We start from the raw sequence: 56,860 nt of genomic DNA on the forward strand, positions 1-56,860 counted from the left end.
TGTATACATCCATATAGGTGTATGACGCCATCATGCCAATATCCGCGCCGGCCGCGAACGCTTTCTCACTTCCCGTCACGACGATTGCACCAATCGACTCGTCGCCGTCGAACACGCGCAATGCGGCGCCCAGTTCGTCCATCAGCGCGTCGTTCAGCGCATTCAGAGCCTTCGGACGATTGAGCGTGATCAGTCCGACTCGTCCTCGCGTCTCCACCAGAATGTTTTCGTAAGCCATGCCACCTCCATAAGGGTTAATCGCACGCGAAAAACGCTTCGCGCATCACTCATAGTGATGCTACCATTCCCCAACCAACCGGTCGGTCAATTATTCGACAGGCTTTTCCCCAACGTACAGCCGAGCCCATCTTTGCTATGACACATCCGCTATTCACCAAGCACGAAGACACGCTGCATAAAGCGCTCGCCGCGCTCGAAACGCGCGGCTACTGGAGCCCGTTCATTGAGATGCCCAGTCCGAAAGTGTACGGGGAAACAGCCAACGCGGACGGCGAAGCCGCGTTCAAGGCGCTTCTCGACAAGACGTTCGATCTAGGCCAACCGTCGACTGGAGAAACCGTCGGCGCGGAAGTCTCTCCGTTCGGCTTCCCGCTCGGCGTGCGTTACCCGAAAGCCGATCCGAACGCGCTCATCGCCGCATCCGCCGCGGCGCAACGCGATTGGCGCGCGGCTGGCCCGCAGGCATGGATCGGCGTGAGCCTCGAAATCCTCGCGCGTCTGAATCGCGCCAGCTTCGAGATCGGCTACAGCGTGATGCATACGACCGGTCAGGCGTTCATGATGGCCTTCCAGGCAGGCGGCCCACACGCACAGGATCGCGCGCTCGAAGCGGTCGCGTACGCGTGGGACCAACTGCGCCGCATTCCCGCCGACGCCCACTGGGAAAAGCCCCAAGGCAAAAACCCGCCGCTCGCGATGCACAAGCGCTACACCGTCGTGCCGCGCGGCATCGGCCTCGTGCTCGGCTGCTGCACGTTCCCGACGTGGAACGGCTATCCGGGCCTGTTCGCCGATCTGGCCACCGGCAACACGGTGATCGTCAAGCCGCATCCGGGCGCGATCCTGCCGCTCGCGCTGACCGTGCGCATCGCGCGTGACGTGTTGCGCGAAGCGGGCTTCGATCCGAACGTCGTCACGCTGCTTGCCACCGACCCGAACGACGGCGCCCTCGTCCAGCAACTGGCCCAGCGCCCCGAGATCAAACTGATCGACTTCACGGGCAGCACCCAGAACGGCACCTGGCTGGAGCGCAACGCGCACCAGGCGCAGGTCTACACCGAAAAGGCCGGTGTCAACCAGATCGTGATCGACTCGGTCGACGACATCAAGGCGGCCGCGCGCAACATCGCGTTCTCGCTGGCGCTGTACTCGGGCCAGATGTGCACCGCGCCGCAAAACATCTATGTGCCGCGCGGCGGCATCCGCACCGCAGATGGCACGCTCAGCTTCGACGATGTCGCCCAGGCACTTGCTGGCGCGGTGCAAAAGCTCGTCGCCGATCCGGCCCGCGCGGTCGAACTGCTAGGCGCCATCCAGAACGAAGGCGTGGTGCAACGCATCGACGAAGCCACCAAACTTGGCCACGTTCTGGCCGCGAGCCAGACGCTCGAGCATCCGTCCTTTGCAGGTGCCCGCGTGCGCACGCCGCTCGTATTGCAACTCGACGCCGCGACCGACCGCGCCCAGTTCACGAGAGAATGGTTCGGGCCGATCTCATTCGTCATCGCGACGGACTCGACCGCGCAGTCGCTCGACCTCGCCGGCGAAATTGCCGCCGAGCACGGCGCGCTGACGCTGGCGGTCTATAGCACGGACGACGCGGTGCTCGATGCCGCGCACGAAGCGTCGATTCGCGGCGGCGTCGCACTGTCGATCAACCTGACCGGCGGCGTATTCGTCAACCAGTCCGCGGCGTTTTCGGACTTTCACGGCACCGGCGCCAACCCGGCCGCCAATGCCGCGCTTGCCGATGCCGCTTTCGTCGCCAACCGCTTCCGTGTCGTTCAAAGCCGCGTTCATGTTGAACCGAAAACGGTGCCGGCGGTAGCTGGCTGAACGGCATAAGACACCGCTTCAACACAAAGCACGACTTCGTCCTATGCCTTTTGGCGGATGGACCGAGTCGTGCGCTCTGACTAATATCGGACATCGAATCGGCATCACACGCCGACGCTAATCGAGCCACCGTGCCCGTCGGCCAAAGAGACTTTGAGGAGACACCCCCATGTCATATGAAGCGATCCGGCTGGACATCGACTCATCGAGCCATGTCGCCACGATCACGCTGAACCGCCCGGACAAGCTCAACAGCTTCACGCGCGCAATGCACCGGGAACTCGGCGCGGCGCTCGACCAGGTCGAAACGTCCGGTGCCCGTGTGCTCGTTTTCACCGGCGCGGGCCGCGGCTTCTGCGCCGGCCAGGATCTCGCCGACCTCGATTTCACGCCCGGCGCAATGACCGACCTCGGCGGCGTGATCGATGAATACTTCAATCCGTTGATCCGTCGTCTGCAAGCGTTGCCGTTTCCGGTGATCGCTGCGGTCAACGGCACGGCCGCCGGCGCGGGCGCCAACCTCGCGTTGGCCTGCGATCTGGTGCTCGCGGCTCGCTCCGCGAGCTTCATCCAGGCATTCGTAAAGATTGGCCTCGTGCCGGATTCGGGCGGCACGTGGTTTCTGCCGCAGCGCGTTGGCATGGCACGCGCGCTCGGACTCGCGATTACCGGCGACAAGCTCAGCGCCGACAAAGCCGAAAGCTGGGGCCTGATCTGGCAAGTGCTCGACGACGCCGAACTTGCTCCGGCCGCGGCAAAACTCGCGGCCCAGCTTGCCCAGCAACCGACGCGCGCCATCGCCGCGATCAAGCAGGCGATGCGTGCCGGGGCGTCGCAAACGCTCGACCAGCAACTCGATCTCGAGCGCAATCTGCAACGCGAACTAGGCGCTTCGCACGATTACGCGGAAGGCGTTCAGGCCTTTATCGAGAAGCGCGCGCCGCGCTTCGAGGGACGTTGAGATGTCCGCACAACCCACCCGCCCGGACCACATGACGCCCGACGAACTCGCCCGCGCTACGGCCGCCGCGATGTACGAAAACGACGCTTGCAGCCGCGCGCTCGGACTCGAGATTCTCGAAGTGCGCCCCGGCTATGCGCGGCTGCGCATGGCGGTGCGCGACGACTTCCTGAACGGCCATCAGATCTGCCACGGCGGCCTGATCTTCACGCTCGCCGATTCGACCTTCGCGTTCGCCTGTAACACGTACAACATCAATACGGTCGCGGCCGGATGCTCGATCGAGTATCTGCGGCCGGTTCACGGCGGCGACGTGCTGAGCGCCGAAGCGGTCGAGCAGACATTGAGCGGGCGCACGGGCATCTACGATATTCGCGTGACGAATCGCGCCGGCGAGACCGTCGCAATGTTTCGCGGCAAGTCGGCGCAAATCAAGGGCAACCTGATTCCCACCGGCGACTAACAATTAGCGGCGGCAAGCCAGAGCCGCCCACGCGAACAGCGATCCGCGTGACTCTCTGGCGCCAACGCGTTACATATCAGACTCAGATACCGAGGCAGCAAGGAGACATTCGATGAGCACCGCTCTTCCGCTCGATCCGATCGAGACCGCCAGCCGCGACGAGCTCGCCGCGCTCCAACTCGAACGGCTCAAATGGTCGCTCACCCATGCGTATGAAAATTCGCCGGTGTATCGGCGCAAGTTCGACGAAGCCGGCGTTCATCCGGGCGATGTCAAGTCGCTCGCGGACCTCGCGCGCTTTCCGTTCACGACGAAAAAGGATTTGCGCGACAACTATCCGTTCGGGATGTTCGCCGTGCCGCAAGAGCAGATTTCGCGAATCCACGCATCGTCCGGGACGACCGGCAAGCCGACCGTCGTCGGCTATACGGCGCGCGACATCGACACGTGGGCAAATCTCGTCGCCCGTTCGGTGCGCGCCGCCGGCGCGAAGCGCGGCGACAAGGTGCACGTGAGCTACGGCTACGGTCTCTTCACGGGCGGCCTCGGCGCACACTACGGCGCCGAGCGCGCGGGGCTCACCGTGATTCCGTTCGGCGGTGGCCAGACCGAAAAGCAGGTGCAACTGATCCAGGATTTCCGACCGGACATCATCATGGTGACGCCGAGCTACATGCTGTCGATCGCCGACGAATTCGAACGCCAGGGTATCGACCCGGCCAGTTGCTCATTGCGCATCGGCATCTTCGGCGCCGAGCCGTGGACCAACGATATGCGCGAGGCGATCGAAAAGCGCATGGGCATCGATGCGGTCGACATCTATGGTCTCTCCGAAGTGATGGGCCCGGGCGTCGCCTCGGAGTGCGTCGAAACCAAAGACGGCCCGACGATCTGGGAAGACCATTTTTATCCCGAGATCATCGACCCCGAAACGGGCGAGGTGCTGCCCGATGGCGAACTCGGCGAGCTCGTGTTCACATCGCTGACGAAAGAAGCGCTGCCGATCATCCGCTACCGCACGCGCGATCTCACGCGCCTGCTGCCGGGCAGCGCCCGCACGATGCGGCGGATGGAAAAGATCACGGGCCGCTCGGACGACATGATGATCGTACGCGGCGTCAATGTGTTCCCCACACAAATCGAAGAACTGCTGCTCAAGCAGCATGCGCTCGCGCCGCACTACCAGATCGTGCTGACGAAGGAAGGACCGCTCGACGTGTTGACGCTGAACGTCGAACCGTGTCCGGAAAGCGCGCCGGATACGTCCGCGCTGACCGCCGCGAAAAACGCGCTGGCCTATGACATCAAGGCGCTGATCGGCGTGAGCGCGGTGGTGAACGTGCTGGCTGTGAATGGAATCGAGCGCTCGGTGGGCAAGGCGCGACGCGTGGTGGACAAGCGCAAATCGGGGCTCTAAGTCGGGTAACGGGCAACGACGGGCAACGACGCGCAGCGTAAGAGCCCAACAAAAATTGGCGTCACGCACGGATCCTGATCCAAACGTGACGCCGATTTCAATGACACCTATTGATGGCTACGCGCCCGCCTCAAACCCGCCTCGCCAAACCCGCTGCCACTCAAACCGCAGCCACGCTTGCGCCCCCTTCCCAACCGCTTCACGAATTCGGCAGCAGCAACCACATCCGGCCACCCTGCTTCATCTTGCCAGCCAGATCACCGGCATCGTCGCCGAGGCCCCAGAAGTAGTCGGCGCGCACGCCACCTTTGATCGCGGTGCCTGTGTCCTGCGCGAACACGAGCCGGTTCATCGGCGAATTCGTCAGCGGCCGCGTGGTCTGCAGGAACACCGGTGTGCCGAGCGGAATCGCGCTCGGGTCGACCGCAATCGAGCGCTCTGGCGTCAGCGGCACGCCGAGCGCGCCGATCGGGCCGTCCGCGCCGCCGCTCGGCATACTTTCGGCCGACGGCATCTCGCGGAAAAACACGAAGCGCGGATTGGTGTCGAGCAGACCGTCGACGCGCGTCGGATTCGCGCGTGCCCATGCCTTGATGCCCTGCATCGTCGCCTGCGCGGGTGTGATCTCGCCATGATCGAGCAGCCAGCGCCCGATCGACTTGTATGGCTGATTGTTGGTACCGCCAAAGCCGACGCGCATCACACTGCCATCTTCCATCACGATGCGCCCGGAACCCTGCACCTGCAGAAAGAACGCTTCGATCGGATCGTCGACCCACACCAGTTCGTTGCCGCTGAGCGCGCCCGAGCGTTCGAGTTGCGCACGCGCCGGCAACGGCGCCCCCGCGCGAGATCCGGCGGGCCAGCGGTACAGCGCGGTCTGATACACGCCGTGCCGCGTGCGCGAGCCCCGCAGCAGGGGCTCGTAGTAACCGGTGACCAGACCGTCGAGCGTGCCGTCGCTATTCGCCAGCTGGAACGGCGTGAAATAGGCTTCGAAAAAGGCACGAGCGCTGGTCACATCGAGATCGTCGATTTGCGCGGCCGCCGCGCATGCACGCGACCAGTTCGGCTGTCGCGCGAGCCTCGTGCAGTTTTGCCGCAACGCGGCCGTCGCGCCGATCAGCGAGTCGTCCTGCCAGCCCGGCACCTGCTGCCACGCAACCGCGGTCAAGCGCGCCGAGGCAATCTGGCCGGGGATGATCGCCGCGCCGCTCGGCGGTGAAGGCCGGATCGCGCCGCCACCACCGCAGGACGCGAGCAACACCGCAACCGACAAGGCACCGAGCCAGGCGCCGGCCCGGCGGACAAAACGCATACAATGTTCGTTCTTGATGGAAACCGCCATGTCTGATCTGTTCGACGAATACCCGATGCTCATCTTCGCGCTGGAATCGCTGCTCGCGCTGTTCCTGCTCGTCTTTATCGTTGTATGGACGTCGTCCGGCAAGAAAAAAGCGAGGCGCGCCAAATCTGCGGAACGGTCCCAGCAGCAAAAGCCGCAGTGACCCTGGCCTGAGGGCCGCAAGCGGAACCGCGCCCCCCTCGGGCATCAAGCGCTCGCCCGAGCGCTCGTTCAACTACCCACTCAACTGCCTGCTGCGCCGCGCGCCCATGCGAATTCACTAAAGACCGCGCAGCATTGCGCCGGTTCAATGCAAGGTTCGCGGCATGCGCAACACGAACTCCGGCACCGGCGCCTCGAAGCGCTCGCCATCCTCCGCCACGCAGAAGTAATCGCCTCGCATCGTGCCGACCGGCGTCGCGATCACGGCCCAACTCGTGTATTCGAAATGCTCGCCCGGTTTGAGCAGCGGCTGATGACCGACCACGCCCAGGCCTTTGACTTCCTGCACAGTGTTCTCGCTGTCGGTGATGATCCAATGACGTGCGATCAACTGCGCGGGCACCTGGCCGGTGTTACGGATGGTCAGCGTGTAGGCAAAGGCGTACTGGCGACGCTCCGGGTCCGATTCTTCGGGCAGATATTGCACCTGCGCCGAGACGCTGAATTCGTACTGGCTCATCCTGATTCCGGTCTGATCAAACGTGCTGTGAAAAATCGTGGAAGGCCCTAACGCCAATGGTCTGCGGATGCAGCGGCGATGCGGCGCTCATGGAGTGGCATTCTGCTTGATGCGCGGCATGGCCGCAACCGGACACGCCTTTCGGCCAGGAGCGTCTAAGACGTTGGGACACGGGTGCCTGGCCACGCCGCTTCTCCATACCGATTTTTCGCCGGCACTTCGCGACGTTTCATCGCGCGATTCCGCCACGCCCAACCGTCGTCCGCGCCCCAGACCGCAAGCGCAAAAACGGTAAAATGGCGCTTTCCCGCTTGCATCCGCCCCCGTCATGACGCAATTTCGCATCGCCCCCAGCATTCTCTCCGCCGATTTCGCCCGTCTGGGCGAAGAGGTCCGCAACGTCGTCGCCGCGGGCGCCGACTGGATCCACTTCGACGTAATGGACAACCACTACGTGCCAAACCTGACCATCGGCCCGCTCGTTTGCGAGGCGATCCGCCCGCACGTCGACGTGCCGATCGACGTGCACCTGATGGTGCGTCCGGTCGACCGGATCGTGCCGGACTTCGCGAAAGCCGGCGCGAACCTGATCAGCTTTCACCCGGAGGGCTCGGATCACATCGACCGCACGCTGTCGCTGATCCGCGACCACGGCTGCAAGGCCGGTCTCGTGTTCAACCCGGCGACGTCGCTGAACTATCTCGATCACGTGATGGACAAGGTCGACCTCGTGCTGATCATGTCGGTGAACCCGGGCTTCGGCGGCCAGTCGTTCATTCCCGAGGCGCTCAACAAGCTGCGCGAAGCGCGCAAACGCATCGACGCGTACAACGAGCGCACCGGCCGCGACATCCACCTCGAAGTGGACGGCGGCGTGAAGGTCGACAACATCGCGGAGATCGCGGCAGCCGGCGCGGACACGTTCGTGGCCGGCTCGGCAATCTTCGGCCAGCCCGATCACAAGGTCGTGATCGACAAGATGCGCGCTGCCCTCGCCACCGTCCAGCGCTGATCCGACAATGACTGCTCCGTACCCCACTCCGGCCTTTACCGGCCAGCGCCTCGAAGCCGCGATCATCGACCTCGACGGTACGATGATCGACACCGCCGACGACTTCACCGCCGGCTTGAACGGCATGCTCGCGCAACTCGACGCGGAAGAAACGACGCGCGAGGAAGTGGTCGGCTATGTCGGCAAGGGTTCGGAGCATCTGATCCGCAGCGTGCTCGCACCGCGCTTCGCAGCCGAGCACGCGCAAGAGCGCTTCGACGAAGCGCTCGCGATCTATCAGGCCGAGTACGCGAAAATCAATGGCGTGCACACGCGGCTCTATCCGGACGTCGAAGCCGGTCTGCGCGCGCTGCGCGACGCGGGCCTGAAGTTGGCCTGTGTGACCAACAAGCCGCACCGCTTCGCACTCGAGCTGCTGCAGCAGTACGGACTCGCGCAGTATTTCAGCGTCGTGCTCGGCGGCGACAGTCTCGCGAAGAAGAAGCCGGACCCGCTGCCGATGCTCACCGCCGCCGCGCAACTCGGCGTCGAGCCGAGCGCGACGGTCGCGATCGGCGACTCGGAAAACGACGCGCTGGCGGGCCGCGCGGCCGGCATGGCGACGCTGACCGTGCCCTACGGCTACAACCACGGCCAAGCTATACAAACGATAAAATCCGATGGTATAGTTGCCTCGCTGCTCGACGCCGCAAGGGCGATCGCAGCGCACCAATCCACGACTTAACAGTCCTTCATCCTCATGTTTCTGAATAAAAAACGGAGTCTGATTAGCATCGACCGGGGAGCCTGGCCCTGGCGTCGCTGGTCGCGCTAACCTCGCCTGAGGTACGCTGAAGCTCGTCTTCGGCAACCGTTTTTTACTTCGCTGCGCTTACGCGCTTCTTCCATCGTCTTATATTTGCGCTGCTGCATCGGCTGATTGGGCCTGCGTGTACCCGCAAGGTACCGTTGCTCATCCGCACCGCTCGCACGCGCCGATGGAAGACCCGCGCCGGTCGGTATTATCGTGTCGAGAACGTCGACCCACGGCCTGACCGGAGGCGCTTCGCCCCGCTTTGCCCGACGCTTGCTGCCGCCGGACCACCGTACAGGATCGGAACATGACCGAACTCGAATTCCAGTCCCTCGCTAACGAGGGTTTCAACCGCATCCCGCTGATCGCGGAAGCGCTCGCCGACCTCGAAACGCCGTTGTCGCTGTACCTGAAGCTCGCCCAGACCGAGCGCAACGGCGCGAACTCGTTCCTGCTGGAGTCGGTGGTGGGCGGCGAACGCTTCGGGCGCTATTCGTTCATCGGCCTGCCGGCGCGCACTCTTGTGCGCACCCGCAACGGCGTATCGGAAGTGGTGCGCGACGGCAAGGTCGTCGAAACGCACGATGGCGATCCGCTCGCGTTCATCCAGCAGTTCCATGCGCGCTTCAAGGTCGCACAACGCCCTGGGCTGCCGCGCTTCACCGGCGGTCTCGCCGGCTACTTCGGCTATGACGCGGTGCGCTACATCGAGAAGAAGCTCGCGCACAGCGCGCCGAAAGACGACCTTAACCTGCCGGACATCCAGCTGCTGCTGACCGAGGAAGTCGCCGTCATCGACAACCTCGCGGGCAAGCTTTATCTGGTGGTCTACGCGGACCCGACCCAGCCCGAGGCCTATACGAAGGCGAAGCAGCGTTTGCGCGAACTGCGCCAGCGGCTGCGCGTCACGGTCGAGCCGCCGGTCGTGTCGTCCAGCGTGCGCACCGAGATCTACCGCGAATTCGCGAAAGACGATTACCTGGCCGCCGTGCGCAAAGCCAAGGAATACATCGCCGCCGGCGAACTGATGCAGGTGCAGGTCGGCCAGCGCCTGACCAAGCCGTACCGCGACAATCCGCTGTCGCTGTATCGCGCGCTGCGCTCGCTGAATCCGTCGCCATACATGTACTACTACAACTTCGGCGACTTCCACGTGGTCGGCGCGTCGCCGGAAATTCTGGTGCGCCAGGAAAAGCGCGGCGAGGATCGCCTCGTCACGATTCGCCCGCTCGCCGGCACGCGTCCGCGCGGCAACACGCCCGAGCGCGACGCCGCGCTCGCGACCGAGCTGCTGAACGACCCGAAGGAAATCGCCGAACACGTGATGCTGATCGACCTCGCGCGCAACGACGTCGGCCGCATCGCGCAGATCGGCTCGGTCGTCGTGACCGACAAGATGGTGATCGAGAAATACTCGCACGTGCAGCACATCGTCAGCTCGGTCGAAGGCAAGCTCAAGAAGGACATGACCAATTTCGACGTGCTGCGCGCCACCTTCCCGGCCGGCACGCTGTCGGGCGCGCCCAAGGTGCGCGCGATGGAGCTGATCGACGAGCTCGAGCCCGTCAAGCGCGGGCTGTACGGCGGGGCGGTCGGCTATCTGTCGTTCACCGGCGAGATGGATCTGGCCATCACGATCCGCACCGGCGTGATCGCGAACGGCAATCTGTATGTGCAGGCGGCCGCGGGCGTGGTCGCCGATTCGGTGCCGGAATCCGAATGGCAAGAGACCGAAAACAAGGCGCGCGCGGTGATGCGCGCGGCCGAGCAGGTCCAGGACGGCCTCGATAGCGACTTCTGACCGGAGACACACCATGCTGCTCATGATCGACAACTACGACTCGTTCACCTACAACCTGGTGCAGTACTTCGGCGAACTCGGCGAAGACGTGCGCACCTACCGCAACGACGAAATCACGCTCGATGAAATCGCGAAGCTGAACCCCGAGCGCATCTGCCTGTCGCCGGGCCCGAGCAATCCGCAACACGCGGGCATCACGCTCGACGTGCTGCGCGAATTCTCCGGCAAGACGCCGATTCTCGGCGTGTGCCTCGGCCATCAGGCGATCGGCGAGGCGTTCGGCGGCCGCGTCGTGCGCGCGCAGACCATCATGCACGGCAAGGTCAGCACGATCGAAACCGACTGCAAGGGCGTGTTCGCGGACCTGCCGAAGCATTTCACGGTCACGCGTTACCACTCGCTCGCGATCGAACGCGAATCGCTGCCCGACTGCCTCGAAATATCGGCATGGACCGAAGACGGCGAAATCATGGGCGTGCGCCACAAGGAACTGGCCGTTGAAGGCGTGCAGTTCCACCCGGAGTCGATCCTGTCCGAACACGGCCACGCGCTGCTCGAAAACTTCGTCAAGCAGTCGAAGCTCGCCGTCGGCGGCAAGGCCCCGAATCACGCTGCGTCCCGCAATGCCTGACCCAAAGAGAGACGAGATCATGTCCATTACGCCCCAGGACGCCTTGCAGCGGACCATCGAGCACCGCGAGATTTTCCACGACGAAATGCTGCACCTGATGCGCCTCATCATGCGCGGCGAACTCTCGCCCGTGATGTCGGCGGCGATCCTCACCGGCCTGCGCGTCAAAAAAGAGACCATCGGCGAAATCACCGCGGCCGCCACGGTGATGCGTGAGTTTGCCCGGCACGTCGACGTGCAGGACAACTCGAACTTCGTCGATATCGTCGGCACCGGCGGCGACGGTGCGCACACGTTCAACATTTCCACCGCGACGATGTTCGTGTCGGCCGCGGCGGGCGCGAAAGTCGCGAAGCACGGCAATCGCGGCGTGTCGAGCAAGTCCGGCAGCGCGGACGTGCTTGAAGCGCTCGGCGTCAACATCGATCTGCAACCGGAACAGGTCGCGGCATCGATCGCGGAAACGGGCATGGGCTTCATGTTCGCGCCGAACCATCATCCGGCCATGAAAAACGTCGCGCCGGTACGCCGTGAACTCGGCGTGCGCACGATCTTCAACATCCTCGGGCCGCTCACCAATCCGGCCGGCGCGCCGAATCAGCTGATGGGCGTGTTCCACCCCGACCTCGTCGGCATTCAGGTGCGCGTGATGCAGCGCCTCGGCGCGAAGCACGTGCTCGTCGTGTACGGCATGGACGGCATGGACGAGGTGTCGCTCGGCGGAGCCACGCTGGTCGGCGAGTTGCGCGACGGCGAGATCCGCGAGTACGAGATCCATCCGGAAGACTTCGGCATGCAGATGGTGTCGAACCGTACGCTCAAAGTCGCCAACGCAGGGGAGTCCAAGGTCATGCTGCTCGACGCGCTCGACAACAAGCCCGGCGTCGCGCGCGAAATCGTCACGCTGAATGCCGGCACGGCACTCTATTCGGCGAACGTCGCGCCCACGATCGCGGACGGCATCGTGCTCGCGCGCGAAGCGATCGCAAGCGGCAAGGCGCGCGCGAAGGTCGACGAACTGGTGCGCTTCACCCAGCAATTCAAGCAGTAATCACGTAGCGAGAAATATATGAGCGACATCCTCGACCGCATCATCGCGGTCAAACGCGAAGAAGTCCGGGCCGCCGAACAAAGCGTGCCGCTCGAAGAACTGCGGCTCGAAGCGTCGTCGCGCGATCTGCGCGACTTCGTCGGCGCATTGCGCGCCAAGCACGCGGCGGGGCTCGCCGCGGTGATCTCCGAAGTGAAGAAGGCGAGCCCGTCCAAGGGCGTGCTGCGCGAGCACTTCGTACCGGCCGACATCGCGCGTTCGTACGAGAAGCACGGTGCGGCGTGTCTGTCCGTGCTGACCGACGTGCAGTTCTTCCAGGGCAGCGTCGCTTATCTGCAGCAAGCGCGCGCCGCGTGCCAGCTGCCGGTGATCCGCAAGGACTTCATCGTCGATCCGTATCAGGTCGTCGAAGCACGTGCGATGGGCGCCGACGCGATCCTGCTGATCGCCGCCGCGCTCGAAACCGCCGAGATGCAGGACCTCGAAGCGCTCGCGCATTCGCTCGGTCTCGCGGTGCTCGTCGAAGTGCACGACAGCGATGAACTCAAAGAAGCGCTGACGCTGAAGACGCCGCTGATCGGCATCAACAATCGCAATCTGCGCACGTTCGAGACTTCGCTCGACACGACGCTCGGTATGCTCGACGCGATTCCCGACGATCGCATCGTCGTGACCGAGTCGGGCATCCTGTCGCGCGACGACGTCGAGCGCATGCATGCGCACAACGTGCATACCTTCCTCGTCGGCGAAGCGTTCATGCGTGCGGACGAGCCGGGCGTGGAACTTGCGCGGATGTTTTTCTGAGCGCCGCATCGACGTATCGACGTCCCGGCCGCAGATAAACACTCGCAACAAGGAATCGCACGATGAGCATGGAACGCGAAATCAAGCTGGCGCTGCCTGCTTCGCAGGTGCAGGCAGCGACGCAATGGTTCGCCGCGCGCGCCGGCAAGGACGGACGCGCGATCAAGCTCGTGAACATTTACTTTGATACGCCGCAATTGACGCTGGCGTCGTCGAAGAGCGCGCTGCGTCTGCGGCAGACGCCGGACGGCTGGCTGCAGACCTTCAAGACGGTGGGCACGGCGACCAACGGCTTGCATCGCCGGCACGAATGGGAAATGCCGGTCGGGGGCGCGAAGCTCGAAATCGAATCGTTGCTGAGCGCGTGCGACGAACCCGCCGCCGCGGACGCTCTGAAACAGGCCGCGCCCGCGCTGATTGAACTGTTCCATACGAATTTCACGCGTACGCTATGGCTGCTCGACACCGACGGTGCTCAGATCGAGGCGGCGATCGATCAGGGCGACGTGCTCGCTGAAGTCGAAGATGAAGCCCGCCGCGCGCCGATCTCGGAGATCGAGCTCGAACTGAAGTCGGGCGACGAAGCGGCGCTTCACACGCTCGCCGCCGAACTCGGCAAACGGATTGCCGGCCTCGCGCCGGACGACATCAGCAAGGCGCAGCGCGGCTATCTGTTGCGCGCGGGTTGAGCGCGGGTTGAGCGTGGGATGGGCGAGGTTTGGCGGAAACCCGCGGCGCCGTATAAGCTCGCGCCGCGCAACTTGAGCTAGTCCACGTTTGCTGCGACACTTCCCCGCCATGACCTCCGCTTCCCGTACCCGCTCCAGTTCGCCGCAGGCATCGTTGTTCGACGACGCCGCGGCAGCCCCCGCCGCTGCGCCCGCCACGGCCCCGGCCGATTCGACCACCGCCCCGCCCACGCTCGAAGCCCAATTCGCGGCGCTGCCCGCGGCCTGGCGTGCGCATTTGAAACCCTTCACCGACAGCGACACCTACGCGCCGCTGTGCCGCTTCGTCGACGGCGAGCGTGCCGCCGGCAAAACCGTCTACCCGGCCGACGTGTTCCGCGCGTTGCGCCTGACGAGCCCCGACGAAGTCAAAGTCGTGATCCTCGGCCAGGATCCCTACCACGGCGAAGACCGCGGCACGCCGCAGGCGCACGGTCTCGCGTTTTCGGTCGCGCCGCACGTGCGGCCGCCGCCGTCGCTGCGCAACATCTTCAAGGAAATTGCCGCGAGTCTCGGTCACGAGACGCCGCAGCACGGTTGCCTCGACAGCTGGGCCAAACAGGGCGTGCTGCTGCTGAACACGGTGCTGACCGTCGAGCGCGACAGCGCCGCGAGCCACGCGAAACGCGGCTGGGAAAAATGCACGGACACGCTGATCCACGAACTCGCGACGCGGCATCAGAACCTCGTGTTCATGCTGTGGGGCGCGCATGCGCAGGCGAAGCGCGCGCTGCTCGGCGGCACGTCGCACTATGTGCTGGAGGCGCCGCATCCGTCGCCGCTGTCCGCGCATCGCGGCTTTCTCGGTTGCGGGCATTTCGCGAAGGCGAACGAATATCTGCTGGAGCACGGCCGCCAGCCGATCGACTGGCGTCTGCCGGATGACGCGCAAATGCTTGCGTGACAACGTCGCCGTCGGAAAACCGCGAAACAGAACAAAAACGCCACGATGGGCGAACCCATTCGTGGCGTTTTTTCGTTTCACGCCCTTGCGCCGCCTCGAAGCGGCGCAACGCGGGAGGACGAACCCGCTTAAACCGCGGCGATCGCTTCGCGCGCCGAGCTGAGCGCGGCGTCCGCGGCGTCCGGGCCCATGTTCAGGCCTTCGGCGTAGATGAAGTTTACGTCGGTCATGCCGAGGAAACCGAGGAAGCTCTTCAGGTACGGCGTCTGGCTATCGTTCGGCGTGCCGAGATACTTGCCACCGCGTGCCGACACGACGTGGACCTTCTTGCCCGTCACGAGGCCTTCCGGACCATTCGCGGTGTAGCGGAACGTGATGCCCGCACGCGCGATGAAGTCGAAGTACGTCTTCAGTTGCGACGAGATGCCGAAGTTGTACATCGGCGCGCCGATCACGATGACGTCGGCGGCTTGCAGTTCGGCGATCAGCGCTTCGCTGCGCGCGGCGATCGCGGCTTGTTCCGGCGTGCGCTGCTCGGCCGGCGTGAAAAACGCGCCGAGCACGGCGTCGTCGAGGTGCGGCAACGGTTCGGCTTGCAGGTTACGGACGACGACTTGCGCGCCCGGGTTCGACTGTTGCAGCTTTTCGGTCAGCTCGTTGACGAGAAGCGTCGAATTCGCGCCTTGCGAACGGGCTGCCGAGTTGATTTGCAGGATCGTGGTCATGGTTGACTCCAGTAGGGGGCGCGCTGTGTTGCGCGAGTGGAGCCATTGTGTTTTTTTACCGGCCGGCGAAAAAGCCGTCCGGCAGCGACGGATTGTTGCATGGGTAGAACAATCCCCCGCCCTCCTCCGTCGATTGACGACGGGACGGGCGACGATGGGTGGGCCGCCCGATGCGGCCCACCGCCGCGCCGATTACTTCGCCAGCCAGCGCTCGCGGGCTTTGCGCTCGGCGGGACGTTGATCGCTGACCGCGAGCTTGTAGCGCGCCACTTCGGGACCGTCGAGCTTCACCTGCATGACGCGCAACTCGTCGCGGCGGAACGCGTGCACCTCGACCTTCGCGCCCGGCTGGTAGCGCGTCAACAGAGCATCGATATTCCCACCGGTCACGCGCAGGCCATCGAGCGCGATCAGCACATCGCCGGCGGACAGGCCCGCCTTCTGCGCGGCGCTGCCTTCGTGCACGGTCGCGAGCGCACAATCCGCGCCGCCGCGCAGCCGCACGCCGAGCGACGGCTTGCCGTTTTTGTCGAGGTCCGGCGCGAGCGTCACGCCGAACGGCGCGAGCAGCGTATCGAGCGCCAGATCGCGCGTGCCGCGCACGCCCTCGGCGAACAGTTCGGCCAGTTGCGCGCCGCTCGCTTCCGCGAAAATCGCCTCGATCTCGCCTTCGTCGACGCCGACCGGCTTGCCGCGATAAAAATCACGGCCAAAACGCTTCCACAGCAGACGCATCACGTCGTCGAGCGACTTCTGGTTGTCGGTCTGCGCGCGGATCGTCAGGTCGAAGGCAAGCGCGATCAGCGAGCCCTTCGTGTAATAGCTGACGATCGCGTTCGGCGCGTTCTCGTCCTGCCGGTAGTACTTGACCCACGCGTCGAACGAGCTTTCGGCGACGCTCTGCTTCAGCCGCCCGCTGCCGCGCTGCACGCCGCCGATCACCTTGCCGAGCAGCCCGAAATAGTCGTCCTGCGAGATCACGCCGCTGCGTACGAGGATCAGGTCGTCGTAATACGACGTGAAGCCTTCGAACAGCCACAACAGCGACGTGTAGTTCTCGACACTGAGGTCATATGGCGCGAACACGGCCGGCTTGATCCGCTTCACATTCCACGTGTGGAAATATTCATGGCTGCACAGACCGAGATAGGTCCGGTAGCCCTCGCTCATCGCGTCGCGGCCCTGCACCGGCAGATCGGTGCGATTGCAGATCAGCGCGGTCGACGCGCGATGCTCGAGGCCGCCGTAACCGTCGGTGACGGCCTGCGTCATGAACACGTAGCGCTCGACCGGCGCCTGCTTCGACTTCGGTTCGAACAACGCGATCTGCGCCTCGCAGATGCGCTTGAGGTCCTTGCACAATCGCTCCATGTCGAGTCCGATCACGCGACCGGCAATCACGACGTCGTGCAGCACGCCGTGCGCCTTGAACGTCGCGAGCGCGAATTCGCCGAGCGTCACAGGATGGTCGACCAGCTCGTCGTAGTTCTGCGCGCGGTACTCGCCGAAGCCGTAGCGCTTTGTGCCGCGCGCTTCCGGCAACGCGGTCGCGACGCGCCAGTCGCGATACTCGGCGCCCTGCGGCTTCTGGATATCGACCACGCACTGCGCGTCTTCGTGGCCGAGCGGCGACAGGAACACGCTCGTGCCATTGAAAAAGCCGATGGTGTCGTCCAGATGCGCGGCGCGCACCGACATGTCCCATGCGTACACCTCGTAGCGCAGCGTCAAGGCGCCCTTGACCGGCGCCGCTTGCCACGTGTGCTTGTCGATCTTCTCGACGCGCACCTTGCGGCCAGCGTCGTTGACCGCGCGCAGCGTGACGATGTTGCGCGCGAACTCGCGCACCATGTAGCTGCCCGGAATCCATACCGGCAGCATGAAACGCTGGCCGGCCGGATCAGGATCGGCGACGGTCACGGTAACTTCGAACAGGTGGGCGGCGGGATTATTCGGAACGATGGTGTAGCGGATCGGCTTCATCGGCGGCGCTTGGGAGTGTCAGGAGAGTGAGGCGAAGAAGTTCGGGACTCGATGCGAAAGGAGGCGCTGCGTGCGCCTCCTTTCGTTTGAACGTTGCATCTGTTGCGCGCCCGGGGCGTGCGTGGCGCTGCGTGCAGCGCGCTGTTCAGTGCACGGCCGACAGTTCCTTGTCGAGCCGGTCGGCCGGCACCGCGCCGGGCAGACGGCGGCCGTCGGCGAGGAACACCGTCGGCGTGCCCTCGACGTTCATCGAACGGCCGAGCGCGAGGTTCTTGTCGATCGCGCCGGTGTCGCAGGTGGCCGCGGCGGTCGGCGCCTGACGATCCTGCATCCACGATTCCCAGGCCTTCGCGCGATCGGCCGAGCACCAGATTGACTTCGACTTGGCCGTTGAATCCGGCGACAGCACCGGGTACAGGAACGTGTAGACCGTCACGTTGTCGATCGACAGCAGCGTTTTTTCGAGCTGCTTGCAGTACGGACAGTTCGGATCGGAGAACACCGCGATCTTGCGCGCGCCGTTGCCGCGCACCACCTTCACCGCGTTGCCGAACGGCAGGCTCGCGAAGTCGATGCGGTTGGTTTCCGACAAGCGAGCCTCGGTCAGATTCTTGCGCGTCTTCGAGTCCACCATGTCGCCGAGCATCAGGTAATCGCCGCTCGCATCGCTGTAGACGATCTGCGTGCCGAGGTTCACTTCGTACAGGCCCGCGATCGGCGACTTCGACACGCTCTTGATCGTCACGTCGGACAGACGCGATTGCAGCGTGGCTTTGAGCTTGTCGGTGGTCTGGTCGGCCTGCGCCGAGCAGCCGAGCGTGGCGGCAGCAATCGCGAGCGCGGCGGCGGCGATGCGAAAGGTCTTTTTCATGCTGGAGTCCTGGGTCAGTCGCGCAGCGTGCGCGTTTATTACGTTCCGGCCGCGCGTTTCGGCCCGCCTATCGGTTCAATCAGGCTCGATCAGGTTGATCGGGATCGGATTAGGGGCGGATCGCAGCGCGTCGATCCGATCATGATACCTGTCCCGGGCGCCCGTGGCCGGCCATCGGCTATCCGCGCGGCGCCTCCTCGAGGTTTACCCCAGCGCGGCCGACACCAGCCAGCGCTTGATGAACGGCTGCCCACCGACGAACGCCATGCCGGTATTGCGCACGGCGCGCGCGAGCGGACCGGGCACCGAGAACAGTTTCTGCAGGCCGTCGGTGGCGATCATCAGCGCGCGGATGTCTTCGCGACGCGCACGTTCATAGCGACGCAGCAGCACCATGTCGCCAAGATCGCGGAACGACTCCTTGTTGCCGATCGTGCCCGCGAGCGCGGCGACGTCGCGCAAGCCAAGGTTCATGCCCTGCCCAGCCAGTGGGTGGATCAGATGCGCGGCATCGCCGACCAGCGCGACGCGCGGCGCGACGAGCCGGTCCACGGTCTGCAACGCGAGCGGAAAGCCCTGCGCGGGCGTCACGCAGTCGAGCGCGCCGAACTGTTCACCGCTCACGTGCTCGACTTCGGCGGCGAGCCGCTCGGGATCGAGCGCGAGCAACTGCTCGGCGTGTTCGGTGCGGGCCGACCAGACCAGCGACACGTGGCCGTCCGGCATCGGCAGCAACGCGATGATCTCGCCGTCGCGGAACCACTGATACGCGGTTTCACCGTGCGGCTTCGCGGCCTTGAAATTGGCGACCACGCCGGTCTGCCGGTAGTCGCGGCGCACCATCTTCGAGCCGATCTGCGCGCGCACCCACGAGTGCGCGCCGTCCGCGCCGACCACCAGGTCCGCTCCGAGCACGCTGCCGTTCGCGAGGCCGACGCTCGCGCTGTCGACGGAGAAATCGAGCGCCTGTGCGCGCGTGTCGATCCACGTGAGGTTCGGCTGGAAGCGCAGGGCGGCATCGAGCGCGCGTTCGATCACCGACGACTCGACGATCCACGCAAGCTGCGGCACCGATGCCTGAAACGCGGAGAAATGCAGCTCGGCATGCGCGTCGCCGTAGACGCGCATGTCGTAGACGGGACCGAGCCTTGTGTGATCGAGCGCCTGCCAGACCCGCAGCCGTTCGAGCAACGCCTGCGAACTCGACGACAACGCATAGACGCGCGAGTCGAAGACGGCACCGGCGGGCAGCGCCGCGCAAGGCTGCGCGAGCAGTGCAACGCGCAGTCCGCCTTGCGTGAGCGCGAGCGCCGCGGTCTTGCCGACGAGCCCGCCGCCGATCACGACGGCATCAAAGGTCTGGTGGTGTGCGTTCATGCGCGCATTATAGCCGCGGGGGGTGCGGGGGACGGATCGACGGGCGCGGCATTTGGGCTCTGTGCGCGGGGCCTCGCGGGCCCGCGCCGGACATCGTGTTGGGTCGCAGCGCGAGGTTGTCGGCGGGACTGCGCGGCTCTGACGCCGGCCGCTGGCGCGACCCGCGCTTCAGGCGTTGGCGGTCACGCGCATTTGCGTGCCGTGCGGGTGGGCGCGCGGCCGCGATGCGTCGTGCTAATGCGCCGCGGCGCTCGCCGCGAGCGCCGCGTTCGCCTCGCGCATGCGCATGAAATCGCGATCGGAAGAAAGGATGCGCCACGCGGCCGCTTCGAGCTCGGCCTTGCGATCGCGCTGATCGCCACGCACCGCGCAATCGGGGAACACGCGGTCGAACACGTGCCACAGCGAGTCGGAATCGTTCTTGTCAGCGAACCGCGCGATGTCGGCGCGATCTTCGCGCGACAGATGGACAGTCAGGCAATCGATCGTCTGACGGTCCGTGGTGGCCTGTGCTTCGTCGAAATTCGGCGCGACCCATGTCGCAACAACGCCCACCACGATCGCGGCGACGACGCCGACTCCGACCCATTTGATGATTCGCACGCTGTTCCCCCGGAAATTGAGCTCTGCCGGCTCTGAACTGACGATTCTACCGTGGCTTTGCGCAAATCCGCCGGCCGGTACGCGCGGGCGAACGGGTTACAATTGCGCTTTCCGTGAAAACTCGCACCCAATCGTCGAGCCAACGCCCCGATTCGGTGACGTGTCCGCTCCGCTGAGCCTGCCGCGCCCCACCCTACGCGAAGGCTTGCCGAATCCGCGCGCAGCGTCGAGCGCATCACGCAACCTACTGATTCACTGAAGGATTTCCATGAGCCTCCAATGCGGCATCGTCGGCTTGCCTAACGTCGGCAAGTCCACCCTCTTCAACGCGCTGACCAAGGCGGGCATCGCCGCCGAAAACTATCCGTTCTGCACGATCGAGCCGAACGTCGGCATCGTCGAGGTGCCGGACGCGCGTCTGAAGGCGCTCGCCGAAATCGTCAAGCCGGAGCGCATCCTGCCGGCCGTGGTCGAGTTCGTCGACATCGCCGGTCTGGTCGCCGGCGCGAGCAAGGGCGAAGGCCTCGGCAACCAGTTCCTCGCGAACATCCGCGAAACCGACGCGATCACGCACGTCGTGCGCTGCTTCGAGGACGAGAACGTGATTCACGTTGCCAACAAGGTCGATCCGCTGTCGGACATCGAGGTGATCAACACCGAACTCGCGCTTGCCGACCTCGCCACCGTCGAGAAGGCGCTCGCGCGCTATTCCAAGGCGGCCAAGTCGGGCAACGATAAGGAAGCTGCGAAGAACGTCGCCGTGCTGGAGAAGGTCCGCGCGCAACTCGACCAGGCAAAGCCGGTCCGCGCGCTCGAACTGACCGATGAAGAAAAGGCCACGCTCAAGCCGTTCTGCCTGATTACCGCGAAGCCGACCATGTACGTCGCCAACGTGAAGGAAGACGGCTTCGAGAACAATCCGCACCTCGACGCGGTCACGAAGTTCGCTGCCGCTGAAGGCGCGCCGGTCGTGGCCGTGTGCGCGGCGATCGAAGCGGAAATCGCCGACCTCGACGAAGCCGACATGGAAGTGTTCCTCGCCGACATGGGCATGCACGAGCCGGGGCTGAACCGCGTGATCCGCGCGGGCTTCAAGCTGCTCGGCTTGCATACCTACTTCACCGCCGGCGTGAAGGAAGTGCGCGCATGGACTATCCACATCGGCGACACGGCGCCCAAGGCGGCCGGCGCAATCCACACCGACTTCGAGCGCGGCTTCATCCGCGCGCAGACGATCGGCTTCGACGACTACATCACCTACAAGGGCGAACAAGGCGCGAAGGAAGCCGGCAAGATGCGCGCGGAAGGCAAGGAGTACGTCGTACACGATGGCGACGTGATGAACTTCCTGTTCAACGTGTAAGCGCGAAACGTCCTCCGCCTGCGCTCAGCAAAGCCCGCTTCTTGCGGGCTTTTTTATTGCAGTCGCCTGTATGTAGCGGAGCGCCGCGGATCTCGTCCGGCCGCCGCTTTATTTCCTTTCCGTGACAGCCAATGCTAAATTTCGGCTTCCGGCACGCCACCACCCATGACGCGCGCCGCCCGGCATCCGACGCCGGAATGTCATCGAACACAAATAGAATCGCGCGATTCGCGTCCGCGCCCTTCCGAACAGGAGATAAATCGATGAATTACAAGCCGCTGTTCCGATCACTATCCGTCGCCGCCGTATTGAGCATCGGCGTCAGCCAGGCGGCCCACGCCGCGACCGAGATCCAGTTCTGGCATGCGATGGAAGCCGCACTGGGCGAACGCCTGAACGACATCGCGAACGACTTCAACAAATCGCAGAGCGACTACAAGATCGTGCCCGTGTTCAAGGGCACTTACGACCAGACCCTCGCCGCCGGCATCGCCGCCTATCGCAGCGGCAACGCGCCGGCGATCCTGCAGGTCTACGAGGTCGGCACCGCGACGATGATGCAGGCGAAGAAAGCCATCGTCCCGGTCACCGAGGTATTCAAGGACGCGGGCGTGCCGCTCGATCAGAAAGCCTTCGTGCCGACCATCGCCAGCTACTACAGCGACTCGAAGACCGGCGAACTGATCTCGATGCCGTTCAACAGCTCGACGCCGGTGCTGTACTACAACAAGGATGCGTTCAAGAAGGCCGGCCTCGATCCGAACCAGCCGCCCAAGACCTGGGCCGAGCTGCACGTCGACGCGCAGAAGCTGAAGGCCTCCGGCATGTCGTGCGGCTACTCGTCGGGCTGGCAGAGCTGGATTCAGCTGGAGAACTACAGCGCGTGGCATGCGGCGCCGTTCGCGTCGCGTAACAACGGCTTCGACGGCATGGACGCACAGCTCGAATTCAACAAGCCGCTGCAGGTCGCGCACATCCAGTTTCTGCAGAGCATGGTGAAGGACGGCACCTTCACCTATGTCGGCCGCAAGGACGAGGCGATGTCGAAGTTCTATAGCGGCGACTGCGGCATCATCACGAACTCGTCGGGCTCGCTCGCGACGATCAAGAAATACGCGAAGTTCACTTTCGGCACCGGCATGATGCCGTACGACGACAGCGTGAAGGGCGCGCCGCAGAACGCCATCATCGGCGGGGCGAGCCTGTGGGTGCTGTCGGGCAAGGACCCGGCCGTCTACAAGGGCGTCGCGAAGTTCCTCGCGTATCTGGCCACGCCGCCGGTCGCCGCGAAGTGGCATCAGGACACCGGCTATCTGCCGATTACGACCGCCGCATATGATCTGACGCGCCAGCAGGGCTTCTACGAGAAGAACCCGGGCACCGAGACCGCGATCCGCCAGATGCTGAACAAGCCGCCGCTGCCGTTCACGAAGGGCCTGCGTCTGGGCAACATGCCGCAGATCCGCACCGTGATCGACGAAGAACTCGAGCAGGTGTGGGCGGACAAGAAGACGCCGCAACAGGCGCTCGACTCGTCCGTCGCGCGCGGCGACGACCTGCTGCGCCGTTTCGAAAAGGCCGGTAACTAAGCATCGCCTGCCAGCTGGGTTCCGACGCTCCCGCGCCGGAACCCGAGGTCGTTGCATCACACCCTGGAAATCCAGATGGAAAAGCGCTCCTACTTCGGCACCAGCACGCTGCCCTACCTGCTAGTCGCGCCGCAGTTGCTCATCACGCTGGTGTTCTTCCTGTGGCCGGCCGGGGTCGCGCTCTGGCAATCGACGCAAAGCCAGGACGCGTTCGGCACCTCGAGCCAGTTCGTCGGACTGACGAACTTCAAGCAGCTGTTCGCCGATCCGCTGTATCTGGCGTCGTTCAACACGACGATCGTGTTCTGCACGCTCGTCACCGTGTCGGGTCTCGTGATCTCGCTGCTGCTCGCGGTCTGCGCGGATCGCGTGACGCGCGGCGCGAAGGCCTATCAAACGCTGCTGATCTGGCCGTACGCGGTCGCCCCCGCGATCGCCGCGGTGCTGTGGTCGTTCCTGTTCAACCCGAGCATCGGCCTCGTCACGTATGCGCTCGCGAAATACGGCATCGTGTGGAATCACGCGCTGAACCCGGGTCAGGCGATGTTCCTCGTGGTGCTCGCGTCGGTCTGGCAGCAGATCAGCTATAACTTCCTGTTCTTCTACGCGGGCCTGCAGGCGATTCCGCGCTCGCTGATCGAAGCGGCCGCGATCGACGGCGCCGGTCCGGTGCGCCGCTTTTTCGGCATCGCGTTGCCGCTGTTGTCGCCGACCACGTTCTTCCTGCTGGTGATCAACATCACCTACGCGTTCTTCGACACCTTCCCGGTGATCGACGCGGCGACCGGCGGCGGCCCCGGCCAGGCCACCCGCACGCTGATCTACAAGATCTTCGCCGAAGGCTTCCAGGGACTCGACATCGGCAGCTCGGGCGCGCAGTCGGTCGTGCTGATGATCATCGTCGTGGCGCTGACCGTCGTGCAATTCCGCTTCATCGAACGCAGGGTTCAATACTCATGATCGAGAACCGACGCGGGTTCGACCTGTTCTGTCACGCGGTGCTGATCGTCGGCGTCGCGCTGGTGGTGTTTCCGGTGTACGTCGCGTTCTGCGCGGCGACGATGAGTGAGCATGAAGTGTTCACCGTGCCGCTGTCGCTCGTGCCGAGCACGCATCTGTTCGAGAACATCGCGACGATCTGGACGCACGGCACCGGCAATGCGGCGGCGCCGTTCAATCGCATGCTGTTCAACAGCCTCGTGATGGCGCTGGTGATCGCGATCGGCAAGATCGCCGTGTCGATGATCTCCGCGTACGCGATCGTCTACTTCCGCTTTCCGTTTCGCACTGCCGCTTTCTGGCTGATTTTCATCACGCTGATGCTGCCGGTCGAAGTGCGGATCTTCCCGACCGTGCAGGTCGTGTCGTCGATGCATCTGAGCAATACGTACACCGGTTTGACGTTGCCGCTGATCGCGTCGGCGACCGCGACGTTCCTGTTCCGCCAGTTCTTCAAGACGTTGCCGGACGAACTGATGGAAGCCGCGCGCATCGACGGCGCGGGCGCGCTGCGCTTCTTCTGGGACGTCGTGCTGCCGCTGTCGCGCACCACGATGGCGGCGCTCTTCGTGATCACCTTCATCTACGGCTGGAACCAGTATCTGTGGCCGATCCTGATCACGAGCCAGCAGTCGCTGACCACCGCGGTGATCGGCATCAAGGGGATGATCGCCTCGGGCGATACCGCGACCGAATGGCATCTGGTGATGACGGCCACGCTGCTCGCGATGCTGCCGCCGCTCGTCGTCGTGCTGACGATGCAGCGCTGGTTCGTGCGCGGCCTCGTCGATACGGAAAAATGATCCGGTATGGCGGACTGCGACAAGTACTCAAAATCAAAGGCTAGAACGGCATGGCTGCACTGACTCTGCAAAGCGTTAAGAAAACCTACGACGGCAAACAGTTCGTGTTGCACGGCATTGACGTCGACGTGGCCGACGGCGAATTCGTCGTAATGGTCGGGCCGTCCGGCTGCGGCAAATCGACGTTGCTGCGGATGGTGGCCGGGCTCGAACGTATCTCCGACGGCAGCATTTCGATCGCCGGCAAGGTCGTCAACGAGCTGGAGCCGAAAGATCGCAACATCGCGATGGTGTTCCAGAACTATGCGCTGTATCCGCATATGAGCGTGGCCGAGAACATGGGCTACGCGCTGAAAATCGCGGGCGTCGATCGCGCGCAGATCGCGAAGCGCGTCGAAGCCGCCGCGCAGATTCTCGAACTTGGCGCGCTGCTGCAGCGCAAGCCGCGCGAGCTGTCGGGCGGGCAGCGCCAGCGCGTTGCGATGGGTCGCGCGATCGTGCGCGAGCCGGCGGTGTTTCTATTCGACGAGCCGCTGTCGAATCTCGACGCGCGTCTGCGGGTGCAGATGCGCCTCGAAATCCAGCGCCTGCATGCGCGCCTGAAGACCACGAGCCTGTACGTCACGCACGATCAGATCGAAGCGATGACGCTGGCGCAGCGTGTGATCGTGATGAACAAGGGCCACGCTGAGCAGATCGGCGCGCCGACCGAAGTCTACGAGCGGCCGGCCACGGTGTTCGTTGCGAGCTTCATCGGCTCGCCGGGGATGAATCTGCTCGACGGTCGCATATCCGACGACGGCTCGAGCTTCGACGTCGCCGGCAACGGCCCGAAGCTGCCGCTCGCGGGCGTGCCGTCGATCGGCCGCGAAGTCGCGACGGGCCGCGAATGGACGCTCGGCATTCGCCCCGAGCATCTGAGCCCGGGCACGGCCAACGCACCGCAGGCGACGCTGAGCGTCGATTCCTGCGAGATTCTCGGTGCGGACAATCTCGCGCACGGCCGCTGGGGCAAGCACGACGTAACCGCGCGGCTGCCGCACGCGCATCGTCCGGCGGCCGGCGAGGCGCTGCAGGTCGTGCTGCCCGCGCAGCATCTGCACTTCTTCGACCCGGCGACGGGACGGCGCGCAAACTGAGGCGGCTTCGAGCGGCTCGCGCCGGAGCTCGAACAACAACGAACGACAACGCGGCGCCACGCTTCGGGGAGCCTGTGACGAGCCTGGCCCTCAGGACCTTGTGCCCATCCGCGGTCATCGCCGCGGCGCTGCTGTTGGGCGCTGCGGAGGCATTCGCCTACGTCGCGCCGGGCACGAACCCTGACGAATCGAACCTCGGTAACCACAACACGTACACGAACCGCGACGGCAACACCGTGCATGCGCCGGCCCATTCGTTAGCGGGCAAGGTCCCCGAAGGCGCGAGCGCGCTCTGCCGCGATGGCAGCTACAGCTTCAGCCGGCATCACAGCGGCACCTGCTCGCGACACGGCGGCGTCGCGCAATGGCTCTGAGGAGCGGCGAGAAGGTGCGCGAGATGGCGCGCGACCGGGCCCGCCGCCGGGGCCTCCCCTGCCGCCCGGCCGCCGCCGCGAAGTACAATGCCACCTGAACCACATGCCGCGCGCGGCAGCGTCGTCGAATCCGACGCCGCGCCGGCCGGCGCCGGGTGTTCCGCCCGGCGCTCACACCGATTACCCATTCACCCCCGACTGCCCGCCCGGATGCGGCCGGCGTCGTCAACGTCTACTGCAAGCAAATGGCCCAATACGTTTTCACCATGAACCGGGTCGGCAAAATCGTGCCGCCCAAGCGCCAGATCCTCAAAGACATTTCGCTATCGTTCTTCCCCGGCGCGAAGATCGGCCTGCTCGGCCTGAACGGCTCGGGCAAGTCGACGCTGATCCGCATCATGGCCGGTGTGGACACGGAGATCGAAGGCGAAGCGACGCCGATGCCGAACCTGAACATCGGTTATCTGCCGCAGGAGCCGCAGCTCGATCCGCAGAAAACCGTACGTGAAGCGGTCGAGGAAGGCCTCGGCGACGTGTTCAACGCGCAGAAGAAGCTCGACGAAATCTACGCGGCCTACGCCGAGCCGGACGCCGACTTCGACGCACTGGCCGCCGAGCAGGCGAAGTACGAAGCGATCCTCGCCGCGACCGACGGCAGCGCCGAGCAGCAGATCGAAATCGCCGCCGACGCGCTGCGCCTGCCCGCGTGGGACGCGAAGATCGAGCATCTGTCAGGCGGTGAAAAGCGCCGCGTGGCGCTGTGCAAGCTGCTGCTGCAAAAGCCCGACATGCTGCTGCTCGACGAACCGACCAACCACCTCGACGCGGAATCGGTCGAATGGCTCGAGCAGTTCCTGACGCGCTTCCCGGGCACCGTGGTCGCCGTCACGCACGATCGCTACTTCCTCGACAACGCCGCCGAGTGGATTCTCGAACTCGACCGCGGCCACGGCATTCCGTGGAAGGGCAACTACAGCAGCTGGCTCGATCAGAAGGAAGAGCGGCTGAAGCAGGAAGAGTCGTCGGAATCGGCCCGCCAGAAGGCGATCAAGAAGGAACTCGAGTGGGTGCGCCAGAACCCGAAGGGCCGCCAGGCGAAGTCGAAGGCGCGTATCGCCCGCTTCGAGGAACTGAACAGCCAGGACTACCAGAAGCGCAACGAAACCCAGGAAATCTTCATTCCGGTCGGCGACCGCCTCGGCAATGAAGTGATCGAGTTCAAGAACGTCAGCAAGTCGTACGGCGATCGTCTGCTGCTCGATAACGTCAGCTTCAAGATTCCGGCGGGCGCGATCGTCGGCATCATCGGTCCGAACGGCGCCGGCAAGTCCACGCTGTTCCGCATGCTGACCGACCGCGAACAACCCGATTCGGGCGAAATCGTGAAGGGCCCGACCGTCAAGCTCGCTTACGTGGACCAGAGCCGCGAAGCGCTCGCAGGCACCAAGACTGTGTTCGAGGAAATCTCGGGTGGGGCGGACGTGCTGACGGTCGGCAAGTACGAAACGCCGTCGCGGGCCTATATCGGCCGCTTCAACTTCAAGGGCGGCGACCAGCAGAAGATCGTCGGCAATCTGTCCGGCGGCGAGCGCGGTCGTCTGCATCTGGCGAAGACGCTGATCGCGGGCGGCAACGTGCTGCTCCTCGACGAACCGTCGAACGACCTCGACGTCGAAACGCTGCGCGCGCTCGAAGACGCGCTGCTCGAATTCGCCGGCTCGGTGCTCGTGATCTCGCACGATCGCTGGTTCCTCGACCGCATCGCGACGCATATCCTCGCGTTCGAAGGCGACTCGCAAGTTACGTTCTTCGACGGCAACTACCAGGAATACGAAGCGGACAAGCGCGCGCGTCTCGGCGAGGAAGGCGCGCGGCCGAAGCGTCTGCGCTACAAGCCGATCTCGCGTTAAGAGGCGATATGCGACGCCCCGTCCGGCGCAATGCCGGACGGGCCGCGAGGCACGTGCGTTGCTACCTGCTAGATGGCAGCGGCGCGAGTGAAAGTTCCGCGCACGCCACGCGACAGGAGGCAGGCATGGCGATGTCGAAGGGCAGGCGCTGGATCGTCGTCGTGGGAGCAACGCTTGTGGCGTTGATCGTGATCGCGATCGGCGCGATGCAATTCGCGCAACGGGAAGTCAAGAATCGCGTCAGCGCGGCGCTCGGGCCGCTCGGCAGCGCCGACAGCATCGAAGTCGGCCTCACCTCGGTACACCTCACTCACGTCGTGCTGAAAGCGCCGCCCGGCTGGCCGGCGGGCGAACCGCTACGCGCCGACGAAATCACCATCACCCCCGACGTTCGCGATCTGATCGCGCGCCGCATGCATATTCGCGAGGTCGTCGTGCGCGGCTTCGACATGGCCGTGTTACGCACGAGAGACGGCTCGCTCAACCTGTTGCCGAACCTGCGCGAATCTCTGAACCGCGACGATCAGCCAGGCGGCGCCGGCACGGCGCCGTCGATCCCGCGCGAAAAGCAGGTCGACCACATCCGCTTCGAGCAAGGCAACTTCCATTTCTACGACATGACCGTCGGGCCGCCGGCGTTCAAGGTCACGGTCAGCAACGCCAACGCGAGCGTCGACAATCTGCATCTGCCATTGCTCGCCGAGCCGACCAACGTCAGCGTTCGCGGCACGCTGAAGGGGCCGGCGCATATCGGCACCGTGACTTTCGACGGCTGGATCAAGATCGCCAGCCGCGATTCGCAGACGACGAGCGCGCTGACCGGTGTCGATATCGCGATGCTCGATCCGTATCTGCTGAAGAAGGCCGGGACGCGCGCACAGGTGACGGGCGGTACCGTCGATCTGACGATCGAATCGACGGTACGCAACTATCACCTGCACGCGCCGGGCACGGTGACGGTCCACAATCTGCAACTCGCCGAATCCGACAATCCGCTCGAGACGTTCATGTCGATTCCGACCCGCGCCGCCGTCGCCGCGCTGAAGACGCATAACGGCGACATTACGCTGCACTTCGTACTCGACGGCGATCTGCGCGATCCGAAGTTCTCGGTGCGCGAAGGGATCCTTACGCGCATCGGCGCGGGGTTTGCTCAGGCGCTCGGGGTCAGCGTCGAAGGTGTCGCGAAGGGCGCGGGCGAGACCGTCAAGGGTCTCGGCAATGCGTTGAAGAATCTGTTGGGACAGTAGCGGTAGCGCTCAGCTCAAACCGGCAAGCCCAATTCGCGCAACTTCGTCTCGGTTTGCGCGGCGCTCGTGTGATGCACGCCGTGCCAGCCGAGCGCCGTCGCGGCTTCGGCGTTCTTCGCGTTGTCGTCGATGAAGACGAGTTCGGCCGACTCGACGCCGGGCATCTGCAACTCGATGCGCCGGCGCATTTCGGCGAAGATCGCCGGGTCTGGCTTCACGAGCTTCACGCGCCCCGACACGACGATGTCGCGAAAGCGCCGCAGCACCGGATAGTGCTCCCATGCATACGGAAAGGTCTCGGCCGACCAGTTGGTGAGTCCGAAAAGCGGCACCTCGGCCGCTTCGAGCTTTTCCATCAGCGCGATGCCGTCATCCAGCACGCCCGCCACCATCTGGTGCCAGCGCTCGTAGAACGCGCGGATCAGCGGCTCGTGATCGGGAAACCGCGCGATCAGCTCGTCGGTGGCTTCGACGATCGGCTGGCCGCCGTCCTGGCGGATCACCCAGTCCATCGAGCAAACGTGCGTGAGGAACCAGCGGCGCTCGGCTTCGTCGGGAATCAGCTCCCTGTATAAATACTCGGGACTCCAGTCGATCAGCACACCGCCGAAATCGAACACCACTGCCTTGATCGCCATGCACGCTCCGTGTGGAAGGTTTTCGCCGTGCTCAGATTGGTTGCGTGCGCAGTTCGAGCCACGCCTTCGCGTCGCCCGTGACATGCGGCGCGAGGCGCGCGCGCACCGTCTCGTGATACGCGTTGAGCCACGCGCGCTCGTCGTCGCGCAGCAGCGACAGCTCGATGCAGCGGGTGTCGATTGGGCACAGCGTCAGCGTTTCGAACTTCAGGAAATCGCCGAATTCGGTTTTTTCGGCGGCCACGTTCAGAACGAGGTTTTCGATGCGCACGCCCCACTTGCCCGGCCGATACAGACCCGGCTCGTTCGACGTGATCATGCCCTCCTCCATCGCGGTCCACGGTTCCGCCGGCGCGTAGTGCGAAATCACCTGCGGACCTTCGTGCACGTTGAGGAAGTAGCCGACCCCGTGACCGGTGCCGTGGCCATAGTCGGCGCCCGCCTGCCAGATCGGCGCGCGCGCGATCGCATCGAGCATCGGCGAACGAACGCCGCGCGGGAATTGCGCGCGTGACAGCGCGATCATGCCCTTCAGCACGACCGTGAAATCGCGGCGCTGCTCGCTGCTCGGCGTGCCGATCGGGACGACACGGGTGATGTCGGTCGTGCCGCTCAGGTACTGGCCGCCCGAATCGATCAGCAGCAGGCCGTTGCCTTCGATCACCGCGTGCGACTCCTCGGTCGCGCGATAGTGCGGCATCGCGCCGTTCGCATTGAAGCCCGCGATCGTCGCGAAGCTCAGCGACACGAAGCCGGGACGGCGTGCGCGGGCGGCCGTCAGACGCTCGTCGATCGTCAGCTCGGTGATGCGCTCGCGGCCCAGCGCGCCTTCGAACCACGCGAAGAATTCGGCGAGCGCCGCGCCGTCCTGTTCCATCGTCGCGCGCACGTGCGCGGCGTCGGCCGCGGACTTGCACGATTTCAGGAACGTGGACGGATTGACCGCCTCGACCACCTTGACCGACGACGGCACCGCCTGCAGCGAGCCGTACGTGATGCGACGCGGATCGATCAGCAGCGTGCTGCCGGCCGGCAGCGCGGCAAGCGCGTCCGCGGCTTTCGCGTACGGCTCGACGCTGATGCCGTCGCGCCCGAGCACTTCGGCGAGCGCCGGCGACACTTTGCCGTCGGCGATAAAGAGCGACGCGCGATCCAGGCCGATCAGTGCATGCGCGACGAACACCGGGTTGTAGCTGACATCGGCGCCGCGCAGGTTCAGCAGCCATGCGAGGTCGTCGAGCGTCGAGACGAAGTGCCACTGCGCGCCTTTGTCGGCCATCGCGCGGCGCACCTGCGCGAGCTTCTCAGCGCGCGCGACGCCCGCTTGCGGCGCGGCGTGCTCGAAGACGGCGTCGGCGGGAAGCGCTGGGCGCTGCGCCCAGATCGCGTCGAACAGGTCGACGTCGGTGCGCAGCTGCACGCCGTGCGGGTTCAGCGCCGCGCTCAAGGCGCGTGCCGCCGCGACGCCGAGCACCGCGCCGTCCACACCGACGGCGCCGCCGCTCGCGACGTTCTGCGCGAGCCATTCGAAATGCGGCGTGGTCAGCTGGCCGCCGGTCATTTTCATCAACTCGACACCGGTGCCGGCGAGCTGCGCGCTGGCCTGCTCCCAGTAGCGGCTGTCGGTCCAGACGCCGGCGAAATCGGCGGTGACGATCAGCGTGCCGGCCGAGCCGGTGAAGCCCGACAGCCATTGGCGGCCTTGCCAGCGCCCGGGAAGGTACTCGGACAGGTGCGGATCCGCCGACGGCACGAGGTAAGCGGCGATGCCTTCGCGCGCCATCGCGGCGCGCAGGCTCGCGAGGCGCTCGGGAACGGAGGAGGTTTCGGGAAGTCGGGCGTTCATGGGAGTTACCTGCAAGGATTCATCGACGGATCGACCGGCGCGTTCATCGACTCTTCATCGACGCGAAAAAAGGCCGACCGTCACGGCGACGGCGATGAGCGCGACGGCGGTGCTTACCTGCCATTCGAGCATGTCGCCATCATGGAAAAGACCTGTTACGTTGCCGGCCATGCGCGCGACGCTCGCGCCGAGCACGCCGGCCACCAGTGCGGCCCACCAGCGGGCGCGGCTCGCCCGGCGCTGCGGGTGCAACCACCAGCCCGCGAGGCCGATCACGACGCCGAGCACGAGAATGCCTGGCCAACCCATCAGGCGTGGGCTCCAGACTGGGCGCTGAAACACGGCAAAATCAATTTCGGATTCGTCTCATAGGCGGAAGAAGCAGCCAAGGCTAGCATTTTTGCCTCCTTAACTATAGAAGTTCAGCACGGCGCTTTCCGCATAGCGGTTGAGTTTAGGGGCCGGGGTGTGCTTAGGCAAGTTGTAAGTCTGACGAAAACGCCTCACGCTCCGCCCGTCGCCAGGCTGACGCCGCGCCATGCGCATCGCCCTTATCGAACCTGACGTGCAACACGCCAAACTGGTCGACCGGCTCATTTTCGCCGGCGGCCATGTGTGCCACCACTTCACCACCAGCGCCATCTTCCTGCAGCGCGCCACCGACGAATTTTTCGACCTGCTGATCACCGAAAGCTGGGCCGGCGACCATTGTGCTGAAGACGTGATCCCGCGCGCCCGCTCCATTTTGCCGGGCCTACCCATCATGATGCTGATTGCGGCACCGCGCGAAGGCCAGATCGTCGCCGCGCTGCACGCCGGCGCCGACGACTGCCTGAGCAAGCCGGTGCGCGGCCCCGAAATGCTCGCGCGTGTCGAGGCGCTGCAGCGCCGCGCGGGTCTGCGGCGGCCGCCCAAACGACGGCGCGACGTGATCGGCGGCTATACGTTCGACACGGCGCATTTCGCCGTCGCCTTCGGCGATCTGACGGTCGTCCTGACGCCGAAGGAATTCCGCCTCGCTCTGCTGCTATTCAACAATCTGGCGCGACCGGTGTCGCGCGCGCATATCCTCGAAACGGTGTGGGCGCGCCGCCGCGACGTAAAGTCGCGCACCGTCGACACTCACGTGTCGCGCGTGCGCAGCAAGCTGCAGCTGCGCCCGGAGCTTGGCTACGCGCTGACGCCAGTCTATGGTTACGGTTACCAGCTCGACGCAATTCCGCCGGAGACCCTGCCGGACGCGAGCTGACGCATGCGGGGTATACGGCGTGCAGGATGTGAGAATCGTGGAAACGCTATAATATGAGGCTGAACGATAGCTCCCCCAAATGCAGCTTCTAACGATCGGAATCAACCATCACACTGCGCCTGTCGCCTTGCGCGAACGCGTGGCGTTTCCGCTCGAACAGATCAAGCCCGCTCTGGATACGTTCAAAGGCCTCTGGGTGGGCCGCATGGCCCCCAACGCACCCGAAGCGGCAATTCTGTCCACCTGCAATCGCACCGAACTTTACTGCGCGACCGACGACCTCGCCGCGCGCGAAGCCTCGGTCCAGTGGCTGTCGAAGTACCACAACCTCCCCATCGACGAACTCGCACCGCACGTCTACGCGCTGCCGCAGTCGGAAGCGGTGCGGCATGCGTTCCGCGTCGCGTCGGGGCTCGATTCGATGGTGCTGGGCGAGACGCAGATCGTCGGACAAATGAAGGACGCGGTGCGCACCGCCTCCGAAGCCGGCGCACTCGGCACCTATCTGAACCAGCTGTTCCAACGCACCTTCGCCGTTGCAAAAGAAGTGCGCAGCACCACCGAAATCGGCGCGCAGTCGGTGTCGATGGCCGCCGCCGCGGTACGCCTCGCCCAACGCATTTTCGACAAGATCGCGAACCAGCGGGTGCTGTTCATCGGTGCTGGCGAAATGATCGAGCTTTGCGCGACGCATTTCGCCGCGCAGCATCCGCGTGAACTCGTCGTCGCGAACCGCACGGCAGAGCGCGGCATGCGGCTCGCCGAGCGCTTCAACGGCCGCGCCATTCCGCTCTCCGAACTGCCCGCGCGCATGCACGAATTCGACATCATCGTGTCCTGCACGGCATCTACGTTGCCGATCATCGGTCTGGGCGCGGTCGAGCGCGCGGTCAAGGCGCGCCGTCACCGGCCGATCTTCATGGTCGACCTCGCGGTGCCGCGCGACATCGAACCCGAAGCCGGCCAGCTCGAAGACGTGTTCCTGTACACCGTCGACGACCTCGGCGCGATCGTCCGCGAAGGCAATGCGTCGCGTCAGGCGGCGGTCGCGCAGGCCGAAGCGATCATCGAAACCCGCGTGCAGAACTTCATGCAGTGGCTCGACGCGCGCAGCATCGTGCCGGTAATCCGCCACATGCACACGCAGGCGGACACGCTGCGCCGCGCAGAAGTCGAACGCGCGCAGAAAATGCTCGCGCGCGGCGACGACCCCGCCGCGGTGCTCGAAGCACTGTCGCAAGCGCTGACCAACAAGCTGATCCATGGTCCTACTCACGCGTTGAATCGTGCGAGCAGCGACAACCGCGACAAGCTGATCGAGCTGATGAGCGGCTTCTACAAACACCCCGGCTCCTCCGAGCGTTAGCGGCGCAGTGCTCGCCGCACCCCGCGCGCCACCGCCGTGGCCCGCGAAGTGCTTCCGCCCCGGGCATTCGCCCGTTCCTCTCGCCGCATCCTTTCCGGAGTCCGCTCCGCTACCCGCCCGATGAAAACGAGCATGCAACGCAAGCTCGACCAGCTGACAATCCGGCTGGCCGAACTGAACGATCTGTTGAGCCGCGAGGACATCACCGCCAACCTCGACCAATACCGCAAGCTCACGCGTGAACACGCGGAGCTCGGTCCCGTCGTCGAGCATTACGGGCTGTGGCGCCAGGCGCAGAACGACGCGACCACCGCGCAGGAACTGCTCGCCGACGCGTCGATGCGCGATTTCGCCGAAGAGGAAATCCGCGCGGCGCGTGATCGTATGGAGACGCTCGGCGTCGAACTACAGAAAATGCTGCTGCCGAAAGATCCGAACGACGAACGCAACATCTTCCTCGAAATCCGCGCGGGCACCGGCGGCGACGAATCCGCGCTGTTCGCGGGCGATCTGCTGCGCATGTATCTGCGCTATGCCGAACGCAATCGCTGGCAAGTCGAGATGATGTCGGCAAGCGAATCGGATCTTGGCGGCTACCGCGAAGTCATCGTGCGGATTGCCGGCGATGCCGCGTATTCGAAGCTGAAGTTCGAGTCGGGCGGGCATCGCGTGCAGCGCGTGCCGGCCACCGAAACTCAGGGCCGCATTCATACCTCGGCGTGCACGGTCGCGGTCATGCCCGAAGCCGACGAGATCGGCGAAGTCGAGATCAATCCGGCCGATCTGCGTATCGACACGTTCCGCGCGTCCGGCGCGGGCGGCCAGCACATCAACAAGACCGACTCGGCGGTGCGCGTCACGCACTTGCCGACGGGCATCGTCGTCGAATGTCAGGACGACCGCTCGCAGCACAAGAATAAAGATCGCGCGCTGAAGGTGCTCGCCGCGCGCATCAAGGACAAGCAAACGCACGAGCAGCAGACGAAGGAAGCGGCGACCCGCAAGAATCTGATCGGCTCGGGCGACCGCTCGGAGCGCATTCGCACGTACAACTTCCCGCAGGGGCGCCTCACCGATCACCGCATCAACCTGACGCTGTATCGCCTCGACGCAATCATGGACGGCGATCTCGAAGAACTGATCGCGGCGCTCGTCAGCGAGCATCAGGCCGAGCTGCTAGCATCGCTCGGCGACGCGGACTGACACCCGACAATGACCGACGCGTCCCCGGCTCCACTCGGCCCCACGGCTGCGCCAGCGACGGCCGACGCGCTATTGCGCGCATCGCCACTGCCGCCGCTCGAAGCGCGCATTCTGCTCACGCACGTGCTCGGCTGGCGGCGCACGCAGCTGATCACGCGCGGCGAGGAGCCGCTGGAGCGCGCGAGCGTCGAGCGTTATCGCGCGCTCGAGGCGCGGCGCATGGCCGGTGAGCCGGTCGCGCAACTCGTCGGTGCGCGCGAATTCTTTGGACTGGAATTCGAAGTGACGCCGCACGTGCTGATTCCGCGCCCCGAAACCGAACTGCTGGTCGAAACCGCGCTCACGGCGATCGAACCTCGGCCGCGTCCGCGCGTGCTCGATCTCGGGACCGGAACCGGCGCAATCGCGGTGGCGATCGCGTCGATGCGGCCCGACGCTCAGGTCTGGGCGCTCGACCGCTCGGCCGAGGCCCTCGCGGTCGCCACGCGCAACGGCGCGAGCCTGCTCGACCCGAAGCGTCCGGGCGGCATAGTGACGTTCCTGCACAGCGACTGGTACGGCTCGCTCGACGCCGCGCTGCGGTTCGACGCGATCGTCAGCAATCCGCCATATATCGCGAGCGGCGACCCGCATCTGCGCGAAGGCGATCTGCGTTTCGAGCCGCGCGGCGCGCTCACCGACGAAGCCGACGGCCTCAGCGCGATCCGCGCGATCGTCGCCGGCGCGCCCCAGCATCTCGCCACCGACGGTGCGCTGTGGATCGAGCATGGCTACGACCAGGCCGAAGCCGTGCGTGCGTTGCTGAGCGCGCGAGGCTTTGCCGAGGTCCGCTCGGAGCGGGATCTCGCCGGCATCGAGCGGATCAGCGGAGGCGTGCTGCGCGCCGCCGAGGCCTAAGCGCGGTCGCCTCGGCTAAAACCCCAGGCGCGACGCGGCTGCGACCGCTCGTAGCGAAATCCGCTATCATTTCAGCCTATTCCCTTCATCTATCGGAACCGCAAGGTCAGTCATGGATACGCAACAACGCATCAAGCAAATCGTCGACGACAACAACGTCGTTCTCTTCATGAAGGGCACGGCCCAGTTCCCGATGTGCGGTTTTTCCGGCCGCGCCATCCAGATCCTGAAGGCGTGCGGCGTCGGTGAAATCAAGACCGTCAACGTGCTCGAAGACGACGAAATCCGTCAGGGCATCAAGGTGTTCTCGAACTGGCCGACCATTCCGCAGCTATACGTGAAGGGCGAATTCGTCGGCGGCTCGGACATCATGATGGAGATGTACGAATCGGGCGAACTGCAGCAGCTGTTCGCCGCGGCCTGAGCGCTCTACGCTTCGTTCGCTTCATCAGGCGCCGCAAGCCATGCAGCAAGCACGCACCGCGGCGCCACGCCGGCTGATCGTCGCGATCACCGGCGCCACCGGCGCCATCTACGGCATCCGGCTACTCGAGACGCTGCGCCGCCTGGGCGGCGTCGAGAGCCACCTGCTGATTTCGAGCGCGGGTTGGCTGAACATCCAGCATGAACTCCAGTTGGGTAAGGACGACGTGCATCCGCTCGCGGATGTCGTCCATTCGGTGCGCGACGTCGGCGCGAGCATCGCGTCCGGCTCGTTCGCAACTGATGGCATGATCGTCGCGCCCTGCTCGATGAAAACGCTCGCGAGCATCGCACACGGTTTCGCCGACAACCTGATCACCCGCGCCGCCGACGTCACACTGAAGGAGCGTCGCCGTCTCGTGCTGCTGGTGCGCGAAACGCCGTTCAACCTTGCGCATCTGCGCAATATGACGGCCGTCACCGAAATGGGCGGGGTGATCTTTCCGCCTTTGCCCGCGTTTTATAACCAGCCTGCGTCGATCGACGAGATGGTCGATCACACGGTCGCACGCGTGCTCGATCTGTTTGCGCTGGGGCCGGCGTTGTCGCCGGCGTGGGAAGGACTGCGGGGCGCGCAGGATTAATCGCGGCAATGCGGATTAACAACGCCCGCGACACAATCAATTCCCTCCGAACCCATTTATCAAGCTGGCGTGCGGACCTATATTGGTAGCAACCTAATTTCTCCGTGCCGTGCTTAACGGCCGCGTTGCTGTCATGAACCGCCTACCTTCGCTTTTCCTGTCCCACGGCGCACCTACGCTGCCGATCGATCCGTCGATGCCGTCCGCCGAGTTCGGCGCACTCGGCACGCAATTGCCGCGTCCCGAGGCCATCCTGATGTTGTCGGCCCACTGGGGCACCGCGCAGCCGCTCGCGAGCATCGCGACGGCGCCTGAAACCATCCACGATTTCTACGGCTTTCCGCGCCAGCTCTACGAAATCCAATACCCGGCGCCCGGTGCGCCCGACGTCGCGCGCAGCGCCGCGGCGCTGCTCGGCGCGAGCGGCATCGCCGCGGACGTGCAGCCGCACGGACTCGACCACGGCGCGTGGGTGCCGATGCTGCTGATGTTCCCGCAAGCGGACGTGCCGATCGCCCAGTTGTCGATCCAGCCCCATCAGGATGCCGCGCATCATTTCCGCGTCGGCCGCGCGCTGCGCGCGCTGAAAGACGAAGGCGTGATGGTGATCGGCTCGGGCCAGATCACCCATAACCTGCGCGCCGCCGATTTCTCAGCTCGACCGGAAGACGCCGACCCGCGCGTCACCGAATTCACGGACTGGTTCGAGGACAAGCTCGTCGCGCGCGATATCGATGCACTGCTCGACTATCGCCGCCAGGCGCCACACGCGGTGCTGATGCATCCGACCGACGAGCATCTGTTGCCGGTGTTCGCCGCCCTTGGTGCCGCCGACGACGACTATTCGCTCGCGATTCAGTCGCTCGGCACCTACCAGCGCTCGCTCGCGATGACGAACTACGTGTTTGGCACTGCCTGACCTGCGGGGAAACCGCCAGGCAGTGACGTCCAACGAAAAAGCCCGCCTGATCGTCGATCTGGCGGGCTTTTTCTATTGCGAAGGACCCGCGTCGAGCGGATCCACCGGGGTTTCGACCGACGCTCAGTGCGCGCCGATACCTTCGAGCACTTCGTCGTGCACTTGCCGCTCGTCCAGATACTCCGAACGATAGCCGCTGTTCACGCCCCAGAAGTAGAACACCAGCGAGAAGACGATCACGACGAGCATGTCCCAGCCGTACGGCAGGATGCCGAAGCCGCCGAACTCCTTGCTGCCGATCAGCGACAGGATCGCCATGATCGGCAGATACGCGACCAGCCACCAGGCGGCCTTCAGATCACGGTTCCAACCCTCGAAGCCCTGCTTGGCCTGGAAATAGAAGTACACCGGCAGCGCGACGACCATCAGCAGAATGATTTCGCCGGTCAGCGGCCACTTCGCCCAGTACAGGATCAGCGACGCGCAGACGAACGCGAACGGCGCGATGACCTTCATGCCTGCGATGTGCAGCGGGCGATCGAGATCGGTTGCCGCGCGGCGCAGTGCCATCAAGCTGATCGGACCGGTCAGGTACGAGATCACGGTGGCGACCGAGATCACGGCCGCGAGCGAGCTCCAACCGCGGAAGAAGAACAGGAAGATGAACGACACGAACAGGTTGAACCACATCGCCGGACGCGGCACGCCGTAAAACGGATGCACCTGGCCGAAGATCTTCGGCATCGTGTTGTTGCGCTCCATCGCGTAGATCATCCGCGTCGTGGTCGCCATGTAGGTCGTACCGGTGCCGCTCGGGCTCACGAATGCGTCGACGTACAGCAGGATCGCCAGCCAGTTCAGGTTGAGCGCGATCGCCAGTTCCGCGAACGGCGAAGCGAAGTTGAAATGGCTCCAGCCCTTCATCACGTCGGCCGGGTTCACGGCGCCGATGTAGGCGATCTGCAGCAGCACGTAGATCACGAGCGCGAGCAGGATCGAGCCGATCACCGCGAACGGCACGCTCCGGGCCGGATTGCGCGCTTCACCGGCCAGGTTTATCGGGCTCTGGAAACCGTTGAACGCGAACACGATGCCGCTCGTCGAGACAGCGGTCAGCACCGCCGACCAGCCGTACGGCGCGAACGTGGTCGTCTGGCCGAAGTTCTCGGTGTGAACGCCGGTCATCATCAGGCCGGCGATCGTGGCGCCAGGGATCAGGAACTTGAAGATCGTGATCGCCGAATTGGCGCGCGCGAACAGCTTGACGCCCCAGTAGTTGAGCAGGAAGTAGATGATCACGAGCCCTGCGGACAACAGCAGGCCGTTGGTGGTCAATGACCCGCCGACGAAAAGCGCATGCGCCCAGGGATACGGCCAGGTGCTCATGTATTGGATCGATGCTTCCGCCTCGATCGGGATCACCGACACGATCGCGATCCAGTTGGCCCACGCGCTGATGAAACCGACCAGTGCGCCGTGCGAGTAGCGCGCATAGCGCACCATCCCGCCAGATTCCGGAAACATCGCGCCGAGCTCCGCGTAGGTCAGCGCAATCGCCAGAATCACGACCGCGCCGATGATCCATGCGCAAATTGCAGCCGGACCGGCGATCTTTGCAGCCTTCCACGCGCCGAACAGCCAGCCCGATCCGATGATCGAGCCCAGACCGGTCAGCATCAGCGCGAAAGGCCCGATGTTCCGTTGTATAGAACTTTTCACGTCTTCTCCTAAATCAGAACCATGTCGGCACCGCGTGACATCGCTTATGGCGGTGCACACGGGTGACGTGCATGTAAGCGCGTGCAGATGCGGAATAGGTGCAACCGACGCGCGGCGCGTAGTTTAACGGTTGCACCGCGTTACTGCAGTGAAACCGCAGTTCAACTAAGGGTTCTCCCTAGCAAAAAGTTAGCCTGGCGCGCAAGCTTTGTAAGAAATCTTTGCATCGGTACGGCAAAGTTTCATGCAGCCTGTTGACCTTCGTCTGAATTCGCCGTATAACGTTCGGGCAGGATTTCAAGTGGCGAGTGAGGTGGTTCTTTCGTAGTTCGCCCATCAACGGTACTCCGGTTGGTCCCATTACCCCTTCCTTGATTTTCATGCACCCCCGGGCTTCGGCCTTATTCACCATCTTTAGGAAAAAGTAATATGGAAACCGGTACCGTCAAGTGGTTCAACGACGCTAAGGGCTTTGGCTTCATCACTCCGGACGGCGGCGGTGAAGATCTGTTCGCGCATTTCTCGGAAATTCGCGTCGACGGCTTCAAGACGCTGCAAGAAAACCAAAAGGTCACGTTTGAAGTGAAGACGGGCCCGAAGGGCAAGCAAGCAGCTAACATCAAGCCGGTGTAAGCGCTCCGCTTCCTTCTGGACGCAAAAAAACCCCGCCTCGGCGGGGTTTTTTATTATTGGCGGCAAATCTGAATGCGCCGATTAAATTCGCGCGACTTCGCAATTCGCGGCAGATTATCTGCCGATTATTTTTGATTATCCGAACACGCGTCGAGCATGAATACCAAGGCCGGTCGCCACGCTCGCGAGGCGATCGCCGAACACCGCTTTCGCGTCCGGAAACGCCGCGGCCAGCGCACCCGACAAAAACGCGAGGCCGGTCGAGCCGCCGGTGAAATAGACCGCGTCGACGTCGCGCGGTGCGACACCCGCCGCCTGCACCGTATCGCGCGCGGCCTGCACGATGCGTCGCGTCTCTTCCTCGCCGGCCTTGACGAGTTGCGCTTCGTCGAACGCGAGACGCAGATCCTCTTCCACCTGCTCGAGATCGATCACGGTCTCGCCGCCCGCCGCCACGCCGATCTTCGCCTCTTCCGCGTGCGCGGCGAGCGCGTGGCCGAAACGCTGCTCGACCACGCGCATCAGCCGGTCGTGATGCTTCGTCTCCATGAAAAGGTGCCGCATCAGCGCGAGTTCGCTGACACGCTTCGGTGTGTAGACGGTGTTGATCAGATGCCAGGTCGCGAGATCGAAATAAATCCGGTTCGGGATTTCGCGCCCTTGCGGATCGAGCGACTGGTAGCCGAGCTCGCGCAGGATCGTCACGAGTTCGACGCGGCGATCGAAGTCCGTGCCCGCGACGTGCACGCCGTGGTGCGCGAGCACGTCGTCCTTGCGTTCGACGCGCTTCATCCGTTCTGGCCCCACTCGCACCAGCGAAAAGTCCGACGTACCGCCGCCGATGTCCGCCACGAGCACGAGCCCCTCGGCGCTCAGATGCGATTCGTAGTCGAACGCCGCCGCGATCGGTTCATACTGAAAGTGGATGTCGCGCAAGCCGACCGTGCGCGCGGCGGCTTCGAGCTGTTGCTGCGCCATCTGGTCTGCGCGCGGGTCGTCGTCGACGAAGAACACCGGGCGGCCCAGCACCGCGCGGTCGATCGCGCCGCCGGCGCTCGCCTCGGCCGCGCGCTTCAGGTGGGTCAGGAACGTCGCGATCACGTCGGTGTACTTGATCGCACTGCCGTCGCCGAGATCGGTCGTATTCTCGGCGAGCGGCGAGCCGAGAATGCTTTTCATCGAGCGCATCAGCCGTCCGTCGAAACCGTCGATGTAGGCCGCGAGCGCCGCGCGCCCGAATTCGCTGGTGTTTTCGTCGGTATTGAAGAAGACCGCGGTAGGCAGCGTCGTGTACGCGCCTTCGACCGGCGCCAGCTTCAGCTGCGAGTCCGTCGGAATCGCGACGGCCGAATTGGAAGTACCGAAGTCAATCGCGCAATAGTTCATGGCAGGAATGGCCGCTCACGGCTGGCGCGCACAGAAAGGGGAGCGGCTTTGTATCACGAAAACTCCGGCAGTATCAACTGAAGCTGGTCGGACGGCCGCAACATTGTTTGAAATCGTACCGCGGAACGGATCTTGCTGCGCTCGACCGGATGTGCCGTCCCATTTCGCCATCGAGGAGACTTCGCGTCATGAGCGTGCCGACCACCGCCGCCGTCGATGACCATCATGCCACGCTGATCGAAACCGATCTGCCGTCGCGGCTGGACCGCCTGCCCTGGGGCCGCTTTCATACGCTGATTGTCGTCGCGCTCGGCGTGACGTGGCTGCTCGACGGGCTCGAAGTGACGCTCGCCGGCGCGGTCGCGAGCGCGCTGAAAACCAGCCCGGCGCTGCGCTTTTCGAATGCCGACGTCGGCCTCGCGGGCAGCGCCTACATTGCCGGGGCGGTGCTCGGCGCGCTCGGTTTTGGCTGGCTGACGGACCGGCTCGGCCGTCGCAAGCTGTTTTTCATCACGCTGACGCTCTATCTGGCCGCGACCGCGGCGACCGCGCTGTCGTGGAACCTGATGAGCTTCATGTTGTTCCGCTTCCTGACCGGCGCGGGTATCGGCGGCGAATATACGGCGATCAACTCGACGATCCAGGAATTCACGCCGGCACGCGTGCGCGGCTGGACCGACCTCGGCATCAACGGCACGTTCTGGGTCGGCGCGGGGATCGGCGCAGCCGGTTCGCTGGTGCTGCTCGATCCGCATCTGCTGCCTTCCGACTGGGGCTGGCGCGCGTGTTTCTTCATCGGCGCGGTGCTCGCGCTCGCGATTCTGCCGATGCGCATGTGGGTGCCCGAAAGCCCGCGCTGGCTGCTCACGCACGACGGCGAGCGCGACGCGCGCACGATCGTCGAGGGGATCGAGACGCGTTTTCGCGACGACGGCCACACGCTCGCCGACGATACCCTCACGCGATTGCGCCTGCGCGCGCGCGCGCATACGCCGTTGCGCGAGGTGTTCCATGTGCTGTTCAACGTGCACCGGCGCCGCGCGCTGGTCGGTCTCACGCTGATGACCGCGCAGGCATTCTTCTACAACGCGATCTTTTTCACCTACGCGCTGGTCCTCACCGACTTCTATCACGTGCCGGGCGGCGACATAGGCTGGTATCTGCTGCCTTTCGCGCTCGGCAATTTCCTGGGGCCGCTCGTGCTCGGGCGGCTATTCGACGTGATCGGCCGGCGCAAGATGATCGCCGCCACGTACGCGATGTCGGCGATCCTGTTGACGCTGTCCGGCTATCTGTTCGAGCAGCAACTGCTCACCGTCGTCACGCAGACGGTCGCCTGGATGGTGATTTTCTTCTTCGCATCGGCGGCCGCCAGTTCCGCGTATCTGACCGTCAGCGAATCGTTTCCGCTCGAAATCCGCGCACTCGCGATCGCGGTTTTCTACGCGTTCGGCACCGCGCTCGGCGGCATCATCGGGCCGGCGTTTTTCGGCCGGCTGATCGATACGCATCAGCGCAGCGAGGTGTTTTCGGGCTATCTGGTCGGCTCCGCGTTGATGCTGGCGGCGGCGCTCGTCGCGGCGATCTGGGGTGTCGATGCGGAGCGCAAGTCGCTCGAACATGTGGCGGCGCCGCTGTCGAGCGTGGCGGACGGTGAGGACGAGGTCGAACGCTTCAAATAAAAAACGCGCGGCCATGCCGCGCGTGTTCGACTGCATTGGTGCTATCCAAACTGAATCTTCGCCTTGCGCGAACTCACGCGGCAAGCGCTGCGAATGCGTCGCTCAGAACGCCTTCTTCCAGCCGCCGCCGTACGCGATATCCGCGAGCGCCGCGCGCTGACGCGGGGCCTTCTCGCGTTCGCGCAGGACCGGATCCAGTTTATCGATGTCGCCGTAATGACCGAGCGAGATCATCGCGAGCGGCTCGACGTCCTTCGGCAGTTCGAAGGTGGTACGGAACGCGTTCACGTCGAAGCCGCTCATCTGGTGCGCGGCGAGGCCGAGCGCGTGCGCCTGCAACACCAGCGACATCGCTGCCGCGCCCGCGTCGTAGGACGCAAGGCGGTTCACGTCGCCCTTGTTGGTCAGGGTGTGCGCGGTCACCGCGATCAACACCGGCGCGGGCGCATTCCAGCCCTGATTGAACGGCACCAGCGTGGCGAAAGCCTTCTTGAACGCGACTTCGTCGACGCTGCGATCGAACACGACGAACCGCCACGGCTGCGCGTTATACGAAGACGGTGCCCAGCGCGCCGCTTCGAGCACGGCGCGCAACTGGTCGCGGCTCACCGGCTCGCTCGAATACGCACGCGGGCTCCAGCGGCCTGCAATCAGTTCGTGAATGGCAACTTCGGTTGAGGCGGGTTTGTTGGCCATGCGCTTCTCTCGTTGGAAATTCATGATCGTCGGGCGGCTGCCCGGGGCCACATAGCATAACGGGCTTTCGGTGCGCGCTCCAACTTGCGGCGCGGCGCTATGCGCGCTGGTTACCAAAACGCGCACGGCCCCCGCACGGCCCCGTTACGGGGCCGTGCGTCGTTGCTTCGCTGGAGCGTGAATCTGCGCTGTTCGCGAAGGCGCCTCAGATTGCCTGCGGCGTCGGCACGTTGGCCGGGCGGTTGATGCGCAGCACGATCACCGCGGCGATCAGGCACAAGCCGCCGGAAATCATCGACGCGACCGTATAGGTGCCGAGGCTCGCGCGCAGCATGCCCGCGCCGAGCGCCGCGAACGCCGCGCCGAGCTGGTGGCCCGCGACCACCCAGCCGAACACGATCGGCGCCTGCTCCTTGCCGTAGACGTCGGTGGCGAGACGCACGGTCGGCGGCACGGTGGCGATCCAGTCGAGACCGTAGAACACCGCGAACAGCGGCAGTCCGAAAAAGTCGATACCGAACGCGTGCGGCAGATACATCAGCGACAGGCCGCGCAGCCCGTAGTACCAGAACAGCAGCAAGCGGCTATTGAAGCGGTCCGACAGCCAGCCCGACAGCGTCGTGCCGAACAGGTCGAACACGCCCATCGCCGCGAGCAGCGACGCGCCCTGCACTTCGGTCATCCCGTAGTCGCCGCACATCGCAATCAGATGGGTGCCGACATAACCGTTGGTGCTCGCGCCGCAGATGAAGAAGCTGAAGAAAAGCAGCCAGAAGTCGCGCGTTTTGCTCGCCGACGCAAGCGCGCCGAACGCGATCGCGAGCGGGTTCTGCTTAGTGACGGTCGTGGTGATCGGCGCGTCGTGCGGTTCGCCGTATGGGCGCAACTCCATGCTGGCCGGATGCTCGGGCAGCAGAAACGCGACGAGCGGAATCACGACGCCCGCCGCGAGCGCGACGACCCACACGACCTGGCGCCAGCCGTGATGCTCGGCGATGGCCGCGAGCAGCGGCAGGAACACCAGCTGGCCGGTCGCCGAGCTGGCGGTCAGGATACCCATGACGAGACCGCGGCGCGTCGTGAACCAGCGCGTGACCACGGTCGCCGACAGCGACAGCGCCGCAACGCCCGTCGATCCGCCGACCATCACGCCCCAGATCAGCACCATCTGCCACGGATGCGTCATCAGCGACGACAGCGCGACGCCCGCGGCCATCGTGCCGAGCGCGGCCAGCAGTGTCGGACGCACACCGAAGCGCTGCATCGCGGCGGCCGCGAACGGCCCCATCAAGCCATACAGGGCGATGTTCACGGAGATCGCGAGCGAAATCGTCGCGCGGCTCCAGCCGAATTGGTGCTCGAGCGGCACCATCATCACGCTCGGTGTCGCGCGCGTCCCCGCCGCCGCGAGCAACACCAGGAACACCACGGCGACGGTCAACCAGCCATAGTGAAAACGTCCGCCTATCAGTCGCGCAGCCCAGTTCATCGGTTCTCCCATCGACGCTGCCCGGTGGCGGCATCGTTCGCATTATTACGGCTTCGGTAAATGATTTGTGACAGATCAGTCACAATGGTGTTGCGATCTTAGTTACTGATCGGTAACATGTCAAGGCGTCAATTTCATTCGGGTGACTTGCCATGTCCGCCAGCGAAACTCCCAAGCCCGCCGCTGCTCGCGCGCGGCGCGCGCGCAGCGCGCAGACCGCCGGGCCGCAGGCGCAGCAGCATCTGTTGCGCGCGGCCAGCGAGTTGTTCTATCGCGAGGGCGTGCGCACGGTCGGCGTCGATGCGGTGGTCGAGCGCGCGGGCGTGAACAAGATGAGCCTGTACAGGCAGTTTTCGTCGAAGGACGAACTGGTGATGGCGTATCTGGAACAGAAGGACGAGCAGTTCTTCGGCTACGTCGAAAAGAGTTTCGCGAAGCATCCGGGCGAGCCGGCGAAGCAGCTTCAGCAATACTTCGACGACCTCGTGGTGCGCGCCTCGGTCGACCACTACCGCGGCTGCCCGTTCGTGAACGTGTCGGTGGAGTTTGCGGATCCCGCGCATCCGGCGCGGCAGTTCGTGTTCCGCAACAAGCAGCGCCTGATGGCGCGCCTCGTCGAGCTGTCGACGGCGGCCGGCGCCGGCGATCCGCAAGCGCTCGCCGATGGGCTCGGTCTGCTGATCGAAGGTGTGTATGCGGCGAGCCAGACTTACGGGCCGGGATGCGGGCCGATCCTCGCCGCGCCGAAAGTCGCCGCGCAGTTGATCGCGGCCGCTTGCGGGCAGACGCGGGCTCGCTGAGCCAGTCCGTCAGCTGGGTCCTTTAGAATTGCGGATGTCCCCGTTACGTCCGTCCGCCATGCCGTTGCCCGCCGAATCCCACGATGCCGTTATCGCCGCAACCCGTCACTGGCTGACGGAGGCCGTGATCGGGCTGAACCTGTGTCCGTTCGCGAAGGCCGTGCATGTGAAGGGGCAGATTCGCTACGCGGTCAGCGAAGCGGACACGCTCGAAGCGGTGCTGGCCGATCTGGAAGCCGAACTGCAGACGCTCGTCGTGGCCGACCCCGCCGCGATCGACACGACGCTGCTGATCCTGCCGCGCGCGTTCGGCGACTTTCTCGACTTCAACGACTGCCTGTTCTTCGCCGACAGGCTGATCCGGCAGTTGCGCCTCGAAGGCGTGATCCAGATCGCGAGCTTTCATCCGCATTACCAGTTCGAGGGCAGCGAGCCCGACGATATCGAAAACTACACGAACCGGGCGCCCTATCCGATCCTGCATCTGCTGCGTGAAGACAGCATCGAGCGGGCCGTGCAGGCCTTTCCCGACGCGGAAGAGATCTACGAGCGCAATCAGGAAACGCTGCGGCGCATCGGCCTCGCGGGCTGGGATGCGCTGATGAAGCGCTAGGAGCGCGCTGTGCCTCGCCTCAGGCTGACACGAAAAACCGCTCCTTCAGCGCGTCGAGCCCGAGCGTGTCCAGCACTTCGCCGAGCCGCTCGGCCGGCCGGCGCCGCGGCAGATCCTTGTATTGCGCGATGATCAGCTCGTTTTTCATCGAATGTTCCCAGCCGACCAGCTCGGTGACACTGACCTGATAACCGTGCGCTTCGAGCTGCAGGCAGCGAAGCACGTTCGTGATCTGGCTGCCGAATTCGCGCGTGTGCAGAGGATGCCGCCAGATTTCCGTCAGCGCGTTCTTCAGGTCTCGGCCCTTGTTCTGCCGCAGCACGCCGGCCACCTCGGCCTGGCAGCACGGCACGACGACGATGTACTTCGCGTGCTTTTCGAGCGCGAAACGGATCGCGTCGTCGGTGGCGGTATTGCACGCGTGCAGCGCGGTCACGATGTCGATTTCGGCAGGCAGACGCGTCGACGTGATCGATTCCGCCACCGACAGATTCACAAACGACATTCCCTTGAAGCCGAGCCGCGCTGCCAGCTCTTCGGACTTCGTCACCAGTTCTTCGCGCGTTTCGATGCCGTAAATGTGCGAAGCCCCACCTGCGGCATCCTGAAACTCCTTGAAAAACAGGTCGTACAGGATAAAACCGAGGTATGACTTGCCCGCGCCGTGGTCGACTAGCGTCAGCGACCCCTGCTGGTCTTTCAGGTCCTTGAGCAGCGGCTCGATGAACTGGAACAGATGGTAGACCTGCTTCAGCTTGCGACGGCTGTCCTGATTCATCTTCCCGTCACGCGTGAGGATGTGGAGTTCCTTGAGCAGCTCGACGGACTGGTTGGGACGGATTTCGTGAGTTTTGCCGGACATCATGTGGGCCGCCATCAATTGCAGCGCGAACGTGCGACAGATGACGGAAAAAGGGAAAAGTTGCTGCCAGTTTACCCAAAGTGCGGCATTCCCAGCGAGCACGCCGCGCGGACCGCGCGGGACAAGCGATCCACGGGGAACACTTCCTGCCCGAAACGCGGTGCGCGGAAGTGTCTCGATAATGGCTGAAAAGAGCTTGCGCGCCGGCTGATCCCGCGAGTGCAAGCCATGTTGCCGAAAACAGGAGGCTGTCCGGCCGTGCGACCGGACACGCGAACCGGATGCAGGTGGGGAGAGCGGCCCCGGAACACGGGCCGAACGTTACGTAACCAGCAGCGGCCGGCTTTGCAAGCGGTCGCGCGCTCGGATGATCACAGATGAGGCGGCAATGGATACGGTACCCAACGGAAATGTCGACCAGAAGTTCCAGGAATTGCTGGCGAAGCTCACCGCCGCGCCGGCATGGTCGGAGAAACAGCAACTCGAGCTGGAGATGGCACGCGACATCTCCACGGAAATGCTGCGGCTCGCCGAAGTCATGCGCGACGGCAGCGTCGACCTCGAGACCTGCCTGACGATGCTCAAGTACGCGAAGGTGCTCGATTTCGTGATGACGACGCTCGCGTCGCGACGCGACATCAAGCCGCAGACGCTACGGGTGATCTTCAAGCTCGCCGGGCTGAAGGTCGACGAAGCCTATCCGGGTTAGCGCCCCGGCATGTTGATCAGGATGGCCTGGTATCGCGTTTCTCGTGTCACGCCAATACTGCTGCAACACGATCGCGCGCGGGTGGCTCGATGCCGCTCGCGAAGCAGGCCTCCGCTCTCCCCCTCCACGGTTGTGTCAAGCGCGCGGCGCCTCCGCGGGTGGCGTGCCGTCGTGAAATAGCGTCTTCAGTTGCGCGCGCAGCTCTGGCGAATCCGTGTGCTTGTGAACGCTGACGGCATGCTGGACCGCGGCTTCGAGCAGTTCGCTGTCGCTGTCGGCGGATAGCGCGACAGTGCAGTTCGTTTCGCTCGGAAACTCGCGACAGTCGATATATTTGCGGGCCATGGCAACCTCCTTTATTCAGACGAACGACCCTTCCACCGATTCAACGCACGATGCGCGTCGGCGACCGGCGTGCGGCAGGGAAGCGCGCCGCAGCGGCTGCGTCGAAAGTGACGTGATTGGGGATTGACGCGCGGAACGACGCGAACGGCGTCCGATGGAAGATATTTGAAAGTATAGGTCGCGTGCGGCGCGAGCCAAGCGGTGAACGCAATGCGCAACGGCCGGGAGAAAGACTGAATCGAGTATTTTCCGGTCTGCGGCGATCGCATCGGCCAGCTGAACCGGGGCTCCCCCTGCTGGCCTGCACCGCGCTGTGTTCAGCAGTGTTCGACAGCGTTCGACGTCGTTTGCCGGCCACCGCGCGCGGTGTGACAATAGCGCCCTTCGCGCCGCCCGTCCGCCCGGTCGCCGCGGCGCACCGCCTGTTCTCCCCCTGATCCGCTGAACCGCATGCCATCCTCGCTCGATTCCGCCCGCGTCGCCGTGATCGGCGGCGGCCCCGCCGGCCTGATGGCCGCCGAAACGCTTGCCCGGCGCGGCGTGCAAGTGCACGTGTATGACGCGATGCCGTCGGTTGGACGCAAATTCCTGATGGCAGGCAAAGGCGGCATGAACATCACGCATTCGGAAGCCCTCGAGCCTTTTCTCGACCGCTACGGCGCGCGTCGCGAGCGCATCGCGCCATTGCTCGACACGTTCGGGCCCGACGCACTGCGCGCATGGCTCGCCGAATTGGGCGTCGAGACGTTCGTCGGCAGTTCGGGGCGCGTGTTCCCGTCGGACATGAAGGCCGCGCCGATGCTGCGCGCGTGGCTGCATCGGCTGCGCGAAGCGGGCGTGCAGTTCCATATGCGTCACAAGTGGAGAGGCTGGGCACCCACGTCCGAAGCCGGCGCCGCGCACGCGCTGCGCTTCGACACGCCCGACGGTGAGCAGACGGTTAGCTGCGACGCGGTCGTGTTCGCGCTCGGCGGCGCCAGTTGGCCGCGGCTCGGCTCCGATGCCGCATGGGTGCCCCTGATGACGTCGCGCGACGTGCCGGTAACGCCGCTGCGGCCGGCGAACTGCGGCTTCGACGCGGACTGGAGCCCGTATCTGCGCGAGCGTTTCGCCGGTCAGCCGATCAAGCCGGTCGCGATCTCGCTCACCGATGTAGACGGAAAAGTCCACAATCGACAAGGTGAAATACTTTTGACCGAAACGGGCCTCGAAGGGAGCCTGATTTACGCCTTGTCGGCGCCGATCCGCGAGCGGATTGTCGCCGACGGCGAGCTCACGATCTCGCTGGATCTCGCGCCAGGCTTGGCGCTCGAGCGGGTCGTCGAAGAAGTGACACGGCCGCGCGGCTCACGCTCGATCGCAAGTCATCTGCATGGGCGGATCGGGATCGGCGGCGTCAAGCTGGCGCTATTGCACGAGATTCTGTCGAAAGAAGCATTCGCCGACGCGCGCGGCCTCGCCCACGCGATCAAGGCACTCCCGGTGCGACTGCTGCGTGCGCGACCGATCGACGAAGCGATCAGCACAGCGGGCGGCATCCCGTTCGAGGCGCTGGACGCGCATCTGATGATCGACCGGATGCCCGGCGCATTCTGCGCGGGCGAAATGCTCGATTGGGAAGCACCGACCGGCGGTTATCTGCTGACCGCCTGTTTTGCCAGCGGGCTGGTGGCTGGCCAGGGCGTATGCGCGTATCTGGAAGCGCGCGGCACGTCGGCGTGACGCGCGCAGTCGCGCTCACCGCACCTTGAGTCGCCACAACGACGTGAGTTCGGCCGCTCGCGCGGCATACAGCGGATCGTTCTGATCGCTGGCCTTCGGATGCCGCGGACGAATGTCCTCGCGTCCCACGACGGTGAGCCCCGCGTGCTCGATCGCCGCCAGCAGCCACTCGCGCGTGCGCAGCCCGAGGTGCTCGGCGAAATCCGAAATGATCAGCCAGCCTTCGCCGCCTGGCGTCAGATGATCCGCGAGGCCGTTCAGGAAGCCGAGCAACATGCGGCTGTCCGGATCGTAGACCGCGTATTCGAGCGGCGACGCGGGCCGCGCCGGCACCCACGGCGGATTGCAGACGACGAGCGGCGCCCGGCCGTCGGGAAACAGATCGGTCTGCACGATCTCGACCTGCTCGACGCAGCCCAGACGCGCGAGATTTTCACGAGCACACGCAAGCGCGCGCTGATCCTGATCCGTCGCGACGATCTTCCGCACGCCTCGCTTGGCCAGCAGCGCGGCCAGCACGCCCGTACCGGTGCCGATATCGAACGCAAGCTCCAGCGATGGCAGCGCCGTGCGCGCGACCAGATCGACATACTCGCCGCGCACCGGTGAGAACACGCCATAGTGCGGATGGATGCGCTCGCCGAGCGCCGCAATCTCGACACCCTTCTTGCGCCATTCGTGCGCGCCGATCAACCCGAGCAACTCGCGCAACGACACGACCGACGTGTCGCCGGTCGCGGGTCCATACGCTTCGATGCAGGCCTGCCGCACGTCGGGCGCGCGGCGCAGCGGAATGGCGTAGTCGGCATCCAGCGGAATCAGGATCATGCCGAGCGTGCGCGCGCGCTGCGACTGCGCCTGCCGATGCAGGTTGAACGCGTCGAGCGGCGTCGCTCCGTGCTTGCGCGGCTTGCGTTCGAGCCGGCGTGTGACCGCCTGCAGTAGTTGGCGCGCGTTCTGGAAGTCGCCGTGCCACAGCAGCGCGGTGCCTTCACAGGCCAGGCGGTAGGCCGAATCGGCGGTGGTGCGATCGTCGGCGACGACGACGCGCTTCGGCGGCGGCACGGCCGCTTCGGAACGCCAGCGTGCGGTGCGCGGGCCGTCGGCTTCGGGCCAGGAGAGAGTTGCTGGGCTGGTCATGGTGCAATGGAGTCGATGTGACGTCGCCGGCGACGTGGACCGCGGCAGCGGACCGGAATGTCCGGCGGCTACCCGCCATCCCGGGCGACGCCCGAATAGTACCGTACCGGCGCCGTGCGGATTCACGGCGCGGCACGCTTCGATGAGGGTGGCGAGCTGAGTTTACGCGCGCCCGGCATAGACTAAAAAGTCCACCATAGACAAGGTGAAATAGATATCGTGATTTTTGAGCCATTCGACGGCTCACCTCATGCCATCGCGAGCGTTCGCGGCGTGACATTGCTCGGTGGTGGTGGTGAGCTGAGTTTACGTGCGCCAGATATAGACTTAAAAGTCCGCGATAGACAAGGTGAAGTAGATATCGTGATTTTTGAGCCATCGAGCGGCTCACCTTGTGGTATCGCGAGTATTCGTCGATGCTACATGGATCGGTGATGATGGTGAGCTGAGTTTACTCACGCTAAACATGGACCAAGATGTCCATTGTCGACAAGGTGAAAGAGATATTGTGATTTTTTGATCCATAAGACAACTCACCTTACGCCATCGCGAGCCTTCGTGGCGCACATGACTCGGTGATGACGATGAGCTGAGTTTACGCACGCCAAATATGGACCACATCGTCCACTATAGACAAGGTGAAAGAGATATCGTGATCTTTGAGCCAAAGAGTGCCTCACCTCACGCCATCGGGAGCCCCTTTTCGGCAGCGGCCAAAAGCAAAAAAAGAGCGCCGTCCAATCGGACGGCGCTCATAACGAGGCATGCTTGCTGCGGTAAAACGTTCAGCCATCAGCGCCAACGGAACCAGGCTCCGCCGGCGCCGACGCCCGATCAGCCGGTCAGCCGGTCAGCCGGTCAGCCGGTCAGCCGGTCAGCCGGTCAGCCGGTCAGCCGGTCAGCCGGTCAGCCGGTCAGCCGATCAGCCGGTCAGCACAGAGTTGTACGTAGTACCCGCGACCACCACGTTGTTCAGCGTGATGCCGTTCGTGTTGACCACGAACATCGGTCCCGCCACGGTCGACGAAGCCGGGCCCACGCAAACCGGGTGACCCAGGTTGCAGTTCGAGATCGTCACGCCGGTGATCGGCGAGACCGTCGGCACCGGCAGCGGACCGTTGTAGTCGGCCGCCATCGGGCCCTGCGCCACGATTGCCTGGAAGCACGAGTTCGTACCGGCCGTGTAGCCCGACGTCATCGCGTACTTGACGCTGCCCGACACGTCGGTCGCGTTCACGTTCGAGATGTTGACGTTGTTGATCGTCGCCGGATTCCAGCGCACCGCATCGCCCGACGCGCTGTAATCGCAGTCGAACGTGATCAGACCGCCCTGACCCGTCGACGGATTGGTTACCGTGCCGACCGTGCCCGTGCCGGGGACCGAGCCCGGATAGGCCGCGCCCAGCGCGCCGCCGCCGAACTTGCCGGCGAGGTTCACGCCGTTCGGCAGGGTCACGCCGTTGATCCACACGTTGTTGATGAAGCCGCCGCGGTTCATGTTGGTCTTGAAGCGCAGCGCGATATTGAGCGGGTTGCTTGCCCAGTTCTCGTTCTGCATCGTCAGGTTGCGAGCGTAGACGTTTTGCACGCCCGCGCTCATTTCGCTGCCGATCGTCAGACCGCCGTGGCCGCTTTGCATCGTGCAGTTCTGCACGACGATGTTCTGCATCGGGCCGTATTCGGTGTCGAGGCACTTGCCCGACTTGATCGCGATACAGTCGTCGCCGGTGTTGAACTGGACGTTCTGCACGAGGACCGTGTTGCACGCATCCGGGTCGAAGCCGTCGTTGTTCGGGCCGATACTATCGGCGAACACCCCGTCGATCACGACGTTCGAACTGCCGGTCGGGTGGTGCTGCCAGAACGGCGTGTTCTGCGTGTGGTAGTTCTGCAGCAGCACGTTGGTGCAGCCGATGAACTCGACCATGCACGGACGCAGGTAGTGGCCATTGCCGAACACGCGGTTCAGAACCGGCACGCCGAGTTCGGACAGCGCCGGCAGGTAGTTCTGGTCCTGATTCCAGCCCGTTGCCGTCAGCAGCGTCAGCAGCGTCGTCGTCACGCCGTCCTGGTTCGTGAACGACACGTTCGCCTTCGGATTCGTGACCTGCGACGCCGGCAGGCTCGTCAGCGCGACGTTGTTCGCGTTTGCGTAGGCCTGCGTGGTCGTCGTCGAACTGGTCGAGCCGTACGTGTTGCTCGAACCCTTGTAGGTCCACCAGCATGAGGTCGGCGTCTGGGTGCTCAGCTGCATCGGCGTCATTGCCTGACCGTTCAGCACGCAGGTGTTGTCGTCGGCGGTCACGGCGATGTTCTTCTGCTGATACGCGTAGATCGGCGAGCCGAAGTTCAGGCAGTCGTTGGCCTGCCAGCGCGTCCAGTAGAGGTTGCCGTTTGCCGTCGGGTACGGACCGTTCTTTGCGTAGTCGGCGGGGTTCGGGCTGAAATAGATCGTGCAGCCCGAAGTCAGGTGGAAATTCACGTTGCTGAGCAACACGATCGGGCCGCCGCAATACCAGTTGCCGGCCGGTACGACCACGCGGCCGCCGCCCGCCTGATTCGCGGCGCGGATCGCGGCATTGAACGCGGCGCACGCGTCGTATGCGGTGTCCGTGTAGTCGCACGGCACCATGATGTTCGAACCGGGGCTCTGCAGGTCGTTGCTCGGATAGGCAGTCTGCTCGCTGCCGCCCGTGACCCACGGAATCAGGCCGCCCGGCCATGCGGTCGACTGGATCAGCGCCGCTGCGGGCAGCGGTTGCGCGCCATAGGTGGCCACCTTGAAATCGACCGACGGGAACATCGACGTCGTGATGCCGGCGAGCTTGTTGATGATCGTGGTGGCTTCGCCGCTCGGGCCCCAGATCGGATCGGCCGCCGCAGTGGTGGGCGGCGTCGTGGTGGCGCCCGTGGTGCCGCCGCTAGCGGCAGGCGCGTTGGTCGAGCCGCCGCAGCCGGGCAGACCGGCGATCAGCCCTGCGCCAGCCGTGACGCCCGCGAACGCGAGAAAGCTGCGCCGAGCCGGCGATTGCGGACGCTGCTGCTGCACGTCGTTCTGTGAATCTTCCACGTTCCTGGTCATAAAACCATCGTCTCCTGTTGCTTTGTGGTTGGACGCGCACGCCGCGAATTGCGCGCGCGGATATTCTTAATGTCATCTTGTAAGACGACGTACAAACTGCCGGCGTTTACGTTAGCAGGAAAGTCGCCAAACAGTCGCATTTTGCAACCTGAATTTTCGTTTTAGCCCGCAAATACAGGGTATACGCGTTTTCCCTCACGCATTGCATGATGTAAGACATACGATAACTTGCGCGAAAAGTTTTCGTAATGAATGGTGTGGCCGCCGCTATCGCGCGGCGTACCGAGGGACTCGCTCCGCACGATAAAAAAACCCCGCAAAGCCATTGGCTTCACGGGGTTTGGGATTGTCGCCGAGTTACGGTGACTGGTTTCGGTGGGATGGAACGAGGCATGCGCCTCATCGGTGAACCGAAACCTGATGCCGTGTCGGTCCGCGCGCGATGCGGTTGCAATCTCAGCCTGGTCTGGCAACAGGCATCAAGCGTCCTGCTGGTCCTTGCGCCGCTGGCGGTGCGCCGCGACTTTCGCACGATTTCCACAGACCGCCATACTGCACCAGCGCCGCGCGTGTCCACGCGTGTGGTCGGCAAACAGCAGCGTGCAACGCGGACCTTCGCACGCTTTCACCTGCGTGAAGTCCTCGTCGCAAACAAGCCTCGCCAAGGCTTCCGCGATCGGCATCAGCAACGATTCCGGGGACTTCCACCTGCGTCGCTCGCGCAATTCGAATGCTGCATCCCCGCCGGGAACGAGCGCGCCGTATCGTTCGTCCATCTCGAGCAATCGATTCAATGGCTCGAGTTCGCCTAAGTCTGCGGCCGTGAGCGGCCGCCCTTTCCTCGCGTTGACGAAGCGCCTGAACCACTCGCGCAGCTCGCGCGCCTGAGCCGCCATGACGTCGAGCTCAGCCGATGCAAACCGCTCGCGCATTTCAGCGCGCGCCTCGGCCGGCACCATACCGGCCTGCTCCAGCCAGTCCAGCAAGCCCACACCGTCGACGATCCAGTCGATTTGCTCATCCACGGGAGTGGCCACCGAGTTCAGGAAATCGAGGCCCGGTGCGTCGGCCAAGAACAGCGCGGGAATCTGGAGGTAGTCCATTTTTCAAGTGACGGAGCTGGTGATGACGGCTCAATCGTAA

The 56,860-nt window shown here is 64.5% G+C and carries 54 protein-coding genes (1 of these 54 running past the window's edge); 34 read left to right on the forward strand and 20 right to left on the reverse strand.

From position 1 onward, the window contains the following. Positions 1-238: the 5' end (the start) of an enoyl-CoA hydratase gene (locus L0U84_RS17605; protein WP_233851438.1), read on the reverse strand. Its footprint begins 539 nt before the window's first position; 238 of the gene's 777 nt are visible here — the first part of the coding sequence; its start codon is at positions 236-238; its stop codon lies off the left edge, out of view. 137 nt (positions 239-375) lie between these two features. Between L0U84_RS17605 and paaN the strand changes: the two genes are divergently transcribed. The 4 genes from paaN to paaK all read left to right on the forward strand — a co-directional run bounded on the left by paaN (position 376) and on the right by paaK (position 4,917). Next, a complete protein-coding gene (gene paaN, locus L0U84_RS17610; protein ID WP_233851439.1) occupies positions 376-2,076 on the forward strand; it encodes a phenylacetic acid degradation protein PaaN in 1,701 nt (566 codons plus the stop codon). Positions 2,077-2,245: 169 nt separating this feature from the next. Next, a complete protein-coding gene (gene paaG / locus L0U84_RS17615; RefSeq protein WP_233851440.1) occupies positions 2,246-3,037 on the forward strand; it encodes a 2-(1,2-epoxy-1,2-dihydrophenyl)acetyl-CoA isomerase PaaG in 792 nt (263 codons plus the stop codon). 1 nt (position 3,038) lies between these two features. Beyond that, the gene (gene paaI, locus L0U84_RS17620; RefSeq protein WP_233851441.1) at positions 3,039-3,500 is read left to right on the forward strand and encodes a hydroxyphenylacetyl-CoA thioesterase PaaI; all 462 of its coding nucleotides are present in this window, start codon (positions 3,039-3,041) and stop codon (positions 3,498-3,500) included. 112 nt (positions 3,501-3,612) lie between these two features. After that, positions 3,613-4,917 (forward strand): phenylacetate--CoA ligase PaaK, encoded by a 1,305-nt coding sequence (gene paaK, locus L0U84_RS17625; RefSeq protein ID WP_233851443.1) that lies wholly within the window; start codon positions 3,613-3,615, stop codon positions 4,915-4,917. A 199-nt stretch (positions 4,918-5,116) separates the two neighbouring features. Here the strand turns inward: paaK and mltA are convergent, their stop codons facing one another. Further along, positions 5,117-6,235, reverse strand: coding sequence for a murein transglycosylase A (gene mltA / locus L0U84_RS17630; RefSeq protein ID WP_233851445.1), 1,119 nt, complete (start codon positions 6,233-6,235; stop codon positions 5,117-5,119). Positions 6,236-6,263: 28 nt separating this feature from the next. Between mltA and L0U84_RS17635 the strand changes: the two genes are divergently transcribed. Further along, on the forward strand, positions 6,264-6,425 hold the full coding sequence (locus L0U84_RS17635) for a hypothetical protein (RefSeq protein ID WP_233851448.1): 162 nt from the start codon (positions 6,264-6,266) through the stop codon (positions 6,423-6,425). Positions 6,426-6,569: 144 nt separating this feature from the next. Here the strand turns inward: L0U84_RS17635 and apaG are convergent, their stop codons facing one another. Further along, the gene (gene apaG, locus L0U84_RS17640) at positions 6,570-6,944 is read right to left on the reverse strand and encodes a Co2+/Mg2+ efflux protein ApaG (RefSeq protein ID WP_176110233.1); all 375 of its coding nucleotides are present in this window, start codon (positions 6,942-6,944) and stop codon (positions 6,570-6,572) included. 328 nt (positions 6,945-7,272) lie between these two features. Between apaG and rpe the strand changes: the two genes are divergently transcribed. From rpe to L0U84_RS17680, 8 genes are all read left to right on the forward strand, one after another. After that, the gene (gene rpe, locus L0U84_RS17645; RefSeq protein ID WP_129959024.1) at positions 7,273-7,956 is read left to right on the forward strand and encodes a ribulose-phosphate 3-epimerase; all 684 of its coding nucleotides are present in this window, start codon (positions 7,273-7,275) and stop codon (positions 7,954-7,956) included. A 7-nt stretch (positions 7,957-7,963) separates the two neighbouring features. Beyond that, positions 7,964-8,680: a phosphoglycolate phosphatase gene (locus L0U84_RS17650; protein WP_233851451.1), complete on the forward strand. Its 717-nt coding sequence runs from the start codon at positions 7,964-7,966 to the stop codon at positions 8,678-8,680. A 376-nt stretch (positions 8,681-9,056) separates the two neighbouring features. Further along, positions 9,057-10,550: an anthranilate synthase component I gene (trpE, locus tag L0U84_RS17655; RefSeq protein ID WP_233851453.1), complete on the forward strand. Its 1,494-nt coding sequence runs from the start codon at positions 9,057-9,059 to the stop codon at positions 10,548-10,550. A gap of 13 nt (positions 10,551-10,563) precedes the next feature. Next, on the forward strand, positions 10,564-11,181 hold the full coding sequence (locus tag L0U84_RS17660) for an aminodeoxychorismate/anthranilate synthase component II (RefSeq protein WP_233851454.1): 618 nt from the start codon (positions 10,564-10,566) through the stop codon (positions 11,179-11,181). Positions 11,182-11,200: 19 nt separating this feature from the next. Then, a complete protein-coding gene (trpD, locus tag L0U84_RS17665; protein ID WP_233851455.1) occupies positions 11,201-12,232 on the forward strand; it encodes an anthranilate phosphoribosyltransferase in 1,032 nt (343 codons plus the stop codon). Between the two features lie 18 nt (positions 12,233-12,250). Then, entirely contained in the window at positions 12,251-13,036 is a 786-nt protein-coding gene (gene trpC, locus L0U84_RS17670; protein ID WP_233851456.1) for an indole-3-glycerol phosphate synthase TrpC, read from the forward strand. Positions 13,037-13,098: 62 nt separating this feature from the next. Continuing rightward, the gene (locus tag L0U84_RS17675) at positions 13,099-13,725 is read left to right on the forward strand and encodes a CYTH domain-containing protein (protein ID WP_233851457.1); all 627 of its coding nucleotides are present in this window, start codon (positions 13,099-13,101) and stop codon (positions 13,723-13,725) included. A gap of 109 nt (positions 13,726-13,834) precedes the next feature. After that, positions 13,835-14,668 (forward strand): uracil-DNA glycosylase, encoded by an 834-nt coding sequence (locus L0U84_RS17680; protein WP_233851458.1) that lies wholly within the window; start codon positions 13,835-13,837, stop codon positions 14,666-14,668. A gap of 128 nt (positions 14,669-14,796) precedes the next feature. Here the strand turns inward: L0U84_RS17680 and L0U84_RS17685 are convergent, their stop codons facing one another. The 5 genes from L0U84_RS17685 to L0U84_RS17705 form a co-directional block, all read right to left on the reverse strand. Further along, positions 14,797-15,393, reverse strand: coding sequence for an FMN-dependent NADH-azoreductase (locus tag L0U84_RS17685; RefSeq protein ID WP_233851459.1), 597 nt, complete (start codon positions 15,391-15,393; stop codon positions 14,797-14,799). 192 nt (positions 15,394-15,585) lie between these two features. Beyond that, a complete protein-coding gene (locus L0U84_RS17690) occupies positions 15,586-17,376 on the reverse strand; it encodes a M61 family metallopeptidase (protein WP_233851460.1) in 1,791 nt (596 codons plus the stop codon). Between the two features lie 145 nt (positions 17,377-17,521). Beyond that, positions 17,522-18,247 (reverse strand): DsbC family protein, encoded by a 726-nt coding sequence (locus L0U84_RS17695; protein ID WP_233851461.1) that lies wholly within the window; start codon positions 18,245-18,247, stop codon positions 17,522-17,524. Positions 18,248-18,451: 204 nt separating this feature from the next. Then, positions 18,452-19,624 (reverse strand): UbiH/UbiF family hydroxylase, encoded by a 1,173-nt coding sequence (locus L0U84_RS17700; RefSeq protein WP_233851462.1) that lies wholly within the window; start codon positions 19,622-19,624, stop codon positions 18,452-18,454. A gap of 234 nt (positions 19,625-19,858) precedes the next feature. Further along, positions 19,859-20,227: a hypothetical protein gene (locus L0U84_RS17705; RefSeq protein ID WP_233851464.1), complete on the reverse strand. Its 369-nt coding sequence runs from the start codon at positions 20,225-20,227 to the stop codon at positions 19,859-19,861. Positions 20,228-20,495: 268 nt separating this feature from the next. On the opposite strand from L0U84_RS17705, the gene ychF reads away from it, so the two are divergent. The 8 genes from ychF to L0U84_RS17745 all read left to right on the forward strand — a co-directional run bounded on the left by ychF (position 20,496) and on the right by L0U84_RS17745 (position 29,654). Further along, the gene (ychF, locus tag L0U84_RS17710; protein ID WP_233851466.1) at positions 20,496-21,590 is read left to right on the forward strand and encodes a redox-regulated ATPase YchF; all 1,095 of its coding nucleotides are present in this window, start codon (positions 20,496-20,498) and stop codon (positions 21,588-21,590) included. Positions 21,591-21,853: 263 nt separating this feature from the next. Beyond that, positions 21,854-23,179: a sn-glycerol-3-phosphate ABC transporter substrate-binding protein UgpB gene (ugpB, locus tag L0U84_RS17715; RefSeq protein ID WP_233851468.1), complete on the forward strand. Its 1,326-nt coding sequence runs from the start codon at positions 21,854-21,856 to the stop codon at positions 23,177-23,179. 75 nt (positions 23,180-23,254) lie between these two features. After that, complete coding sequence (gene ugpA / locus L0U84_RS17720) at positions 23,255-24,139, forward strand: sn-glycerol-3-phosphate ABC transporter permease UgpA (RefSeq protein ID WP_233851470.1); 885 nt, start codon at positions 23,255-23,257, stop codon at positions 24,137-24,139. Then, the gene (gene ugpE / locus L0U84_RS17725; protein WP_233851471.1) at positions 24,136-24,981 is read left to right on the forward strand and encodes a sn-glycerol-3-phosphate ABC transporter permease UgpE; all 846 of its coding nucleotides are present in this window, start codon (positions 24,136-24,138) and stop codon (positions 24,979-24,981) included. Before ugpA ends, ugpE begins: the two co-directional genes overlap by 4 nt. A gap of 50 nt (positions 24,982-25,031) precedes the next feature. After that, on the forward strand, positions 25,032-26,120 hold the full coding sequence (locus tag L0U84_RS17730; RefSeq protein WP_233851473.1) for a sn-glycerol-3-phosphate import ATP-binding protein UgpC: 1,089 nt from the start codon (positions 25,032-25,034) through the stop codon (positions 26,118-26,120). Between the two features lie 74 nt (positions 26,121-26,194). Then, a complete protein-coding gene (locus tag L0U84_RS17735; protein WP_233851474.1) occupies positions 26,195-26,494 on the forward strand; it encodes a DUF3761 domain-containing protein in 300 nt (99 codons plus the stop codon). Between the two features lie 245 nt (positions 26,495-26,739). After that, entirely contained in the window at positions 26,740-28,404 is a 1,665-nt protein-coding gene (gene ettA / locus L0U84_RS17740; RefSeq protein ID WP_233851475.1) for an energy-dependent translational throttle protein EttA, read from the forward strand. A 125-nt stretch (positions 28,405-28,529) separates the two neighbouring features. Continuing rightward, positions 28,530-29,654, forward strand: coding sequence for a DUF748 domain-containing protein (locus L0U84_RS17745; RefSeq protein ID WP_233851476.1), 1,125 nt, complete (start codon positions 28,530-28,532; stop codon positions 29,652-29,654). A 14-nt stretch (positions 29,655-29,668) separates the two neighbouring features. Here L0U84_RS17745 and L0U84_RS17750 read toward each other — a convergent pair whose 3' ends face one another. The 3 genes from L0U84_RS17750 to L0U84_RS17760 are packed head-to-tail and all read right to left on the reverse strand — an operon-like array spanning position 29,669 to position 32,447. Continuing rightward, on the reverse strand, positions 29,669-30,292 hold the full coding sequence (locus tag L0U84_RS17750) for an HAD family hydrolase (RefSeq protein ID WP_233851477.1): 624 nt from the start codon (positions 30,290-30,292) through the stop codon (positions 29,669-29,671). A gap of 31 nt (positions 30,293-30,323) precedes the next feature. Further along, entirely contained in the window at positions 30,324-32,138 is a 1,815-nt protein-coding gene (locus L0U84_RS17755; protein ID WP_233851478.1) for an aminopeptidase P family protein, read from the reverse strand. A gap of 54 nt (positions 32,139-32,192) precedes the next feature. After that, entirely contained in the window at positions 32,193-32,447 is a 255-nt protein-coding gene (locus L0U84_RS17760) for a hypothetical protein (RefSeq protein ID WP_233851479.1), read from the reverse strand. A gap of 229 nt (positions 32,448-32,676) precedes the next feature. Between L0U84_RS17760 and L0U84_RS17765 the strand changes: the two genes are divergently transcribed. The 7 genes from L0U84_RS17765 (at position 32,677) to L0U84_RS17795 (ending at position 38,839) form a co-directional block, all read left to right on the forward strand. After that, complete coding sequence (locus L0U84_RS17765; protein WP_233851480.1) at positions 32,677-33,387, forward strand: response regulator transcription factor; 711 nt, start codon at positions 32,677-32,679, stop codon at positions 33,385-33,387. A 79-nt stretch (positions 33,388-33,466) separates the two neighbouring features. Beyond that, the gene (gene hemA, locus L0U84_RS17770; RefSeq protein WP_233851482.1) at positions 33,467-34,753 is read left to right on the forward strand and encodes a glutamyl-tRNA reductase; all 1,287 of its coding nucleotides are present in this window, start codon (positions 33,467-33,469) and stop codon (positions 34,751-34,753) included. A gap of 120 nt (positions 34,754-34,873) precedes the next feature. Beyond that, positions 34,874-35,956 carry a peptide chain release factor 1 gene (prfA, locus tag L0U84_RS17775; RefSeq protein WP_129958999.1) on the forward strand — a complete coding sequence of 361 codons (1,083 nt, stop codon included), beginning with the start codon at positions 34,874-34,876 and terminating at the stop codon, positions 35,954-35,956. Positions 35,957-35,965: 9 nt separating this feature from the next. Beyond that, a complete protein-coding gene (gene prmC / locus L0U84_RS17780; protein ID WP_233851484.1) occupies positions 35,966-36,853 on the forward strand; it encodes a peptide chain release factor N(5)-glutamine methyltransferase in 888 nt (295 codons plus the stop codon). 112 nt (positions 36,854-36,965) lie between these two features. Further along, positions 36,966-37,277 (forward strand): Grx4 family monothiol glutaredoxin, encoded by a 312-nt coding sequence (gene grxD / locus L0U84_RS17785; RefSeq protein WP_233851486.1) that lies wholly within the window; start codon positions 36,966-36,968, stop codon positions 37,275-37,277. A 40-nt stretch (positions 37,278-37,317) separates the two neighbouring features. Then, the gene (locus L0U84_RS17790) at positions 37,318-37,920 is read left to right on the forward strand and encodes a UbiX family flavin prenyltransferase (protein ID WP_233851488.1); all 603 of its coding nucleotides are present in this window, start codon (positions 37,318-37,320) and stop codon (positions 37,918-37,920) included. A gap of 133 nt (positions 37,921-38,053) precedes the next feature. Further along, entirely contained in the window at positions 38,054-38,839 is a 786-nt protein-coding gene (locus L0U84_RS17795; RefSeq protein ID WP_129958995.1) for a DODA-type extradiol aromatic ring-opening family dioxygenase, read from the forward strand. A gap of 123 nt (positions 38,840-38,962) precedes the next feature. On the opposite strand, the gene L0U84_RS17800 is transcribed toward L0U84_RS17795, so the two are convergent. Continuing rightward, positions 38,963-40,558, reverse strand: a complete 1,596-nt coding sequence (locus tag L0U84_RS17800; protein ID WP_233851490.1) for an APC family permease — start codon at positions 40,556-40,558, stop codon at positions 38,963-38,965. Between the two features lie 429 nt (positions 40,559-40,987). Here L0U84_RS17800 and L0U84_RS17805 point away from each other — a divergent pair, with 429 nt between their 5' ends. Then, on the forward strand, positions 40,988-41,191 hold the full coding sequence (locus L0U84_RS17805) for a cold-shock protein (protein ID WP_013090665.1): 204 nt from the start codon (positions 40,988-40,990) through the stop codon (positions 41,189-41,191). A gap of 135 nt (positions 41,192-41,326) precedes the next feature. Here L0U84_RS17805 and L0U84_RS17810 read toward each other — a convergent pair whose 3' ends face one another. Then, the gene (locus tag L0U84_RS17810) at positions 41,327-42,577 is read right to left on the reverse strand and encodes an Hsp70 family protein (protein ID WP_233851492.1); all 1,251 of its coding nucleotides are present in this window, start codon (positions 42,575-42,577) and stop codon (positions 41,327-41,329) included. Between the two features lie 188 nt (positions 42,578-42,765). On the opposite strand from L0U84_RS17810, the gene L0U84_RS17815 reads away from it, so the two are divergent. Next, positions 42,766-44,259 (forward strand): MFS transporter, encoded by a 1,494-nt coding sequence (locus L0U84_RS17815; protein ID WP_233851494.1) that lies wholly within the window; start codon positions 42,766-42,768, stop codon positions 44,257-44,259. 102 nt (positions 44,260-44,361) lie between these two features. Here the strand turns inward: L0U84_RS17815 and L0U84_RS17820 are convergent, their stop codons facing one another. Then, on the reverse strand, positions 44,362-44,955 hold the full coding sequence (locus L0U84_RS17820; RefSeq protein ID WP_211193426.1) for a nitroreductase family protein: 594 nt from the start codon (positions 44,953-44,955) through the stop codon (positions 44,362-44,364). A 205-nt stretch (positions 44,956-45,160) separates the two neighbouring features. Next, positions 45,161-46,444: an MFS transporter gene (locus L0U84_RS17825; protein ID WP_233851496.1), complete on the reverse strand. Its 1,284-nt coding sequence runs from the start codon at positions 46,442-46,444 to the stop codon at positions 45,161-45,163. Between the two features lie 152 nt (positions 46,445-46,596). Between L0U84_RS17825 and L0U84_RS17830 the strand changes: the two genes are divergently transcribed. Then, complete coding sequence (locus tag L0U84_RS17830; RefSeq protein ID WP_233851498.1) at positions 46,597-47,244, forward strand: TetR/AcrR family transcriptional regulator; 648 nt, start codon at positions 46,597-46,599, stop codon at positions 47,242-47,244. Between the two features lie 58 nt (positions 47,245-47,302). Then, the gene (locus L0U84_RS17835; RefSeq protein ID WP_233852058.1) at positions 47,303-47,857 is read left to right on the forward strand and encodes a DUF1415 domain-containing protein; all 555 of its coding nucleotides are present in this window, start codon (positions 47,303-47,305) and stop codon (positions 47,855-47,857) included. Positions 47,858-47,876: 19 nt separating this feature from the next. On the opposite strand, the gene L0U84_RS17840 is transcribed toward L0U84_RS17835, so the two are convergent. After that, positions 47,877-48,719: a class I SAM-dependent methyltransferase gene (locus L0U84_RS17840; RefSeq protein ID WP_233852059.1), complete on the reverse strand. Its 843-nt coding sequence runs from the start codon at positions 48,717-48,719 to the stop codon at positions 47,877-47,879. A gap of 388 nt (positions 48,720-49,107) precedes the next feature. Here L0U84_RS17840 and L0U84_RS17845 point away from each other — a divergent pair, with 388 nt between their 5' ends. Next, positions 49,108-49,428: a DNA-binding protein gene (locus tag L0U84_RS17845; protein WP_233851500.1), complete on the forward strand. Its 321-nt coding sequence runs from the start codon at positions 49,108-49,110 to the stop codon at positions 49,426-49,428. Positions 49,429-49,563: 135 nt separating this feature from the next. Here L0U84_RS17845 and L0U84_RS17850 read toward each other — a convergent pair whose 3' ends face one another. Then, complete coding sequence (locus tag L0U84_RS17850) at positions 49,564-49,773, reverse strand: DUF1059 domain-containing protein (RefSeq protein ID WP_233851501.1); 210 nt, start codon at positions 49,771-49,773, stop codon at positions 49,564-49,566. Between the two features lie 450 nt (positions 49,774-50,223). On the opposite strand from L0U84_RS17850, the gene L0U84_RS17855 reads away from it, so the two are divergent. Then, complete coding sequence (locus tag L0U84_RS17855) at positions 50,224-51,495, forward strand: TIGR03862 family flavoprotein (protein ID WP_233851502.1); 1,272 nt, start codon at positions 50,224-50,226, stop codon at positions 51,493-51,495. A 15-nt stretch (positions 51,496-51,510) separates the two neighbouring features. Here L0U84_RS17855 and L0U84_RS17860 read toward each other — a convergent pair whose 3' ends face one another. The 3 genes from L0U84_RS17860 to L0U84_RS17870 all read right to left on the reverse strand — a co-directional run bounded on the left by L0U84_RS17860 (position 51,511) and on the right by L0U84_RS17870 (position 56,820). Next, on the reverse strand, positions 51,511-52,635 hold the full coding sequence (locus tag L0U84_RS17860; RefSeq protein ID WP_233851503.1) for a methyltransferase: 1,125 nt from the start codon (positions 52,633-52,635) through the stop codon (positions 51,511-51,513). Between the two features lie 922 nt (positions 52,636-53,557). Further along, on the reverse strand, positions 53,558-55,717 hold the full coding sequence (locus L0U84_RS17865) for a glycoside hydrolase family 28 protein (RefSeq protein ID WP_233851504.1): 2,160 nt from the start codon (positions 55,715-55,717) through the stop codon (positions 53,558-53,560). Positions 55,718-56,196: 479 nt separating this feature from the next. Continuing rightward, complete coding sequence (locus L0U84_RS17870; RefSeq protein ID WP_233851505.1) at positions 56,197-56,820, reverse strand: CGNR zinc finger domain-containing protein; 624 nt, start codon at positions 56,818-56,820, stop codon at positions 56,197-56,199. Positions 56,821-56,860 lie beyond the last annotated feature (40 nt).

The sequence above is a fragment of the Paraburkholderia sp. HD33-4 genome, assembly GCF_021390635.1.
Classification (GTDB): Bacteria; Pseudomonadota; Gammaproteobacteria; order Burkholderiales; family Burkholderiaceae; genus Paraburkholderia.

Coding starts and splice junctions, on each gene's coding strand:
- L0U84_RS17840 (WP_233852059.1), bottom strand. CDS start 48,719: ATGTCCGGCAAAACTCACGAAATCCGTCCCAACCAGTCCGTCGAGCTG.
- L0U84_RS17635 (WP_233851448.1), top strand. CDS start 6,264: ATGTCTGATCTGTTCGACGAATACCCGATGCTCATCTTCGCGCTGGAA.
- rpe (WP_129959024.1), top strand. CDS start 7,273: ATGACGCAATTTCGCATCGCCCCCAGCATTCTCTCCGCCGATTTCGCC.
- L0U84_RS17660 (WP_233851454.1), top strand. CDS start 10,564: ATGCTGCTCATGATCGACAACTACGACTCGTTCACCTACAACCTGGTG.
- L0U84_RS17865 (WP_233851504.1), bottom strand. CDS start 55,717: ATGACCAGGAACGTGGAAGATTCACAGAACGACGTGCAGCAGCAGCGT.
- L0U84_RS17650 (WP_233851451.1), top strand. CDS start 7,964: ATGACTGCTCCGTACCCCACTCCGGCCTTTACCGGCCAGCGCCTCGAA.
- L0U84_RS17685 (WP_233851459.1), bottom strand. CDS start 15,393: ATGACCACGATCCTGCAAATCAACTCGGCAGCCCGTTCGCAAGGCGCG.
- L0U84_RS17805 (WP_013090665.1), top strand. CDS start 40,988: ATGGAAACCGGTACCGTCAAGTGGTTCAACGACGCTAAGGGCTTTGGC.
- L0U84_RS17760 (WP_233851479.1), bottom strand. CDS start 32,447: ATGGGTTGGCCAGGCATTCTCGTGCTCGGCGTCGTGATCGGCCTCGCG.
- L0U84_RS17850 (WP_233851501.1), bottom strand. CDS start 49,773: ATGGCCCGCAAATATATCGACTGTCGCGAGTTTCCGAGCGAAACGAAC.
- L0U84_RS17845 (WP_233851500.1), top strand. CDS start 49,108: ATGGATACGGTACCCAACGGAAATGTCGACCAGAAGTTCCAGGAATTG.
- paaI (WP_233851441.1), top strand. CDS start 3,039: ATGTCCGCACAACCCACCCGCCCGGACCACATGACGCCCGACGAACTC.
- prmC (WP_233851484.1), top strand. CDS start 35,966: ATGACCGACGCGTCCCCGGCTCCACTCGGCCCCACGGCTGCGCCAGCG.
- L0U84_RS17750 (WP_233851477.1), bottom strand. CDS start 30,292: ATGGCGATCAAGGCAGTGGTGTTCGATTTCGGCGGTGTGCTGATCGAC.
- mltA (WP_233851445.1), bottom strand. CDS start 6,235: ATGCGTTTTGTCCGCCGGGCCGGCGCCTGGCTCGGTGCCTTGTCGGTT.
- L0U84_RS17870 (WP_233851505.1), bottom strand. CDS start 56,820: ATGGACTACCTCCAGATTCCCGCGCTGTTCTTGGCCGACGCACCGGGC.
- ychF (WP_233851466.1), top strand. CDS start 20,496: ATGAGCCTCCAATGCGGCATCGTCGGCTTGCCTAACGTCGGCAAGTCC.
- L0U84_RS17700 (WP_233851462.1), bottom strand. CDS start 19,624: ATGAACGCACACCACCAGACCTTTGATGCCGTCGTGATCGGCGGCGGG.
- trpD (WP_233851455.1), top strand. CDS start 11,201: ATGTCCATTACGCCCCAGGACGCCTTGCAGCGGACCATCGAGCACCGC.
- L0U84_RS17680 (WP_233851458.1), top strand. CDS start 13,835: ATGACCTCCGCTTCCCGTACCCGCTCCAGTTCGCCGCAGGCATCGTTG.
- paaK (WP_233851443.1), top strand. CDS start 3,613: ATGAGCACCGCTCTTCCGCTCGATCCGATCGAGACCGCCAGCCGCGAC.
- L0U84_RS17810 (WP_233851492.1), bottom strand. CDS start 42,577: ATGAACTATTGCGCGATTGACTTCGGTACTTCCAATTCGGCCGTCGCG.
- L0U84_RS17695 (WP_233851461.1), bottom strand. CDS start 18,247: ATGAAAAAGACCTTTCGCATCGCCGCCGCCGCGCTCGCGATTGCTGCC.
- paaG (WP_233851440.1), top strand. CDS start 2,246: ATGTCATATGAAGCGATCCGGCTGGACATCGACTCATCGAGCCATGTC.
- L0U84_RS17795 (WP_129958995.1), top strand. CDS start 38,054: ATGAACCGCCTACCTTCGCTTTTCCTGTCCCACGGCGCACCTACGCTG.
- L0U84_RS17860 (WP_233851503.1), bottom strand. CDS start 52,635: ATGACCAGCCCAGCAACTCTCTCCTGGCCCGAAGCCGACGGCCCGCGC.
- L0U84_RS17830 (WP_233851498.1), top strand. CDS start 46,597: ATGTCCGCCAGCGAAACTCCCAAGCCCGCCGCTGCTCGCGCGCGGCGC.
- L0U84_RS17790 (WP_233851488.1), top strand. CDS start 37,318: ATGCAGCAAGCACGCACCGCGGCGCCACGCCGGCTGATCGTCGCGATC.
- ugpB (WP_233851468.1), top strand. CDS start 21,854: ATGAATTACAAGCCGCTGTTCCGATCACTATCCGTCGCCGCCGTATTG.
- grxD (WP_233851486.1), top strand. CDS start 36,966: ATGGATACGCAACAACGCATCAAGCAAATCGTCGACGACAACAACGTC.
- apaG (WP_176110233.1), bottom strand. CDS start 6,944: ATGAGCCAGTACGAATTCAGCGTCTCGGCGCAGGTGCAATATCTGCCC.
- hemA (WP_233851482.1), top strand. CDS start 33,467: ATGCAGCTTCTAACGATCGGAATCAACCATCACACTGCGCCTGTCGCC.
- L0U84_RS17815 (WP_233851494.1), top strand. CDS start 42,766: ATGAGCGTGCCGACCACCGCCGCCGTCGATGACCATCATGCCACGCTG.
- trpE (WP_233851453.1), top strand. CDS start 9,057: ATGACCGAACTCGAATTCCAGTCCCTCGCTAACGAGGGTTTCAACCGC.
- ugpA (WP_233851470.1), top strand. CDS start 23,255: ATGGAAAAGCGCTCCTACTTCGGCACCAGCACGCTGCCCTACCTGCTA.
- prfA (WP_129958999.1), top strand. CDS start 34,874: ATGAAAACGAGCATGCAACGCAAGCTCGACCAGCTGACAATCCGGCTG.
- L0U84_RS17825 (WP_233851496.1), bottom strand. CDS start 46,444: ATGAACTGGGCTGCGCGACTGATAGGCGGACGTTTTCACTATGGCTGG.
- L0U84_RS17855 (WP_233851502.1), top strand. CDS start 50,224: ATGCCATCCTCGCTCGATTCCGCCCGCGTCGCCGTGATCGGCGGCGGC.
- ettA (WP_233851475.1), top strand. CDS start 26,740: ATGGCCCAATACGTTTTCACCATGAACCGGGTCGGCAAAATCGTGCCG.
- L0U84_RS17755 (WP_233851478.1), bottom strand. CDS start 32,138: ATGAACGCCCGACTTCCCGAAACCTCCTCCGTTCCCGAGCGCCTCGCG.
- L0U84_RS17745 (WP_233851476.1), top strand. CDS start 28,530: ATGGCGATGTCGAAGGGCAGGCGCTGGATCGTCGTCGTGGGAGCAACG.
- L0U84_RS17765 (WP_233851480.1), top strand. CDS start 32,677: ATGCGCATCGCCCTTATCGAACCTGACGTGCAACACGCCAAACTGGTC.
- paaN (WP_233851439.1), top strand. CDS start 376: ATGACACATCCGCTATTCACCAAGCACGAAGACACGCTGCATAAAGCG.
- L0U84_RS17820 (WP_211193426.1), bottom strand. CDS start 44,955: ATGGCCAACAAACCCGCCTCAACCGAAGTTGCCATTCACGAACTGATT.
- ugpE (WP_233851471.1), top strand. CDS start 24,136: ATGATCGAGAACCGACGCGGGTTCGACCTGTTCTGTCACGCGGTGCTG.
- trpC (WP_233851456.1), top strand. CDS start 12,251: ATGAGCGACATCCTCGACCGCATCATCGCGGTCAAACGCGAAGAAGTC.
- L0U84_RS17835 (WP_233852058.1), top strand. CDS start 47,303: ATGCCGTTGCCCGCCGAATCCCACGATGCCGTTATCGCCGCAACCCGT.
- L0U84_RS17675 (WP_233851457.1), top strand. CDS start 13,099: ATGAGCATGGAACGCGAAATCAAGCTGGCGCTGCCTGCTTCGCAGGTG.
- L0U84_RS17690 (WP_233851460.1), bottom strand. CDS start 17,376: ATGAAGCCGATCCGCTACACCATCGTTCCGAATAATCCCGCCGCCCAC.
- L0U84_RS17730 (WP_233851473.1), top strand. CDS start 25,032: ATGGCTGCACTGACTCTGCAAAGCGTTAAGAAAACCTACGACGGCAAA.